The organism is Spirosoma soli (assembly GCF_042684525.1).
Lineage (GTDB): Bacteria > Bacteroidota > Bacteroidia > Cytophagales > Spirosomataceae > Spirosoma > Spirosoma soli.
The window spans coordinates 173015-230685 of the sequence record NZ_JBHULN010000003.1; the positions used below are offsets into that span (position 1 = coordinate 173015).

51 protein-coding genes and 1 tRNA gene (1 of these 52 cut by a window edge) are annotated in these 57671 nt (G+C 48.7%); 27 read left to right on the forward strand and 25 right to left on the reverse strand.

What is annotated here, in order from left to right; all coding sequences use genetic code 11:
- The 4 genes from ACFSUS_RS06830 to ACFSUS_RS06845 form a co-directional block, all read left to right on the forward strand.
- Positions 1–55 carry the 3' end of an alkene reductase gene (locus tag ACFSUS_RS06830; RefSeq protein ID WP_381520925.1) on the forward strand. 1073 nt of this gene lie to the left of the window's left edge, so only the last 55 of its 1128 coding nucleotides appear in the window; its start codon lies beyond the left edge, outside the window; its stop codon occupies positions 53–55.
- A 49-nt stretch (positions 56–104) separates the two neighbouring features.
- Positions 105–542: an organic hydroperoxide resistance protein gene (locus ACFSUS_RS06835; protein WP_381520927.1), complete on the forward strand. Its 438-nt coding sequence runs from the start codon at positions 105–107 to the stop codon at positions 540–542.
- A gap of 66 nt (positions 543–608) precedes the next feature.
- Entirely contained in the window at positions 609–1184 is a 576-nt protein-coding gene (locus ACFSUS_RS06840; RefSeq protein WP_381520929.1) for an ester cyclase, read from the forward strand.
- Between the two features lie 136 nt (positions 1185–1320).
- Positions 1321–2052 carry an endonuclease III domain-containing protein gene (locus tag ACFSUS_RS06845; protein ID WP_381520930.1) on the forward strand — a complete coding sequence of 244 codons (732 nt, stop codon included), beginning with the start codon at positions 1321–1323 and terminating at the stop codon, positions 2050–2052.
- 46 nt (positions 2053–2098) lie between these two features.
- Here the strand turns inward: ACFSUS_RS06845 and ACFSUS_RS06850 are convergent, their stop codons facing one another.
- From ACFSUS_RS06850 to ACFSUS_RS06860, 3 genes are all read right to left on the reverse strand, one after another.
- Positions 2099–2839 (reverse strand): hypothetical protein, encoded by a 741-nt coding sequence (locus ACFSUS_RS06850; protein WP_381520932.1) that lies wholly within the window; start codon positions 2837–2839, stop codon positions 2099–2101.
- Positions 2840–2938: 99 nt separating this feature from the next.
- Complete coding sequence (locus ACFSUS_RS06855; protein ID WP_381520934.1) at positions 2939–3433, reverse strand: hypothetical protein; 495 nt, start codon at positions 3431–3433, stop codon at positions 2939–2941.
- A 38-nt stretch (positions 3434–3471) separates the two neighbouring features.
- Positions 3472–4482: an OmpA family protein gene (locus ACFSUS_RS06860; RefSeq protein ID WP_381520936.1), complete on the reverse strand. Its 1011-nt coding sequence runs from the start codon at positions 4480–4482 to the stop codon at positions 3472–3474.
- 279 nt (positions 4483–4761) lie between these two features.
- Between ACFSUS_RS06860 and ACFSUS_RS06865 the strand changes: the two genes are divergently transcribed.
- The 5 genes from ACFSUS_RS06865 (at position 4762) to ACFSUS_RS06885 (ending at position 9529) form a co-directional block, all read left to right on the forward strand.
- Positions 4762–5787 carry a threonine aldolase family protein gene (locus ACFSUS_RS06865; protein ID WP_381520938.1) on the forward strand — a complete coding sequence of 342 codons (1026 nt, stop codon included), beginning with the start codon at positions 4762–4764 and terminating at the stop codon, positions 5785–5787.
- An 88-nt stretch (positions 5788–5875) separates the two neighbouring features.
- A complete protein-coding gene (locus ACFSUS_RS06870; RefSeq protein ID WP_381520940.1) occupies positions 5876–7471 on the forward strand; it encodes a carbon-nitrogen hydrolase family protein in 1596 nt (531 codons plus the stop codon).
- Between the two features lie 285 nt (positions 7472–7756).
- Complete coding sequence (locus ACFSUS_RS06875) at positions 7757–8164, forward strand: RrF2 family transcriptional regulator (RefSeq protein ID WP_381520942.1); 408 nt, start codon at positions 7757–7759, stop codon at positions 8162–8164.
- Between the two features lie 61 nt (positions 8165–8225).
- Positions 8226–8870 (forward strand): NAD(P)-dependent oxidoreductase, encoded by a 645-nt coding sequence (locus tag ACFSUS_RS06880; RefSeq protein ID WP_381520944.1) that lies wholly within the window; start codon positions 8226–8228, stop codon positions 8868–8870.
- Between the two features lie 98 nt (positions 8871–8968).
- Positions 8969–9529, forward strand: coding sequence for a type 1 glutamine amidotransferase domain-containing protein (locus ACFSUS_RS06885; protein ID WP_381520946.1), 561 nt, complete (start codon positions 8969–8971; stop codon positions 9527–9529).
- Positions 9530–9594: 65 nt separating this feature from the next.
- On the opposite strand, the gene ACFSUS_RS06890 is transcribed toward ACFSUS_RS06885, so the two are convergent.
- Positions 9595–10452, reverse strand: coding sequence for a glycerophosphodiester phosphodiesterase family protein (locus ACFSUS_RS06890; RefSeq protein ID WP_381520948.1), 858 nt, complete (start codon positions 10450–10452; stop codon positions 9595–9597).
- Positions 10453–10570: 118 nt separating this feature from the next.
- Between ACFSUS_RS06890 and ACFSUS_RS06895 the strand changes: the two genes are divergently transcribed.
- The gene (locus tag ACFSUS_RS06895; protein ID WP_381520950.1) at positions 10571–11587 is read left to right on the forward strand and encodes an LLM class flavin-dependent oxidoreductase; all 1017 of its coding nucleotides are present in this window, start codon (positions 10571–10573) and stop codon (positions 11585–11587) included.
- Positions 11588–11652: 65 nt separating this feature from the next.
- Here the strand turns inward: ACFSUS_RS06895 and leuS are convergent, their stop codons facing one another.
- Complete coding sequence (leuS, locus tag ACFSUS_RS06900) at positions 11653–14535, reverse strand: leucine--tRNA ligase (RefSeq protein WP_381520951.1); 2883 nt, start codon at positions 14533–14535, stop codon at positions 11653–11655.
- Between the two features lie 419 nt (positions 14536–14954).
- On the opposite strand from leuS, the gene ACFSUS_RS06905 reads away from it, so the two are divergent.
- The 10 genes from ACFSUS_RS06905 (at position 14955) to ACFSUS_RS06950 (ending at position 23788) form a co-directional block, all read left to right on the forward strand.
- Positions 14955–16148 (forward strand): S8 family peptidase, encoded by a 1194-nt coding sequence (locus tag ACFSUS_RS06905; protein ID WP_381520953.1) that lies wholly within the window; start codon positions 14955–14957, stop codon positions 16146–16148.
- A 341-nt stretch (positions 16149–16489) separates the two neighbouring features.
- Positions 16490–17551 carry a sulfite exporter TauE/SafE family protein gene (locus ACFSUS_RS06910; RefSeq protein WP_381520954.1) on the forward strand — a complete coding sequence of 354 codons (1062 nt, stop codon included), beginning with the start codon at positions 16490–16492 and terminating at the stop codon, positions 17549–17551.
- A 75-nt stretch (positions 17552–17626) separates the two neighbouring features.
- The gene (locus tag ACFSUS_RS06915) at positions 17627–18850 is read left to right on the forward strand and encodes a trans-sulfuration enzyme family protein (protein WP_381520956.1); all 1224 of its coding nucleotides are present in this window, start codon (positions 17627–17629) and stop codon (positions 18848–18850) included.
- A gap of 39 nt (positions 18851–18889) precedes the next feature.
- A complete protein-coding gene (locus ACFSUS_RS06920) occupies positions 18890–19117 on the forward strand; it encodes a UPF0175 family protein (protein ID WP_381520958.1) in 228 nt (75 codons plus the stop codon).
- Entirely contained in the window at positions 19110–19418 is a 309-nt protein-coding gene (locus ACFSUS_RS06925) for a hypothetical protein (RefSeq protein WP_381520960.1), read from the forward strand. Before ACFSUS_RS06920 ends, ACFSUS_RS06925 begins: the two co-directional genes overlap by 8 nt.
- 6 nt (positions 19419–19424) lie before the next feature.
- Positions 19425–19568 carry a DUF3368 domain-containing protein gene (locus ACFSUS_RS06930; RefSeq protein WP_381520962.1) on the forward strand — a complete coding sequence of 48 codons (144 nt, stop codon included), beginning with the start codon at positions 19425–19427 and terminating at the stop codon, positions 19566–19568.
- Positions 19569–19627: 59 nt separating this feature from the next.
- The gene (locus tag ACFSUS_RS06935; RefSeq protein ID WP_381520964.1) at positions 19628–20695 is read left to right on the forward strand and encodes a Gfo/Idh/MocA family protein; all 1068 of its coding nucleotides are present in this window, start codon (positions 19628–19630) and stop codon (positions 20693–20695) included.
- Positions 20692–21423 carry a phosphoadenylyl-sulfate reductase gene (locus ACFSUS_RS06940; protein WP_381520966.1) on the forward strand — a complete coding sequence of 244 codons (732 nt, stop codon included), beginning with the start codon at positions 20692–20694 and terminating at the stop codon, positions 21421–21423. The genes ACFSUS_RS06935 and ACFSUS_RS06940 overlap by 4 nt, the downstream gene beginning before the upstream one ends.
- Positions 21424–21531: 108 nt before the next feature.
- Positions 21532–22434, forward strand: a complete 903-nt coding sequence (gene cysD, locus ACFSUS_RS06945) for a sulfate adenylyltransferase subunit CysD (RefSeq protein WP_381520968.1) — start codon at positions 21532–21534, stop codon at positions 22432–22434.
- Between the two features lie 88 nt (positions 22435–22522).
- Complete coding sequence (locus ACFSUS_RS06950) at positions 22523–23788, forward strand: sulfate adenylyltransferase subunit 1 (protein ID WP_381520970.1); 1266 nt, start codon at positions 22523–22525, stop codon at positions 23786–23788.
- A gap of 113 nt (positions 23789–23901) precedes the next feature.
- Here the strand turns inward: ACFSUS_RS06950 and ACFSUS_RS06955 are convergent, their stop codons facing one another.
- Both ACFSUS_RS06955 and ACFSUS_RS06960 read right to left on the reverse strand, forming a co-directional pair.
- On the reverse strand, positions 23902–24303 hold the full coding sequence (locus tag ACFSUS_RS06955) for a response regulator (protein ID WP_381520972.1): 402 nt from the start codon (positions 24301–24303) through the stop codon (positions 23902–23904).
- 174 nt (positions 24304–24477) lie between these two features.
- A complete protein-coding gene (locus tag ACFSUS_RS06960) occupies positions 24478–26334 on the reverse strand; it encodes a M61 family metallopeptidase (RefSeq protein ID WP_381520974.1) in 1857 nt (618 codons plus the stop codon).
- Between the two features lie 108 nt (positions 26335–26442).
- Here ACFSUS_RS06960 and ACFSUS_RS06965 point away from each other — a divergent pair, with 108 nt between their 5' ends.
- The 3 genes from ACFSUS_RS06965 to ACFSUS_RS06975 all read left to right on the forward strand — a co-directional run bounded on the left by ACFSUS_RS06965 (position 26443) and on the right by ACFSUS_RS06975 (position 32380).
- Positions 26443–29511, forward strand: a complete 3069-nt coding sequence (locus ACFSUS_RS06965; protein WP_381520977.1) for a tetratricopeptide repeat protein — start codon at positions 26443–26445, stop codon at positions 29509–29511.
- Between the two features lie 67 nt (positions 29512–29578).
- On the forward strand, positions 29579–31264 hold the full coding sequence (locus ACFSUS_RS06970) for a TonB-dependent receptor (RefSeq protein WP_381520979.1): 1686 nt from the start codon (positions 29579–29581) through the stop codon (positions 31262–31264).
- Between the two features lie 18 nt (positions 31265–31282).
- Positions 31283–32380 carry an HU domain-containing protein gene (locus ACFSUS_RS06975; RefSeq protein WP_381520981.1) on the forward strand — a complete coding sequence of 366 codons (1098 nt, stop codon included), beginning with the start codon at positions 31283–31285 and terminating at the stop codon, positions 32378–32380.
- Between the two features lie 138 nt (positions 32381–32518).
- Here ACFSUS_RS06975 and ACFSUS_RS06980 read toward each other — a convergent pair whose 3' ends face one another.
- From ACFSUS_RS06980 to ACFSUS_RS07000, 5 genes are all read right to left on the reverse strand, one after another.
- Positions 32519–33382 carry a sigma-70 family RNA polymerase sigma factor gene (locus ACFSUS_RS06980; protein ID WP_009282104.1) on the reverse strand — a complete coding sequence of 288 codons (864 nt, stop codon included), beginning with the start codon at positions 33380–33382 and terminating at the stop codon, positions 32519–32521.
- A 75-nt stretch (positions 33383–33457) separates the two neighbouring features.
- Positions 33458–35596 (reverse strand): polyribonucleotide nucleotidyltransferase, encoded by a 2139-nt coding sequence (gene pnp / locus ACFSUS_RS06985; protein ID WP_381520984.1) that lies wholly within the window; start codon positions 35594–35596, stop codon positions 33458–33460.
- A 156-nt stretch (positions 35597–35752) separates the two neighbouring features.
- The gene (rpsO, locus tag ACFSUS_RS06990) at positions 35753–36028 is read right to left on the reverse strand and encodes a 30S ribosomal protein S15 (protein ID WP_381520986.1); all 276 of its coding nucleotides are present in this window, start codon (positions 36026–36028) and stop codon (positions 35753–35755) included.
- A 106-nt stretch (positions 36029–36134) separates the two neighbouring features.
- Complete coding sequence (locus ACFSUS_RS06995; protein ID WP_381520987.1) at positions 36135–37649, reverse strand: LptF/LptG family permease; 1515 nt, start codon at positions 37647–37649, stop codon at positions 36135–36137.
- Positions 37650–37756: 107 nt separating this feature from the next.
- Complete coding sequence (locus ACFSUS_RS07000; protein WP_381520988.1) at positions 37757–38149, reverse strand: START-like domain-containing protein; 393 nt, start codon at positions 38147–38149, stop codon at positions 37757–37759.
- A gap of 113 nt (positions 38150–38262) precedes the next feature.
- Between ACFSUS_RS07000 and ACFSUS_RS07005 the strand changes: the two genes are divergently transcribed.
- A tRNA-Met gene (locus tag ACFSUS_RS07005) sits at positions 38263–38339 on the forward strand.
- A 232-nt stretch (positions 38340–38571) separates the two neighbouring features.
- Here ACFSUS_RS07005 and ACFSUS_RS07010 read toward each other — a convergent pair.
- From ACFSUS_RS07010 to ACFSUS_RS07045, 8 genes are all read right to left on the reverse strand, one after another.
- Positions 38572–39129 carry an RNA polymerase sigma factor gene (locus ACFSUS_RS07010; protein WP_381520990.1) on the reverse strand — a complete coding sequence of 186 codons (558 nt, stop codon included), beginning with the start codon at positions 39127–39129 and terminating at the stop codon, positions 38572–38574.
- Positions 39130–39783: 654 nt separating this feature from the next.
- Positions 39784–40353: a hypothetical protein gene (locus ACFSUS_RS07015; RefSeq protein ID WP_381520992.1), complete on the reverse strand. Its 570-nt coding sequence runs from the start codon at positions 40351–40353 to the stop codon at positions 39784–39786.
- Between the two features lie 40 nt (positions 40354–40393).
- Entirely contained in the window at positions 40394–42829 is a 2436-nt protein-coding gene (locus ACFSUS_RS07020) for a TonB-dependent receptor (RefSeq protein ID WP_381520994.1), read from the reverse strand.
- Between the two features lie 83 nt (positions 42830–42912).
- Positions 42913–43947 (reverse strand): DNA polymerase III subunit delta, encoded by a 1035-nt coding sequence (gene holA, locus ACFSUS_RS07025; RefSeq protein WP_381520995.1) that lies wholly within the window; start codon positions 43945–43947, stop codon positions 42913–42915.
- Positions 43948–44012: 65 nt separating this feature from the next.
- Entirely contained in the window at positions 44013–44618 is a 606-nt protein-coding gene (locus tag ACFSUS_RS07030; RefSeq protein WP_381520997.1) for an acyl carrier protein phosphodiesterase, read from the reverse strand.
- On the reverse strand, positions 44615–45163 hold the full coding sequence (locus tag ACFSUS_RS07035; RefSeq protein WP_381520999.1) for a deoxycytidylate deaminase: 549 nt from the start codon (positions 45161–45163) through the stop codon (positions 44615–44617). The genes ACFSUS_RS07030 and ACFSUS_RS07035 overlap by 4 nt, the downstream gene beginning before the upstream one ends.
- An 88-nt stretch (positions 45164–45251) precedes the next feature.
- A complete protein-coding gene (locus tag ACFSUS_RS07040) occupies positions 45252–46580 on the reverse strand; it encodes an ABC1 kinase family protein (RefSeq protein WP_381521001.1) in 1329 nt (442 codons plus the stop codon).
- 71 nt (positions 46581–46651) lie between these two features.
- The gene (locus ACFSUS_RS07045; RefSeq protein WP_381521003.1) at positions 46652–47323 is read right to left on the reverse strand and encodes a TetR/AcrR family transcriptional regulator; all 672 of its coding nucleotides are present in this window, start codon (positions 47321–47323) and stop codon (positions 46652–46654) included.
- Between the two features lie 131 nt (positions 47324–47454).
- Between ACFSUS_RS07045 and ACFSUS_RS07050 the strand changes: the two genes are divergently transcribed.
- On the forward strand, positions 47455–48018 hold the full coding sequence (locus tag ACFSUS_RS07050; RefSeq protein ID WP_381521005.1) for a hypothetical protein: 564 nt from the start codon (positions 47455–47457) through the stop codon (positions 48016–48018).
- A gap of 94 nt (positions 48019–48112) precedes the next feature.
- Entirely contained in the window at positions 48113–48709 is a 597-nt protein-coding gene (locus ACFSUS_RS07055; protein WP_381521007.1) for a hypothetical protein, read from the forward strand.
- Here ACFSUS_RS07055 and ACFSUS_RS07060 read toward each other — a convergent pair whose 3' ends face one another.
- From ACFSUS_RS07060 to ACFSUS_RS07075, 4 genes are read right to left on the reverse strand one after another with little or no spacing between them, the layout of a single operon-like run.
- Positions 48710–50854: a ComEC/Rec2 family competence protein gene (locus ACFSUS_RS07060; RefSeq protein WP_381521008.1), complete on the reverse strand. Its 2145-nt coding sequence runs from the start codon at positions 50852–50854 to the stop codon at positions 48710–48712.
- Positions 50851–51303, reverse strand: a complete 453-nt coding sequence (locus tag ACFSUS_RS07065) for a GNAT family N-acetyltransferase (RefSeq protein WP_381521010.1) — start codon at positions 51301–51303, stop codon at positions 50851–50853. Before ACFSUS_RS07065 ends, ACFSUS_RS07060 begins: the two co-directional genes overlap by 4 nt.
- 55 nt (positions 51304–51358) lie before the next feature.
- Positions 51359–52639, reverse strand: a complete 1281-nt coding sequence (locus tag ACFSUS_RS07070; protein WP_381521011.1) for a M43 family zinc metalloprotease — start codon at positions 52637–52639, stop codon at positions 51359–51361.
- A 52-nt stretch (positions 52640–52691) separates the two neighbouring features.
- Entirely contained in the window at positions 52692–53657 is a 966-nt protein-coding gene (locus ACFSUS_RS07075; protein ID WP_381521013.1) for a PhoH family protein, read from the reverse strand.
- Between the two features lie 358 nt (positions 53658–54015).
- On the opposite strand from ACFSUS_RS07075, the gene dnaB reads away from it, so the two are divergent.
- On the forward strand, positions 54016–56643 hold the full coding sequence (gene dnaB / locus ACFSUS_RS07080) for a replicative DNA helicase (protein WP_381521015.1): 2628 nt from the start codon (positions 54016–54018) through the stop codon (positions 56641–56643).
- 29 nt (positions 56644–56672) lie between these two features.
- Here dnaB and ACFSUS_RS07085 read toward each other — a convergent pair whose 3' ends face one another.
- The gene (locus tag ACFSUS_RS07085; protein ID WP_381521017.1) at positions 56673–57473 is read right to left on the reverse strand and encodes an LOG family protein; all 801 of its coding nucleotides are present in this window, start codon (positions 57471–57473) and stop codon (positions 56673–56675) included.
- Between the last annotated feature and the right edge of the window lie 198 nt (positions 57474–57671).

Below are 57671 nucleotides of genomic sequence, written 5' to 3' on the forward strand. Positions count from 1 at the left end.
TGGGTATACCGATTACCCCACGCTGGCCAGTCAGACGCTGGCATCCACTTTCTAAGCAATCAGTTTTTTCTTCAATACAACCAACCGTTAAACAAACAAAAATCATGGAAACACAAGCTAACAAGGCGCTTTATATAGCCGAAGTAACTACCAATGGTGGCCGCAACGGTCACGCTCAGTCATCCGATAATCTGTTGAGTGTCAATCTGGCCTTCCCCAAAGAGATTGGGGGCAACGGCGGGGCCACTAATCCTGAGCAGCTTTTTGCGGCCGGTTTTTCGGCCTGCTTTGGGCAAAGCCTGTCCTTTGTGGCATCCCAGCGCAAGTTACCGGTGGATGTTAAGAACGTCAGCGTAACAGCTAAGGTGCATCTGTTGCAGCAGGAAGGCGGTTTTGGTCTGTCGGCCGACCTGTTTATCCAGGTACCCGGTGTTAGCCGGGAAGTAGCCGAAGAACTGATCGAAGCGACCAAGACGGTATGCGCCTACAGCAACGCCACGCGGGGTAACGTTCAGACGACCTATCAAATTATCGAAGGCTAAGTCAATCAGCGCAGCGCGCCGGGCGCGCTGCGCCACTTCGCCAACAAACTCATAATCAACATAATCATGCCATCTTTCCCATTCATGCTACGAACTGCCGTTCTGGCCATTACCCTGCTGGCGACAACTACCGCCTGCGACAAAGACGACGAGGACGTGAAACCTGCGGCTTCGGATACAGTAGAGGCCAACGCGGCTCTGGGCCGCGCTTTCTTCGAAGAGGGCCTCAATGCCGATACGCCCGCGGCCCGGGCAGCCGGTTTCACGCGGGTTGTCTCGCCGGATTATCAGCAGTACAACGCCATTGCTCCTCCGGGACGTGATGGACTGATTGGCTTCGTGGAGGAGTTTTACAAAGCGATTCCCAACCTGAACGCCGTCATTCGGGAAGTATTTGCCACCGAAGATCGGGTGGTGGTGCGCTGGACCATCACCGGTAACGTAACAGGGGCTCCTTTTCTGGGAGCGGCCCCGTCAGGCCAGCGGTTAGAATTTGATGTAATTGACATCTGGACAATTCGAAACGGTCAGCTTTATGAACACTGGGATCAGTTCGACTGGCCGCGGTGCCTCGTTCAGCTGGGTATTCAGGGTTTACCGGCCCCATTTATCGAAGCGGCTGGTCGTCCAGTAAGACGCTAGTTCTATTACAGGCAGGCCAGGCGTCTGGCCTGCCTGTTCAAATCATTCATCAACCTATCGGAGTTACAAGAGGTACGCACAAAACAATCTTCGGAATGGTCGGTTCAACAGGGACGCTCAACGTTCCTGTTTTTATATGCACCCTACTCTTGACCTCGCGGCCAAAACCCTTGAGGCCCATCAGCGGCTTAACGATCTGTACGGACTTCAGGCCATCTACGGTCGGGCGGATCCCATGCATGAGTTGATTGGCACGATTCTATCGCACCGTACGACCCACGCCAACGAAGTAACAGCGTACCGAACCATGCGTGAGCGTTTTCCGACCTGGGAACAGGTCCGTGATGCGCCCCTCTCCGACCTGATCGATGCGATCAAAACGGCCAACTATCCCGAAGTTAAAGCACCCTATATCCAGAATCTGTTGACGCACCTCATCCGGGAAACTGGCTCCGCGAACATTGATTTCCTGCGTGACCTCTCTACCGAAGAAGCTATGAAATGGCTTACCGATCTGCCGGGCATTGGCTTAAAAACAGCTACGCTCCTGTTGCTTTTCAACTTTCAGAAACCAGTGTTGCCCGTGGATACGCACGTGCACCGGGTTACGCAACGAATTGGCGTGATTGGCCCTAAAGTAAGCGCCGAAAAAGCACATGCGCTGCTGCTGTCCTACCTGCCGCATGATGCTGCGGTGCTGTTCAACTTTCACAAGCATTTCTACTGGCACGGGCAGCGCATCTGCACCTGGTATTCACCCAAGTGTGGCGAATGTGTTTTACGTGATACGTGTGATTATTATCAATCAGGTGGAACAACTACCCTGAGCAGTACCCCTAAAAAGAAAATCCCCAACAAAGCATCATAACCTTGCTGGGGATTCTGGCTTGTGCTGCCGACGTTTCAACAACACATTAATTCCTGGCGCCATATTTCCGCTCGTGAAAGGCTTTTGACTGCTCAACCCAGTTATCCCGTTCGATGCGGCCGGGAAAGAACTCAATAATTTCATTCACCTTGTTGACGTCTTCTTTCGTGAAGTTGGCGATCTGCCGATAAGTAAAGATACCCAGGCTGTGTAGCTTGCGTTCCAGGAACGGACCAATACCGATAATATCCTTTAAATCATCCGCTTCGGCCGCTGTGGCCCGACCAATACGGTCGAAATTAAGCTCACCGACGCGAGCGGCAATGCGACTCAACACCGCAGCTTCTGAGTTCCCAACGGAGGTCCCTCCGGCGATGGTTGAGGGCATAAATACAGTAGGCGCTTCAGGAATGGGTGCTGCCATGGGCGGAATCTCAACAGGTACAGATTGCTTCTCGGATAGCTCTTCTGTTATCAATTGAGGAGTATCATCATGAGCTAAGGCGGGTTGTAACGGGTCAGCCGTTACGTAGGCAGAAGTCAATTCTGTTACGGGCTCAGGCCGGGACGTATCTGCTCCTCCTGTCTCATTAACTATACCGATCGTCTTAGACCGACGACACTCGGTTAGTTCTGCTTCTTTATTAGCAATCGACGCACGTAGCGACCTAATGCGACCAGCCAGCACAAGGCGGCCCAATAACCAGCCAACGAAGGCGGCTAATGACAACAGTAATACGATCTCACCAATGGCCACCGGCCGACTAAAAGGATCTAATCCGAACATACTTGGTTTGAGGTTTATGGGTTTTAGGCTTAGGGCTCTCCGTTAACGGTCGATCAGGATCGCTCCGCTAAGCCGCCGTTTGGGCCGAATACGCTGCCTTTATTGCTGTTTTGCTAACCGGGCCGCCTGCCCTACCCAATCGTCGCGGTGAATCCGGCCCGGAAAGAACTCAATAACATCATTCACCTTGTCGACGTCATCCCGATTCAGGTTAGCTATTTGTTGAAACGTATAAATACCAGCGGCATGGAGCTTCTTTTCCAGAAACGGTCCGATGCCAACGATGACTTTCAGGTCATCGGCCTCGGTAGCCGATGCGTAGCCAATGCGACTAAAATCAATTTCTTTGGCGCGGCTCCGAATGCGGTTTAGCACAATAGCCTCTTCGTTGCTGGCACCAACAACAGAAGGCTTAGGCACTCGATGGCAATCGTCAAGCTCGCGCTCGGTGCTTGCCAGATCACCTTCCAGATGACGTATATCGCTCTGGCGGGACAGGTAACCGATAATGAAACCCAACGCTCCGGCCACAAACAGCATGATTAACTGCTGGAGCTGAGCGTCGGGCAGGTTAAGGGGATTCATGTCAAACATATGAATGCTCGCTTTAGGGTAAATGCTTTAAAAACGCCTTACTGAACAACAACCGTGACCCGCCGGTTGGCTTTGCGCCCTTCCCGCGTATCGTTAGAGGCTTTAGGATCAGCTTCGCCTTTAGCCTCAACGGTAATCTGGTCGGAATCAATGCCGGACTTGCGCAACCTTGCTTTAACCTGATTCGCCCGATCGCGCGAAAGCCTCAGGTTTACATCGTCGGGGCCGGAGTTATCCGTATAGCCCGTCAGCAACAGCTTCTTGTCTTTGTGATCGGCGAGGTACTTAATAGCCTCTTCGAAGAATTTCTGGGTGTCAGGCGTTTTGATGTAATTAGCTTCGGCCAGCGGGAAATATAAATCAATTGGCTCAAAGACCGACGTAAATTTTTCGGCCGCTGCCAGTCCCTCTTCCGTTATGCCGGGCGTTAACGTCAACTCCTCCGGTGCGGCATTTGCGGGGGCCACAGTTGTGGTAGTGCTAAGGTCCGTTAACACAGTATCCGCTGGTGCAGAATCTTCTACCGTTCCGGAAAACGCAAAATCAATGCCGCCATAGAGCGAATCGCTTTGGGATTTGACCGGCAGACTTCGTTGCTTTCCTTTAATTGTTATTGACGACGCCGGAATACCCTGTTGCACCAGGTATTGCTTAATTCCTTCGGCCCGGGCCTCTCCTAAATCCGGAAAAGAAGTTGCATTGGTTTCGGCGGGTGTGTAATAGCCAATGATGTCCAGCGTTCGGCCGGGATTCGCTTTGAGATACGTAATCATTGGCTGTAGCGAGCCTCCAAGCGTGTTCATGTTGGCATTGGCCCCCGATTTAGCAAAGCTGAAGTTACCCGGCAAGTCAAGCCGAAAATTGGTCCCGTCGGCAATTGTATAGCCATCCGCGCCCGGTGGTGTTTCGGGTACAGTAGCTTCCGTTGTAACGTCAGGCGATTGCTTTCCTTCGACACATAGCTGCTTGATTTTGCAGACATGCCACCACGTAGAACCGATCATCCATAACATCAACAGAACGATCCAGGGGGTTTTGCTCGCAAACATAAAATAGGGTTTAAGCCGTTCTTTTAAGCTGCTTTCCGGAGTAAATGGCAACTAAAAGGTGATTCAAAAATACAAGTAAGCGGTATAAATGCAACAGTGTCAACAATTTTGACAATTTCCTATCAAAACTGCCCTGAACGCTAGTTGGCCGGGTGGGGAAAACCTTTGCAGAAACTCATGACCGTCAGACCATAAGACGTCGGATGTCGCTAACTTGCGTCTGAATAGAACCTGAACGTAGATTTTGCAGGCCTGCTCAAACCTTGCCTGTCTTTTTGTATGGTAATTGACCTTCGTAGTGACACCGTCACTCAACCCACGCCCGCCATGCGCGAGGCTATGTTTAATGCGAAACTTGGCGATGATGTGCTGGGCGACGACCCAACGGTGAATGAACTGGAAGCCAAAGCAGCCGCCATGTTTAATATGGAAGCCGCGCTGTTTTGTGCCTCGGGGACGATGACCAACCAACTGGCCATCCGAACCCACTGCCGTCCCGGCGACGACGTTATCTGCGATTACCTATCACACGTGTATCAGTACGAAGGCGGGGGCATTTCCGTGAACGCATTAGCTTCCGTTAGCCTCGCTCATGGCGAACGCGGCAAGCTCACACCTGACCTCATCCGCGATTATATCTACAGTCCTGCCGACCCCCACAAACCGCTATCTCGTCTGGTCGTGCTCGAAAACACGATAAATAAAGGAGGAGGTTGTTTTTACACTGTACCCGAAATTGCGGCCATCCGACAGGTATGTGATGAACAAGGTCTGATACTGCACCTGGACGGTGCCCGACTGTTTAACGCGCTTGTCGAGACGGGGGAACCGACGGAATCGTATGGGCAACTCTTCGATTCCATTAGCATTTGCTTGTCGAAAGGATTAGGTTGTCCAGTCGGCTCTCTCTTGTTGGGAAAAGCCGATTTTATTAAGCAGGCCCGGCGCTACCGTAAGCTTATGGGGGGCGGCTGGCGCCAGGCGGGTTTTCTGGCAGCCGCGGGTATCTACGCCTTAGATCACCATGTTGATCGGCTCAAAATTGATCACAGCCGGGCCCGCCGAATAGGAACCATGCTTGAACAACTACCCGAAGTAGAAGAGATTCTGCCGATTGACACGAATATTGTGATTTTCAAGCTCCAAACAAACCTCTTAGCCATCGATTACGTTGCTCAATTAGAGGCTAAAGGTATTCGCGCCGTTCCATTTGGCAAGCACTTAGTGCGCTTTGTGACCCACCTGGATTTAACGGATGAGATGATAGCAGAACTAGAAAATCGACTATCCGAACCAGAATTTTAACCAGATTTAAAGGATTGCCAGGACTTGTCGAAAACAAATCTTTACATTCTTTAAATCTGGTTAAAATCCTGGTTCAAGATTATTTGACATGCATATACAAGTTAGAAACTTACAGAAAGAAGATTATCATGATCTGAAAGAGACCATGATTGAGGTTTATAGTGGCATTGGAGGAGATTACTGGCCTAAAAGCTCTATCTCCAAACTGCTCAATATATTTCCGGAGGGTCAGTTCTGCGTGGAGGTCGACGGTAAAGTCGTGGCCAGTGCACTCGCTATTCGCATTAAGTACAGCGACTTTGGCGATAACCACACCTACGAGGAGATTACGGGTAATTACAGCTTCCGAACGCACAACGACGAAGGCGATTACCTCTACGGTATTGAAGTGTTTGTCCACCCCGACTACCGCGATCTTCGGCTTGGTCGGCGGCTCTACGATGCCCGTAAGGAATTGTGCGAACAATTGAACCTAAAAGGCATTCTGGCCGGAGGACGCATTCCAAACTACAACAAATACGCCGACGAGCTGACGCCCCGCGAGTACATCACGAAGGTGAAACAAAAAGAGATTTATGACCCTACGCTAACCTTCCAGCTTTCCAACGATTTCCACGTTCGGAAAGTCCTGCGGGGCTATCTGCCGGGCGATACGGAATCCAAAGAGTACGCAACACTTCTGGAGTGGATCAACATCTATTACGTCGTTGAAAAAGATAAGAAACCGCATACCGACTCCATTATTCGGCTGGGCGTGATTCAGTGGCAGATGCGACTTTTTAAGAATTTGGCGTCGTTTCTGGATCAGGTTGAGTTCTTTGTGAACGCCGTAAGCGATTATCGGGCCGATTTCATGGTGTTACCGGAGTTTTTCAATACGCCCCTGATGGCCGATTTCAACGATTTACCCGAGCCGGTAGCGATTCGAAAATTAGCCGACTTCACAGTACCCGTACGTGACAAGCTGTGCGAACTGGCTATTTCGTATAACGTGAACATTGTGGGTGGTTCTATGCCTTTAGTCGACGAAGATGGCAAGCTATATAACGTAGCTTACCTGTGTCGGCGCGATGGTTCGTACGAAGAATTCCGCAAGATTCACATTACCCCCAACGAAGTACGGCATTACGGGATGGTTGGTGGCAACGAGATTCGGGCCTTCGACACCGATTGTGGTAAGATCGGCATGTTGATCTGTTATGACGTTGAGTTTCCTGAAGTAAGCCGGATTCTGGCGCAGCAGGGTATGCAGATTTTGTTTGTGCCTTTCCTGACCGATACGCAGAACGGCTACTCACGCGTGCGGCATTGTGCTCAGGCCCGCGCCATTGAAAACGAGTGTTACGTGGCCATTGCCGGTTGCGTTGGTAACCTGCCGAAGGTGCATAACATGGACATTAACTTTGCGCAATCGGCCGTGTTTACGCCTTCTGACTTCCAGTTCCCAACCAATGCCGTGAAAGCGGAATCGACGCCGAATACAGAAATGGTGTTGATTGCCGACGTAGACTTGAGTCTCCTGAAAGAACTGCACGAGCACGGTTCCGTACAGGTGATGAAAGACCGCCGGACCGATTTGTACGACGTTACCTTAAAGAAAGCGGCCAGAAAAGCATTTAAAAAGAAGAAAGATTCTGCCGACAATGATCCGGAAGAAGTAGCTCCGCTGATTGTTGTCTCATAATCTCAGGCTTTTTCACAGACATATTACAGAATGACAGCCCCGGCTGACACTAAACAGGTATTCATCCATTTAGTGTCAGCCGGGGCTGCTATGTCCATATAGGTCGACAGACTCCAGAAAGTACCGTCAATAGTCCCGATTGATTACCTAATCGTGGATTGAACAGCAATTAATTAGAAGTAGCTATAATAAACGGCAGAACAGGCAAACCCAAAGATTTTTCGGTTTTTTGTTTACCTGTTGAACTTATACTCTCATTATACTGTAATATTAAAAATTACAGTAATGAACGGCCGATTTACCATATCACTCCATATTCTGACCCTGCTGGACAAGCTCAGCAGTGAGTGGTTGACGTCTGATGTCATTGCTGGTAGTATCAACATCAACCCCGTTCTGGTTCGGAAAGAAATCAGTAACCTTCGTAAGCACGGTTTGGTCATCAGCCGGGAAGGCAAAAACGGCGGTAGTATGCTTGCCAAACCCGCTTCACAGATTAGTTTGTCGGCTGTTTTTGAAGCAACCCGGCAGGGCGCTTTTTTGGGTGCAGCCAAAAACAATCCGAATCCCAACTGCGCTGTTGGTAAGCAAATTAATCAGCACCTCAACACGCTATATAGTGAGGTAGAAGATGCTCTGATTCAAAAATTGGGCGCTACTACCCTGGAAGATTTTAGCCAGAAGTTTACCTAATTTTTTTACCTAAAACTGTAACAAATTTTATTACAATTTTTTACATAAACCAAACACAACTATGAACGTAGCCATTGTAGGAGCCTCTGGATTTGTAGGCACAAAATTACTCACGGAAGCCCTGAAGCGTGGTCATGAGGTAACGGCCATCGTCCGCAATCCGGACAAGATTACGATTAGTCACCCAAAGCTGACGGTTACAGCAATCGATGTATTCGATGAAGCAGCCTTGACAGCCGCCTTATCGGGTCACGATGCGGTGCTGAGTGCATACAACGCTGGCTGGGACAATCCAAATCTGTACGACGACTTCATAAAAGCTTCGCAACATATTGAAAAAGCCACTCAGCAAGCGGGCGTGCAGCGGTTACTGGTTGTGGGCGGAGCAGGTAGCCTGGAAGTAGCGCCTGGTGTGCAATTAGTCGATACGCCCCAATTTCCCGCAGAATGGAAAGCCGGGGCCACAGCCGCCCGCGATTATTTGAACCTGCTACGTCAGAATCAGGAGCTTGACTGGACTTTTTTAAGTCCGGCTATCCTGCTGCAACCTGGCGAACGGACTGGGGTTTTCCGGGTAGGTACCGACCAGCCCGTTTTTAATGAACGGGGCGAATGCGCGATTTCGGTCGACGATCTGGCCGTGGCCTTGTTGAATGAAGTCGAAAATCCTCAGTTTATCCGGCAACGGTTCACGGTTGGTTATTAAACGAGTTTGCTGGCTGCATCTGGCTAAAAACAGGCTTTCTGCTTAACTTTTCATGCTAGGCGTGGTTAATGTAATGCGACAGAACCACTCAACAAATTATGGAAAATCAAGTGCAGAAGACGATAGCGATCCTGCTTACAGAAGGCTTTGAGCAAGTCGAGATGACGGAACCACGCAAAGCCCTCGAAGCCGAAGGCTTTCAAACGGACTTAATCACCCCAGAAGGTGGAGACGTAAAAGCCTGGAACGAAACCGACTGGGGCGACATCTTTAAAGCGCACAAAGCCTTGAACGAAGCCTCCCCCAACGACTACGATGCTTTGTTGTTACCCGGTGGCGTGATGAACCCGGATCAACTGCGCATGGATAAGAATGCAGTTGCCTTTGTGGAAGCGTTCTTTGAGAGCGACAAACCAGTGGCGGCCATTTGTCACGCGCCAATGATGCTAATTGAAGCCGATGTTGTGGAAGGTCGGAAAGTTACGTCCTATCCATCGCTCCAAACCGACCTACGCAACGCTGGAGCCGAGTGGGTCGATGAAGAAGTTGTGGTAGACGGCAACCTCGTTACCAGCCGCACCCCCGACGACATTCCGGCCTTCAATCAGGAGCTGATTAAACTAATTAAGGAAGGTGTGCACGTTGGGCAGCAGGTATAATTATTTACACAACAGACCCAGCCATTTGGCTGGGTCTGTTGTATTATAACTAGTTGGAAGGGGTATCACTTCACTACCCTCCAGATTTCTAATGGCCGGTCGGTCGACATGATATCGGCACCGTTCTGAGCAAACTGCTTGTACACCTGATCACCTTTAGCCGCTGCTTGCTTATCGAGATTGCCGAGCGTACCTAAGATACAGGCAATCCCTTTTTCGTGCAGAAACTGGTACAATTCCTTGTCGGGTTCTTTAACGCCAACAAAAGCAACCATTCGATTATCTGGTACGCCTAACTCACGTAATCGGTCATATTCAGCGCGGTTACGAATGGTGACCGAAATCATCAGGTTCGGGTCGAGCTGGTGGAGCTTAGCCGCATCCTGCGCATTGTAGGTAATCACGGCTACATAATCGCCAGCCCCAGTTTTATGAATCATGTCCACGACTTTAGCGAACGATACGTTACGCTTAACGTCGAGGGTGAACGTAACCTTATCCTTGCCCCAACGCAACACATCTTCCAGCGTCGGAATCTTATAAGGCGTTACGTTCCCCATGTTGTCTTCCAGCCGGTAGGAAGCCAACTCGGTGTAGGTTTTGTCGATTAGTTTGCCAGTGCCAGTAGTGGTGCGGTCGAGGGTTGCGTCGTGCATCATCACCATGACACTATCCTTTGTCAAGTCGATATCGCATTCAATGATAACAGGCAACTGCTTGGCCAGGTATTGGAACGATTCAATGCAATTTTCGGGATAGCCTTTCAGGTCGCCCCCACCCCGGTGCGCCGAGATCTTAGCGATCTGGTTGGGCTTATACGAGAAGAATTCATAGGCGCCACCTGATTTTACCTTGGTATACGTTTTTGGCGAGCAAGCCGCCAAACCGACGGCCACACTGATCAATATAATTCGAATGTTCATGTGATTGATGAATATGCCGCAAAAGTAGAATGACTGTATCAGGAATCATAGCTGCGTTGCCATTGCAGCGGGAATGAATTGCGAAGTGGCATCGTTACATTTAAAAGATTGAATACGTATGATTTCCTTTTCAATTCTGGATCTCTCCCCCATCGTTGCGGGTAACACACCAGCGCAGGCCCTGCGAAACTCGCTCGACCTGGCCCAACATGCCGAGCAATGGGGATATAATCGATATTGGTTGGCCGAACACCACAATATGCCGGGCATCGCCAGTGCAGCCACATCGGTGGTGATCGGTCACGTGGCTGGCGGCACGAGAACCATTCGGGTGGGCTCTGGCGGCATCATGCTCCCAAATCATTCGCCGTTGGTAATCGCGGAGCAGTTCGGTACATTAGAATCGCTTTATCCAGGGCGGATCGATTTAGGCGTGGGCCGCGCTCCGGGTTCTGACCAGGCGACCTCGCGCGCCTTACGACGGGATGGCAATGTCCACGATACGTTTCCGCACGATGTTGTTGAGTTGCAACGGTATTTTCAACCCGACGACACGAACCAGTTTGTACACGCCATACCGGGTGAGGGCCTGAACGTTCCAATCTGGATTTTAGGGTCTAGCCTGTATGGGGCGCAGTTAGCGGCCATGCTTGGGCTACCCTACGCATTTGCTTCCCACTTTGCTCCAGCCGAGCTGATGCGTGCCTTGCACGTGTACCGCACGCATTTCAAGCCGTCAGCGCAATTAGCAGCCCCGTACGCGATGGTAGCGGTCAACGTTGTAGCCGCCGATACAGACCAGGAAGCTGAGCGATTATTTACCTCTGTTCAGCAGCAATTCCTGAATATTCGTCGGGGTAGGTCCGTACAAATGCAACCACCAGTCGATGATTTGGCCGCACTTTGGCCAGACTATGAATTAGCCGGTATTGAACAGGTGCTGGGCTGCTCGGCCGTGGGGTCTCCCAAAACGGTGCAACGAGGGCTGGCTAACCTGATTACCCAAACACAAGCCGATGAGCTAATCATGACGGCCCCTATTTACGATCATCAGGCACGAGTGCACTCCATTGAGATTGCCGCACAGGTTCGTGCGGCCTTGGTGGAGCAGGAGGCAGTAGCCGAATTACACTAAGCATACGAAAGCCCTTCAAGCACATTACAAACATGTGCTTGAAGGGCTTGCTGTTGAGTAGCTAATTAGACCACTACGTTCACGATACGCTTCGGCACTACAACCACCTTCTTGGGCGATTTGCCTTCCAACCATTTTTGCACAATTTCGTCGGCCAGCACTTCTTTTTCTATTTCGGTTGGTGCGCGATCGATGGCAAAGCTAATCGTGGTACGAACCTTTCCGTTGATCTGAATCGGGTACTCAAACGCGTCTTCAATCAGGTAAGCCGGATTAAAAGTTGGAAATTGAGCTTTCGATACGGTACCGGGCTCATTGCCCAAAGCTGCCCAAAGCTCTTCGGTAACGTGCGGAGCGTAAGGCGACAACAGCAACACCAGATCCTGCAATACCACCCGCTTGTGGCAGTTCAGCGCTGTCAGTTCGTTGACGCACACCATAAACGCACTCACCGACGTATTGAACGAGTAAGCTTCAATGTCGCTTTCGGCCTTCTGAATCGTTCGGTGTAATACCTTCAGTTCAGCGGGAGTTGGGGTTTCGTCGGTTACGATCCACTGGCTTTCGGCTGCATCCGATGCCCCGGCAGCATTGTCTTTATAGAACAACCGCCAGAACTTACGAATGAATCGGTACACTCCGTCGATGCCGTTGGTATTCCACGGTTTCGCCTGCTCCAGCGGTCCGAGGAACATTTCGTACAGCCGCAAGACGTCAGCGCCGTACTTTTCAACGATCATGTCAGGATTAACGACGTTGAACTTCGACTTAGACATTTTTTCAACCTCAGCCCCGACGATGTAACGACCGTCCGGCTCTAGAATGAACTCGGCGTTTTCAGTCAAATCAGGCCGCGCTTTTTTGAACGCTTCAATGTCGAGCACATCGTTTTCTACAATATTGACATCAACGTGCAGGGGTGTTACATCCCGATCGCTGACTTGATTCAGTGAAACAAAAACAGGAGTTGCTCCTTCGACACCAGTTCCTTTTAACCGATACACAAAATTAGACCGGCCCTGAATCATTCCCTGATTGATGAGCTTTTTGAACGGTTCCTCCTGCGGCACGTAGCCACGATCTTTCAGAAATTTGTTCCAGAAGCGGCTATACAACAGGTGGCCCGTCGCGTGTTCAGTGCCGCCAATGTATAGGTCTACGTTCTGCCAGTAGTCAATAGCTGCTTTTGACGCAAAAGCGTCGGGATTCTGCGGGTCCATGTAGCGGTACCAGTACCACGACGACCCCGCCCAGCCAGGCATGGTGCTCAGTTCATAATCGTACCCCTCCTGTCCTTCCCTCGTAGGGGAGGTGCCGAAGGCGGAGGGGTAATACTTCCAGCCTTCCGCACGGCCTAACGGTGGTTCACCGGTTTCGGTTGGCAGATACTTATCGACGGATGGCAACTCCAGGGGAAGATCGCTTTCGTCAATCAAGTAGGGAAGTCGACCCGTCGAACCGCCATTCTCAAAGTAAACAGGCACCGGTTCTCCCCAGTAGCGTTGGCGGCTAAACACCGCATCGCGCATCCGGAAGTTAACTTTTCCTTTACCCAAACCACGCTCTTCCAGCCAGGCAATGAGCGTCTGCGTAGCCTGTTGGTACGTCATGCCATTGATGATACCCGAATTAATGTAGTGGCCCTCCTTGGTGTTATCCGCCTGCGTGTCGATGTCCTTCTGGCTGTCAAGAATCGGCACAATAGGCAGGTTAAAATGCTTGGCGAAGGTCCAGTCGCGCTGGTCACCCGACGGCACGGCCATGACGGCACCGGTGCCATAACCAGCCAGCACGTAATCTGCCAGCCAGATCGGTACCTGCTCCCCGTTGAACGGATTAACGCAGTAGCTCCCCGTAAATACGCCCGAAACCACCTTTGTTTCGGCCATACGATCCCGCTCCGAACGCAGTTTAGCCGCGTTGATATACGCCTGAACGGCTTCCTGTTGTTCAGGGGTTGTTAGTTGTGATACCAGTTCGTGTTCGGGAGCCAGCACCATGAACGTAACGCCGTAAATCGTATCGACGCGCGTCGTGAAAACTTCGATGAACTGTTTGTCGTTAGCAGCCAGCGGAAATTTCACAGAGGCACCAACGCTTTTACCAATCCAGTTACGTTGCTGTTCTTTGATCGATTCAGTCCAATCTATCGTATCCAGACCGGTCAGCAAACGATCAGCGTAAGCCGTTATCCGCATCATCCACTGGCGCATCTTCTTCTGCTCAACGGGATAACCACCCCGCTCCGATACGCCATCCTTTACTTCGTCGTTAGCCAGCACCGTACCTAGCGCCGAACACCAGTTCACGACTGCATCGGCCAGGAACGTTAATCGATACTTTAGGGTGATCTCATAAGCTTCCCGCTTCGATAGGGCGTTCCACTCGGCAGCCGTAAACGTCGGCGAGTCCTCGTCGCAGACGGCATTAACGTCGGTCGTACCGTTTGTCGCGAATTTGTCTAATAGCGTCTCAATGGGTTCGGCCCGGTCAGTGTCCTTGTTATACCACGAGCGGAACAACTCCATGAAGATCCATTGCGTCCATTTGTAATACGCCGGATCGGACGTACGCACCTCACGACTCCAATCATAGCTAAAGCCGATATTTTTCAGTTGCTCAATATACCGCGTCAGGTTCTCTTCGGTCGTTATCGCAGGGTGCTGACCGGTTTGAATGGCGTACTGCTCAGCAGGCAACCCAAACGAATCGAATCCCATGGGATGCAGAACGTTGAAGCCTTTTAGCCGTTTGTAGCGCGCCACAATGTCGGATGCAATGTAGCCTAATGGATGTCCAACGTGCAGACCCGCTCCCGATGGATACGGAAACATATCGAGCACATAATACTTTGGTTTTTCAGACTTATTCTCGGTACGGTACGTTTGGTGTTCGTCCCAAAACCGTTGCCATTTCTGTTCGGTTTCGCGGTGGTTGTAGTCAGCCATGTTCAGTCGGGCCGTCGAAGCGGCAGAAGCGAATCTCCGGACTGGAGACCCATTTTGTGTTGCAAAAATAGCCCTTTACCAAGACTTTTTCTCATTTGAACAAAGCAGAATGCCAGGTTACCGAAAGCTACGACAGTACACCAGCTCATCCACAGTATTTTGGCACAATGAGTCAACCATTGCTGCCTCCAGCTATGCTATTATTCATTTTACTTCACTAACACTAGCGCCTTATATCTTTCCGACTTGCAACATTTTGTTGTTGCAACACGTATAGGATCAAAAAGGTAGCTGCTACCGACACCTTAGGCTGACCTTTTGCGTTATATAGTTACAACTATACCTGAAGTAGGTTTACCGCATGATCTGACTGTACGCTTGCACTTTATCCGTTTCTCCACCTGATTTCAGACTTATTCATGCGACGTTTTCTTACCCTCGCGACGCTCACTAACGTCGCACTTATTGGGTTGAGCTTACTCGGTTGCCAATCAGACCGCGACGTTGAACCCGACGCTTTCTCAGCCGATTGTTTGGTAAAAGCTTCAGCCAACAATGGTCAGGTTATAGCTGGCTCGTACATTGTCACGTACCAGCCCAGTCAATCTTTGCCTACTGCCCCAAACGCACGCGCTGCCGCTGCACAAACTGCGGTTGAGCAATTACTAACACGTTATCATGTTACCGACAAACAGGCAAGTTTATTGTCTGCTGGCGAAAAAGCCAGTTTCCTTGCCCATCTGACAACCAGCGAATCGGAGTTGCTTCGGCAAGATCCAACTGTGGAAATGGTGGAACCCGACCGAATCATGTCAATCTGTAACTGTGTCGATGTGCAGACGACTAGTACGCTTTCGTGGAATATTCAGCAAACGGGTTTCGGACGTGGTGATGTGCAAACCACTAAAACGGTCTGGATCGTAGATACCGGTATCGACCTCGACCACCCCGACTTAAATGTCGATACGAATCGTAGCCGCTCTTTTGTAAGTGGTATTACGTCGGCTGACGACCAAAACGGTCATGGAACGCACGTAGCGGGCGTGATTGGGGCGAAGAACAACAACATTGGTGTAACGGGCATAGCTTCTGGCGCTACGCTGGTCGCCCTAAAGGTTTTGAATCAGTTAGGAGAAGGCCGGTTGTCGGGCATTATTCAAGCCGTTAACTACGTAGCTCAAAACGGCACCGCCGGTGATGTTGTTAACCTTAGTTTAGGGGGTGAAGGGCAATCAGCTACGCTGGAGAGTGCGATTCGGAGGGCAGCGAATGCCGGTATCCTGTTTGCCATTGCCGCCGGTAACGATGGCGAAGATGCGGATAACTATTCGCCTTCGCGCGTTAATCACGCCAATGTATTCACGGTATCGGCGATGGATCAGAATAACCAGTTTGCATCGTTCTCCAATTTTGGTAGCAGCGTTGATGTATGCGCCTATGGTGTACGGATACGGTCTACCTACAAAGATGGCAGATACGCTACGTTAAGTGGTACATCCATGGCTGCCCCCCACGTAGCAGGTCTGCTACTCATTCGCGGCAACAAGCTGCCAATGCGTGGCTCAGTAACGGGCGACCCCGATGGTAAACCCGACCCCATGGCGGGTGAGTAGATTGTGTTTCTAGCAGCAAGGTAGTAGCTTTAGCCTAAGCTGAACGAGCGCTCGTATCTGGTCTGGGCAGTAATTCACAGGCAAACCTGGGCGGAGCTTTGTCCCCTTCGGCGTTGCTTGATGGTACGTAATCGGGTATCTTACTGGCTGAAACACTGCGTGTAATACGAGTTGTTTATGGGCTTCCCTTTATCTTTCTCGTTCCTTTTCATACCTTTGTCGTTCTTCCGCTATAACACACACTTGTCATGGCGAATCTGACTTCATCGCTACGAGCGGCACTTGATTGTGCCGTTTTTCATAAAAGAAATAATCTATTTAGTCGATAGAGTTTAAACATTATGAGTAATCAGGACGAACTGATTAGCCCTGCCACCCCGACCGTAGATCTCAATGGCCTGACGATCACGCTCCAAGGTAGCAAAGCGGTTGAACAAGCCGAGGTGTTGCGAGCTTCTTTCCCGGCCGCAAAAGTTCTGGTTCCGGGCGCAGCCACACTGACCTCCAATTCGCTACTACTCCGCCCTCGCACTCGCACCGAAATTGCCATTTACGTATTTTCGGCACTGGCTCTGATGATTGTTGGGCACTTGCTGTTCAGCTATTTCACCTTAGATCGGCTGACGCTCATTGCCAGTGCGATTGATTTAACTCCTGATATTTTTTACTTCATCGTTGCCGGTTTTGTCGCCCAGATGATCGACGGAGCGTTGGGCATGGCCTACGGAGTTACGGCCACCACTTTTCTGACCAGTGTGGGCATCAGTCCGGTTTTTGCCACGGCGAGTGTACACAGTTCCGAGATTTTCACCTCCGGCGTGTCGGGCTACATGCACTTGAAATTCGGCAATGTAAACAGTCGGCTGTTCAAGATTGTCTTGATTCCGGGCGTAATCGGGGCAGCACTCGGAGCTTTTCTAATTACGAAACTGTCGGACCTGGACATTGTGGCTACTTACTTGAGTCCCGCTATATCAGTGTATACGGCGATCCTGGGCATTCTGATCCTGAAAAAAGCTTTGGTGAAACGAATCAAGAAAAAACCTGTCCGTCGGATTGGTTTACTGGCTTGGTTTGGCGGCTTTGTCGACGCTATCGGCGGTGGCGGTTGGGGACCAATTGTCAACTCTACCCTGATTGCCGCCGGACGTCACCCCCGCTACACCATCGGATCGGTAAACTTGGCGGAGTTTTTCGTGTCGTTTGCCTCATCGGTTGTATTTGCCTTATATGCCGGATTAGGTAACTATGGTCTGGTAATTTTAGGGCTGATTCTAGGCGGTATGATTGCAGCCCCCATTGCGGCCCGCTTGTCTCAACGGTTACCCGTTAAAACCATGATGGTCCTCGTTGGAATCGTCGTTATCATCGTAAGTTTGCGGAAGATTATTTTATTTTTCTGACAGGAGTAACAGCATAGACAGGATTAACCAATTAGCGAATCCTGTCTATGCTGTTACTCCTGTCGAAGTAAGTCTATGAAAAAACAAACCAAAGCGATCCGAACGCAGGCCAAGAAATCGCAGAATCGGGAACATTCTGTTCCGCTTTATCTGACATCAAGTTTCGCCTTTGAAAGCGCTGAACAAGGCAAAGCTTTGTTTGACGAAACCGAAGAAGGTAATATTTATTCTCGTTTCTCAAATCCGAACGTATCGGAGTTCGTTGAGAAAGTCTGCATGTTGGAGAATGCCGAAGATGGCATTGCTACAGGTACAGGGATGGCTGCTGTGTTTGCCAGTATGGCCGGTTTGCTGAAATCGGGGGATCATTTAGTAGCGTGCCGTGCCCTTTTCGGATCGGCGCACCAAATTATTACGCAAATTCTGAGCAAGTGGGGCATCACGTACACCTACGTTGACGCTACTGCTACGGAAGCCGAGTGGGAAGCCGCCCTGCAACCAAACACCGGAACCGCACCGGCGGACCGGCCGGCCGCCCGCATGGTGTATCTGGAAACGCCGTCTAACCCCGGTTTAGAGCTGGTCGATTTAGAGATGCTGGGACGGCTGAAAGCCAAATACGGTTTTATTTTGAACGTAGATAATTGCTTTGCCACACCTATTCTGCAAACTCCCATTGACTTTGGTGCAGACCTGTCGGTGCATTCAGCGACGAAATTCATGGATGGGCAGGGCCGCGTTCTAGGCGGTGTTGTGGTTGGTCGCGCGGATCTGATTCAGCCAATTCGGTTCTTTGCCCGGCATACTGGCCCGTCGCTATCACCCTTCAATGCGTGGGTATTATCGAAAAGTCTGGAGACACTGGATTTGCGGATGGAACGGCATTGCCGCAATGCGCAGCAACTCGCCGAAGCCCTGGAAGCACTACCAGACGTTGAGCGGGTATTATACCCGTTCCTTCCCTCCCACCCGCAGTATGAACTCGCCAAACGGCAGATGACAGCCGGTGGAGCGATTGTTACGATTGAACTCGATGGTGGTTTTGACCGGGTAAAAGCGTTTTTCGATGCGCTTACTATACCGACGCTTTCGTCAAACCTCGGCGACTCCCGTACAATCGTCACCAACCCAAATACAACGACCCACGCGAAACTAAAACCCGACGAAAAAGCGGCCCTGGGCATTACACCCGGCCTGATTCGGATTTCAGTGGGGTTAGAAGCCGTCGAAGACCTCATCGAAGACTTCACGCAGGCCGTTGAAAAGTCGGCCGAGGTCCTACAACCAACTGAACGTTAGTCGCTTCGAGCGTTGTTACGGAGCTAACTCAGAATGACTATGAAAACGCTAACCATCACCCTACCCGATAATCTCGACATCGAGGAATTTGAAGCTAAAATGCTGTTTGCGGGTCAGCTCTACCAGAGAGGGAAAGTAACCCTGGGGCAGGCGGCCGATATTGTAGGCATCAGCAAACGAGCCTTCATGGAAATCATGGGGCGGTTCGGGTTCAGCATCTTTAATTATTCGGTAGAAGATCTAAAACACGAGCTTGGGAATGTCTGACAGCATTGTTATATCAGACACTTCATCCATTATTCTACTGGATAAAATCAATAAGATTGACTTGTTACGCCAATCATTCGATAAAGTGTATGCCACTCCGATTGTCGCTCGTGAATTTGGCATTTTACTACCCGACTGGATTGTCGTTAAAGCTGTTACGGATAACGTAAAGCAAGCCCAATTGAACGCTATCATGGATGCTGGTGAAGCTAGTGTACTAACGCTGGCATCTGAAATAGGTGATTGCTATGTACTGATTGACGATAATAAGGCACGTCAGTATGCGGAAACCGTTCGCTAGAAATATATGGGTACGCTTGGCTTAATCCTTCGGGCAAAACGGCTGGGAGTGATTATTTCGGTACGTCCTTTACTTGATAAAGTAAGGCTGACTGATTTTTGGGTTACTGAAAGTCTATTTGAGTTTATACTAACGGAAGCAGGTGAATAATACACATGAGATTATTTTCATTTTTCATTTTTACTCTGCTCAGTAATTGGCTGCCTTCTATGGCTGACGCCCAACCGAACCGTAAGCCGCTTCGGGTGGGCGTGATTGGGTTGGTTCATACGCACGTACACGGCATCCTGAACAAAGCCTTTAAGCAAGCGAATCAATCCGACATCGAGATTGTAGGTATTGCCGAGCCTAATCGGGAATTGGCCGAGCGCTATGCGAAACAATACAGATTTCCGATTAGTCTGGTCTATCCATCCGTTGAGCAGATGCTGGATAAGGCCAAACCCGAAGCGGTAACAGATTTTGGCCGAATTATTGATCACCTGCAAACCGTCAAGATTTGCGCTCCACGGGGTATTCACGTAATGGTCGAGAAGCCGTTAGCGGTCAGTTATGATCAGGCAAAGCAGATGGAAGCGTTGGCCTTAAAGCATAAAATTCAGCTTTTGACGAACTACGAAACAACCTGGTACGGTAGTAATCATAAAGCTTACGCGCTGGCAAACACCGACAAAGCCATTGGCGATTTACGCAAAATTGTGGTTCACGATGGCCATCAGGGCCCTAAGGAAATCGGCGTAACGAGCGAGTTCCTGGATTGGCTGACCGACCCCGTTGCCAACGGAGCGGGTGCTTTATTTGACTTTGGCTGCTACGGCGCTAACCTGTCCACCTGGCTTATGCACAACCAGCGTCCGCTGTCAGTGTTGGCCGTGACCCAACAGATCAAGCCGGATATCTATCCGAAAGTAGACGACGAAGCAACGATCATTCTGACGTATCCGAAAACGCAGACGATCATTCAGGCATCGTGGAACTGGCCGTTTGCCCGCAAGGATATGGAGGTTTACGGGCAGACAGGTTACGTCAACACGCTTGATGGTACCCGAATGCGCATCCGGCTGAAGGATGACAAAACCGAACGTAGTACAGAAGCCCGCCCAACGGATGCCCCTGCTAGCGACCCCTTTAGCTATCTCGCGAGGTTACTGCATGGTGAAACTAAACCCGACGAATTGACGTCATTGGAGAACAACATGATCGTTGTTGAAATATTAGACGCTGCCCGCCAATCGGCTAAGACGGGGAAGGTAGTGCCATTGAAACAGAAATTATGATTACTGAACCTACTCACACACTGGGAACGATCAATGAGCTAATAGACGGCAAGAGCAACGTAGATGCCTTACGTACGTTGGCAGAGCTGTTTCCCGACAAAGTTGTCTTCTCTACGAGCCTGGGCTACGAAGATCAGGTTATAACTGATTTGATTTTAGGGAATGACCTTCCTATCAAAATATTTACGCTTGATACAGGCCGAATGTTTTCGGAGACGTACTCGGTTTGGAAGAAAACCAACGATCGTTACGCCACTAAAATTGAAGCGTACTTCCCTAAACAGGAGATGGTTGAAAGCCTGATGACGGGTAAAGGCCCATATAGTATGTATGAATCGGTTGAAAACCGGAAGGAGTGCTGCTTTATGCGCAAGGTAGAGCCATTGAATCGAGCCTTAGCAGGTCAGAAGATTTGGGTTACGGGTATTCGCGCGGAGCAATCGGCTAATCGCCAGTCAATGCCCCGGCTTGAGTGGGACGAAGCCCACGACCTTTTCAAATTTCACCCATTGATGGACTGGACATTTGACGAAGTGAAGCAGTATATAAAAGATCACAATGTACCTTACAACCCGCTTCACGACCGCGGTTTTGTCAGCATTGGTTGCCAGCCCTGCACTCGCGCCATTCAACCGGGCGAAGATTTCCGCGCGGGCCGCTGGTGGTGGGAAGACAACTCGAAAAAGGAATGTGGTTTGCACACGCACGAGGAAGTATTTAAGCCCTAGAGGAATTGGGCTGCAACGGCAGGCCGTTACCGAAACGGACAGAAAGAGTGAAAAGCATTGGCAGTGTATCATTCTTTCGCTCATTCACTCTTTCACTCATTAAAGAATATGAAATTAGATTATTTAGATCAACTCGAATCGGAAGCCATCCATATCATGCGGGAAGTAGCTGGGCAATTCGAACGGCCCGCCCTTCTGTTTTCAGGTGGTAAAGATTCCATTACGCTGGTGCACTTAGCCCTGAAAGCTTTTCGGCCGGGTAAATTTCCCTTCCCGCTGGTGCATATTGACACGGGGCATAACTTTCAGGAAGCACTTGATTTTCGGGATGATCTGGCCAATCGCATCGGTGAAAAGCTAATTGTCCGTTACGTTGAAGATACCATCCGCGAAAAGAAGCTAAAAGAGCCGACAGGCCGTAATGCCACCCGTAATGGCCTGCAAACCTTTACGCTGCTTGATACTATTGAAGAATTTGAGTTTGACGCCTGCATTGGGGGAGCACGTCGGGACGAAGAAAAAGCACGGGCTAAAGAACGAGTGTTTTCTGTGCGGGACGAGTTCGGCTCGTGGGACCCTAAACGCCAGCGCCCTGAACTCTGGAATTTGTATAACGGGCGCATTCATAAAGGTGAGAACGTGCGGGTGTTTCCTATTTCGAACTGGACCGAGCTCGACGTCTGGAACTACATCCGGCGCGAGAAAATCGCCCTACCCAGCATTTACTTTGCCCACGAGCGTGAACTACTTATTCGCGACGGTAAGTTGATGGCCACCGCGGGCGGTGTGATAAAGCCCGAAGCTGATGACCAGATTGTGACACGTCGGGTACGCTTCCGGACCGTTGGCGACATCTCGTGCACGGCGGCATCAGAATCTCAAGCCGACACGCTCGACGCCGTCATTGAGGAAATTCAGGCCACGCGCATCTCCGAACGGGGCGAAACCCGTATGGACGATCAGTTATCCGAAGCCGCCATGGAAGACCGTAAAAAAGGCGGGTACTTTTAAATGAGCAAAAGAGTGAATGAGTGAAAGAGCGTCTGAAGCTAATCACTCATTCGCTCTTTCGCTCTTTCACTCATTCACCATTTAAGAAATGGACCTCCTCCGATTTATAACCGCCGGTTCGGTTGACGACGGCAAAAGCACGCTCATCGGGCGGCTGCTTTACGATTCAAAATCCATCTTGGCCGACCAATTAGAAGCCATCGAACGCGCGACCAAAGGCCGCGACGATGGCACAGTTGACCTTGCGTTATTAACTGATGGGCTTCGCTCAGAACGTGAGCAGGGTATTACGATTGACGTTGCGTATCGCTATTTTCAGACGCCGGCTCGCAAATTTATTATCGTTGATGCGCCAGGTCATATTCAATACACCCGCAATATGGTTACGGGGGCATCCAATTGCCAGTTGGCCATAGTACTGGTCGATGCGCGGCACGGCGTCGTGGAGCAAACCCGTCGGCACTCACTGATTGCCTCGCTTCTGGGTATTCCACACATCGTGGTGGCAATCAATAAGATGGATTTGGTTGACTATTCGCAGGATGTGTTTTCGGACATCTGCATCCAGTATGCAGAACTAGCCAAAAAGTTGAATGTCAACCAGGTTACGTATATTCCATTAAGTGCGTTAAACGGAGATAACGTAGTTGATAAGTCGGAGTCAATGCCGTGGTACGACGGTCCGGCTTTACTAGAGCATTTGGAAAGCGTCGAGATCGACGACAATGTCAATTTGGAACAAGCACGTTTCCCTGTTCAATACGTCATTCGTCCGCAAACAACCGAATTACACGATTATCGAGGTTATGCGGGTAAAATCACCAGCGGCCAGTTTCGCAAAGGCGATGCTATAACGGTATTACCTTCCGGGGAAACTTCCACCATTGATGCGATTGAAGTAGCTGGACGCAGCCCGGCCGAAACCCACTATGACGAAGCGTTTGCTCCAATGTCAGTTGTCCTGCATCTAGCCAACGATGTAGACATCAGCCGGGGTGATCTGATTGTTCGCACGGACAGCCAACCTGTCGTCAGTCAGAGCGTTGAGGCCATGTTGTGCTGGATGGATACAAAAGAATTTAAAGTTGGCAATAAGTATCTGTTGCAGGTAGGTACTGCCCGAACTCGTTGTTCAGTACGCGAAATTGCTTATCAGCTCAATGTCAACACGTATGAAGAAACCGAAGGTGTTGAGAGCCTGAAGTTGAATGATCTCGCGAAAGTTATTTTGCGCACGGCCCAACCCATTAGCTTTGACCCGTATCGGCAGAACCGCGCCACGGGTGGGGCCATTTTGATCGATGAAACCTCGAACGTAACAGTTGGTGCCCTTATGTTGATCGGCGAAGCGTAAAACCTTCCGGCTGTTTAAGCCAGCACAGTAGTACTACGCGAAAAGTTAAAGACCACGACCGAAACGTTCATTGAAGTGACTACCAATCTCAATACACGTTTCGGTCGTGGTCTTCACTGACGGAAGTAGCCCGCCAGACATAGCTCATCGGCAAAGTCACGCCACTCCTGAAAGCTTTCGGGTTTCGTAGATACCTGATAAACATCCAGTTCGTGCGCTTTTAGCACAACTTCTTTTTTCAAACTTTGACTAAACAGGACAGTTTTCAGTGTCTTAGTAGTTGGGTTTGTTTTGAGTCGTTGAATAAGCTGTAAGCCGTCTTCATCGGGTAAATAGTAATCTACGACTACCAAAGCGGGTAGAGCAGGCGCTTTCTCCAATTGGTCCAATAAAGCAGTTGCGCTCGGGAAACTCACAACCTGACAGCTTAAGTTTTCCAATTGGAAAGCCCGTTGGACAATGTCATGGAGCAGGCTGTCATCGTCGACAAGCCAGATAGTCGCTGTTTGGTGCATAGTTTAGGTTTCGTTACGTAACTAAGCTCAAAACTGGCTGAATTGTTGAGAATCTAAAACAGTCTGCTATGTAAACAGCTCATCCGGCATTTTGAACCGTTACTCTATACGTCGAAGTCGTCCTATACTACCAAACGAGAACAGGCTCGGTAAATTACCGAGCCTGTTGCGTTCTTATTTAATGTATAACCACCTGTTATAAAGTGCTTTTTGAGCAGGTGTTTGATCTTGCAAGGGTTCCAGTCTATAACTAACCAACGGATTCTGAGTGAGCGTAATGGGCAGTTCACGGATCAAGCCAGCCCGGTTAACGCGTACTTTCAACGTTTCGCCAACGCGCCGACCGCTGACCAGCCGTAGTAGATCATCGCCTACCCGTACATCATCAACCGAAATGATTTCATCGCCCACGTTTAAGCCATCTGTGTATGCTGCCGAGCCGCGACGAACACTCGACACCACCGATTTGCCATTCTGAACAGTCGTGCCAGCTCCCAGGAATCCATCCTGCGTTTTAGCCGCTACGTTGGTTAGACGCAGACCAACGGGCTCAAAATAAGCATTGTAATTGATAGGCTCGGCGCTGTTAACACCAATGGTAAAGAAGTCATCGAGCTTGCGACCAGCCATCTGCTCGGCTGCCTGCCGAAATTCGGCGTCCGTAAAGCCGCGCTTCTGCTTTTTGTAGTATTCGTTGTACAAATACCGCATCAGGTCGTCCATGTTACGTTCGCCGTTGCTACCCGCCAGAATAGACAAATTCAAAAGTGTGCCCAGAACGCTGCCTTTGCTGTAATAAGAAATGGTCGTATTTGACGAGTTCTCGTTTGGCCGATAGCCTTTAATCCAGGCATCCCAGCTCGACTCAGCCGCCGACTGCACACGAACGCCAGGTTGGTTTTCAATTTGTGTGATGTCATTGGCAACGACATTCAAATAGGCCTCGGGCGTGTGGAATCCGGCCCGACGAAGGATGTAATCTTCGTAAAATGACGTACAACCTTCCGATAGCCACAGCATGTGGGTATAATTCTCGTTCTCATAATCAAACGGTCCTAACGCAATAGGGCGAATGCGCTTTACATTCCAAAGGTGAAAATACTCGTGGGCAACCAGCGTCAGGAAGCCTTTATAACTACTTTCAGTAGCATAAGCGTTTCGGTACGTTTCGAGGGTAGTCGAGTTCAGGTGTTCCAGACCACCCCCACCCTGCGGAATGTGATGCACGATAAAGGTGTAATTCTCGCAAGGATGCTCACCAACGACCGTCGCGGCTGTCTCGCAGACGCGCTTGTAATCGGCGGCCAATCGTTGTTCGTTGTAGTCAACCTCACCAAACATAGCCACCGTATGCGGCACATTAGAAGCCGTGAAATTAAAGGTGCGGTGGTTGCCAATTTCAATGGGTGAGTCGACCAATATATCATAGTCAGAGGCCTCATACGTGTAGTTCTGACCAGCCACAGGCTTTAATCCCGTTGCTACGTTCTTCCAGGCTTTGTACGGCTGCACAACTACCCGTGCTGGTTGCTTTTTGAGCGCGTCGTGGTACATGAACATACTAGCCGGGGTGACGTAGCCGTGGTCAATATCCACAAAACTCGTCCGAACGGTTAGTTCGTTCGCATATACCCGGTAGCGAATTGTTAGATTTTCGTCGGTTGAATAAACACGCCAGGCATTTTTTCTGACCTTCTCGCTGGGCACCGTTTTTCCGTTTACCTGAGCCGTAAATGCTTCCACATTTTTGGCGTATTCGCGAATCAGATATGACCCTGGCGTCCAGACGGGCATTTTAATGTCGACATAGCCATTTTTCTTCGCGTTTGTCGCTGTAGCTATGTTTTTCAACTGCATCTCAACCTCGAAGTAATGGGTTTGCGGCTCATTCATTGAGAGCACGTACGTAATGCTAGGCGAGGCAGCAGCAGGATTTTCGTCTTCAAATAAAGTGAGATTAGCCGACGTTTTGTGGGAAGTAAAAAGTGTCCAGACAGTAAGTAAATAAAGAAGCCGGGCGTTTTTTTTCATACGGAAACGGGAATACCTTCGTTTTTTGTCCAGATTTGGGTTGAAATTTGCCAATTTGTTGGCGAAACTACGACGCATTCCAAGCATTCACAACCGTTGATTTCGTTTATGTCTAATTCCACTCCCCAACCAGGTCAACCTCAACCGATCTCTTCTATAAATAGTCGGCTACTGTTTTCTCTGGTCCTTGGGTTGTTTACCACACTGTCAGCTACGGCCCAGCGAACACACAGTTATGCTGAACCCGATTACCATTATCGGAATGGCCTCGAGTTATTTGAAAAGAACAATTACGCGGCTGCTCGTTACGAATTCCGGCAATATCTTGAGCCTCGCCGGGGTGACGGAGCTCATACGCTGCTCAACACAAATGATCAGAATGCGGTCGATGCTGAGTATTACATTGCCCTGACGAGTCTATACATCGACGAGCCAGGTGCCGAGCTACTGGTTGATCGCTTCGTTAAGGACCACAGTCAACACCCCAAAGCAGGGCAGTTGTACGGCGACCTAGGTACGTACTATTATACCCGCCAGGATTATCCCAAAGCCATTGACTTCTTAGAAAAAGCAGTAGCGCAGGGCGGCAGCAACGCCAGTCAGACAGCGTACAAATATCAACTGGCAATCGCTTATTTTAACACGCAGGATTTGCAGCGGGCCCTGCCTCTCCTAAACGAGGTTAAACAGAATCCAAACTCACCAGATGCCCCCGCAGCCTCTTATTACGCCGGGGTAATTAACTTCCGTAACCGCAATTTCAACGAAGCCGTTGCTGACTTCCGGCGCGTAGAAAACAATCCGACCTATCAGAACCAGGTGCCCAACTGGATCGCGCAGGCCCTCTACCGTCAACGTCGATTTGATGACCTGCTGACGTACACCGAGCCATTGTTACGCAGAAACAACGGGGCTGGCCTTAACGAGGTGGCTTTGTTTACAGCCGAAGTCTTTTATCAGCAAAACCAGTTTGCTAAGGCCATACCTTACTATAAGCAATACATAAATGCGGCCGGTGCCAAAGCGCCGGGTGCGGTGAAATTCCGCTATGGCCAGTCATTATTCCGCACGGGGGCTTATCCGGATGCTATTACGCAACTTAAACCATTGGCAGCTGGTAAAGACACAACGGCGCAATATGCAGCCTACACACTTGGCGTTAGCTACTTACAAACCCAAAACGCAGCCTATGCGCTGAACGCTTTCGATCAGGCCGGTCGACTGTCGTTCAACAAGGAGATTCAGGAGGAAGCTCGGTTTAATCACGCGAAGCTGCAATTGGATCAGAATAACGGGGCCGACGCCGTGAAAGAGTTAACGGCGTTTTTGAAGCAATACCCCGATAGCAAATTCGAGAATGAAGCCAACGAGTTGGTTGGGGAAGCGTATTTTGCCTCGAACAACTACCCGGCCGCTATTGCTTATATAGAAGGCTTGAAACGTCGAACACCGAAGATCAACGCAACGTATCAACGCCTGACCTACAACCAGGGCGTCAGCGACTTCAACGCTGAACGGTATCCGCAGGCAGTCGCGAATCTGGATAAATCCTTGCGCTACCCCGTCGACAATGACCTGCAACAGGCCGCTCAGTTCTGGAAAGCAGAGGCTTATTCGGCCGGTAAACAGTACGACACAGCGATTCCTCTTTACAGCAATATCGCGAAGAATAGTGGCGAGTATGGTACTAAGAGTCTCTATGCACTTGGCTACGCATACTACAATAAGAAAGATTACGCCCGCGCTTCAACGTATTTCCGCGATTTTGTCAATCGTGGAGCGAGTGCGGGTGACCAGGCTCAGGTACTAGACGCTACCATCCGCCTGGCCGATTCGTATTTCGCAACCAAGCAGTACGAAAATGCGATGCGCTACTACGACCAGGCCATTTCGCAGAATGCGCCGGACAAAGATTATGCGTCTTATCAAAAAGCAGTCATACTAAGTTACGTCGGTCGCGATGCTGAAGCCAAAGCGCAGTTTGATCAGGTGCAGCGGCAGTATCCTAACTCGCGTTTCGTAGACGAAGCTCTATTCCAGACGGCTAACGTAGACTTTGAGAAAGGTGCTTACCAAGTTGCCATTCGTGGGTTTTCTAAGTTGATCGAGAGCAAACCTAACAGCTCTCTGGTTCCGGCCGCTTTGTTGAAACGTGCCATCGCGTACGGCAACCTACAGCAGTATGACCCGGCCGTAGCCGATTATAAGCGCATTCTGGATGATTATGGTGATTCAGAGCAAGCCCAAAGCGCTCTGCTTGGTATTCAGAATACACTAAACGACGCGGGTCGGCCTGAGGAGTTTTCGCAGGTGCTTGGCCAATACAAAAAGTCGAATCCGGGTAGCACCGACGTTGAGCGAGTGCAATTTGACAATGCCAAAAATATCTACGCAAACGAGAAATACCAGCAGGCTATTCAATCATTACTGGCCTTCATGCAGGAATACCCAGCTAGCCCAAACCTGAATGAGGCCCGCTATTACCTGGCCGAATCGTACCGACAAACGAACGATCCGGCGAATGCGCTACGCTACTATGATTTGATTATTACTGATAATAAATCGGATTATCTGGTACGAGCGGCTACCCGAGCGGCTGAATTGGAGACTAAGCAAAAGAACTATCCCAGAGCTGTTCGCAACTATCAGTTGATTATTAACCGGGCGAATGGCAAAGCAGAACAGGTAGCCGCACAACTAGGGCTGATGGACGTTTACTTTGCCTACCCCAAGCCGGACTCGGCGGCTGCAATCGCTCGTGAGATAGTGGCGGGAGGCAGCGTTGTATCGGGCGCGCAGAATCGGGCTCAACTCATGCTGGGTAAAGTTGCATTCAGCAAAGGCGATTACAAAACAGCCCAGACTGAGTTTGAGAAAACCATTGCCCTGGCTAAAGATGTCAACGGAGCTGAAGCGCAGTATAATATCGGTGATATTCTGTACCGTCAGAAGAAATACAAAGAGTCAGTAGCTACGTTGCTGAAATTCAACGAACAGTTCAGCGAGTTTGAATACTGGAAAGGCAAAGCGTTTATTCTCGTTTCGGATAATAATGTCGCTTTAGATGAAATTGCCCAAGCAAAAGCCGTTCTGAACTCAATCATTGAGAACTCGGGAGACGAAACTATCATCGCCGAAGCTAAACAAAAGCTAGCGACACTAGAAAGTAAGAATTGATTTAAACCCTACAGCTTGTCGCAACAAGATGAACTCGTCGCGACAAGCTGTAAATCATACCTTGTAAATGTCCATCCGTTCCATATTCACCCTTAGTTTACTTTCATTGTCGGCAACGCTATTAGCGCAACAACAGCCACGGCCAACGCGCCCGGCTAAAGAAGGTGAAGTAGATAATCAGGAGATCACTGTCGAAAAGAGCCGGAAAATTGAGCTCCCTCCGGCCAATCGTCTCTTCAATAAAATACCTTCTCTTAAGCCTTCAGCGGAGCAACGTAAGCTGACATATGAGTTTGAAGACCGTAAGCTAACGGTCGGCGATCCTAGAATTACACCCGGCGTTCTGGCCCCGACGGCTACCCAGCCCGACGAAACCCCTTCGTACAATAACTACGTAAAAGTAGGTGCGGGTAACTACAGCTCATTTTTAGGCGAAGGGTTTGTGGGAATTACCAATCTATCTAACCTTGCTTTGGAAGGATCAGCTCGGCATCTTTCGTCAGGCATCGGCCCCGTCGATGGTAAAAACTCCGCCCAAAGCGACACGCGACTACGATTAACGGGCAAATACTTAACGGATGCTTTCAAGTTTCAGGCTGACTTGGGTTTCGACCGTAATGCTTATTACTTCTACGGGTACAGTCGTCAGTTTGCCGAGTCACCTGGGTTTGATCGCGAACAAATCAGACAGCGGCTTAATACAGTCAACTTCCGGGTCGGAATAGAAAATGCTAAATCGGAGAGCGCCATCGACTATTCGCTCCGTACAGGCATAACCTCCCTCCGCGACTTATATAATGCATCTGAAACTGATTGGGGAACCAACTTCAATGCCTCCTTAGGCATTTCGGATAACGTGTTTGCCCTTGTTGCCGCCGATGCCTACGTCACCCAACGGTCAGACGGGTCTATTGTCGATAATCGCAATCTGTTTCGAGTGAAACCAACTTTTAAGTACACCTCACCGCTTTTCACTATAACGGCGGGTATCAACGCGGTTAACCAAACTGATCAGCGGCAGGGTATTAATGACACACGGGCGTTCCCGGTTGTTGACGTTGACGTGGTTCCGGTAGGAAATATTCACTTTTTTGCGGGTGTCGACGGCGACATTAACCGAAACACCCTTCGTTCGCTACTATCAGAAAATAAATGGCTTGCGCCACAGGTATTACTAGCTAACACTGTTAAGTCGCTGGACATCTACGGAGGCTCGAAAGGAAATCTGGGCGGTGGCTTTTCGTATGAAGCCAAAGTCTCTTACGCGAGTTATCGTAATTTCTCGACGTTCAATAATTCGTTTCCTGACACGACGAAATTCTTTGTGCTATACGACGGTGGCGTATCAAAAGTGCTGACTATCTCAGGACAGCTGGGCTACAATCAGAAAGACAAATTTCGCTCAACACTCAAAGGCGATTTTTTTCGCTATGGTCTCGACCGATTAGAGGAAGCTTGGGGACGTCCGCGCTTTGCCGGTACTTGGACGAACTCGTACACGTTGAATAAAAAATTATTCATTACGGCCGACTTGTATTTTTACGAGGGGATGCAAAACAAAAATTTCGTCTCTAACGTAACGTATACCCTAAAACCCATCTATGACGCTAACATAAAAATTGACTATTTCTTAGGCAAGCAAGTGTCAGCGTTTGTTTCATTGAATAATATCTTTGGTCAGAACTATCAACGCTATTTGTATTATCAAGTTCAAGGCCTTAACTTTCTTGGAGGAATTAGTTATTCGTTCTAAACTCCACCAATTCTCGCTATGGCTTCTGTAAACGCCTATCTCAAGAAGTTGCTGTACCAGTATGACTGTGTAGTTGTTCCAGAGTTAGGGGCTTTCCTGACTCATTACCAGGCAGCAACCTTTACGGAAACCAGCGGTTTATACTTGCCTCCCCGCAAGCGGGTTGCGTTTAATGAAGCCTTACGCCTTGACGATGGCATTTTGGCTAATTACATTATGCTCCACGAGCCGGTCACTCGCGACGGTGCTCAGCGGTACATCAGCCAATTTGTTAGTGAATTACGTCAGCAGGTACAGGAAACCGGGCACTTTGAGATCGATGGCATTGGTACGTTCAGCCGTAATGATGAAGGGCGCTTGCAATTCGACCCTAGCTTACGTCATAACTTCTTTGGTGAGGCTTTCGGCTTGAATGCAATTCCTGCACAATCACTTACCCAACAATCACTGGAAGCTATTATTGTCGAACCGAGCACTACTGCATTAGGCCCAGTATTAGCTCAGGAAGACACAACAACGTTGATACCACTGCGACGGTCTCGTCCGTATTGGCGTGTAGCCGCTGCAGCCCTCTTAGTCGGTTCATTAGGCGTAGTAAGTTACTTCTCTGTTATCAAACCAGGCGAACCTTTTCAGAGTAGCTTAGCTCCCTCCAATTTACTTGATGTTCCGGCAGTCCTCAGACGTTCCACTACCGTAGATATAAAGGAGACGCCTAAGCCTGTAATTGTTCGCAAGGCTCTGCCCACTCCAGCGGCAACTCCTGAGGCTAAATTGGAAGCGGTTCCGACAGAACGGACAGTTGAGCCTAAACCTGTTTTATCAACGACAAGTAAGCCAGCAGCAGTCGCCAGTACGCCTGTTGTTAAGCCAATACGAACAAGCCCTTATTTCACAGTAATTGCGGGTAGCTTTACAAGCAAGCGTAACGCCATGCGGCTCAGACGCCAACTTCGCAAGGCAGGTTATAAAGATGCCTTTGTTATTATTCCCAGTCAGAAAGGTCAATTATATAAAGTAGCGGCAGCCGGATCGGCAGATCGCGTTGAAGCAGTCGCCAGCATGGGGGCAATCAGTGAATTAGCTGGTACATCAGCCTGGATATATAAAAACTAAACTTTAACAGAATTTTACGAAAGCCAGCTCTGACAGAGCTGGCTTTTTTGTCATTTAACACTCTACCGAAGGGCATAAAAAAGGTCCTACATCAAGATGTAGGACCTTAAAAACTATCTAATTATAATCGCAGCGCGATCAACCCAAGTAGGTCTTCAACGCTTTTGAGCGCGATGTATGACGTAAGCGACGAATAGCTTTTTCCTTAATCTGCCGAACGCGTTCACGAGTCAGATTAAACTTCTCCCCTATCTCTTCAAGTGTCATAGCGTGTTCGCCATTCAATCCAAAGTAAAGGGTGATCACATCAGCTTCCCGCTGGGTCAGCGTCGAAAGAGCTCGTTGTACTTCTTTCCGTAGTGAATCGTTAATCAATCCGGAATCTGGCTTGTCTTCACCATCATTTTCCAAAACGTCCAGCAGACTGTTTTCTTCACCCTGTACGAACGGTGCATCCATCGATACGTGGCGCCCCGAAATCTTAAGAGTGTCAACAACTTCCGCAGCCGAAATCTCTAACACGGCAGCTAACTCTTCTGGCGACGGCTCTCGCTCGAACTTTTGCTCAAGATCAGAAAACGTTTTCGATATTTTATTCAGCGAACCTACCCGGTTAAGCGGCAAACGTACAATCCGTGACTGCTCGGCCAAAGCTTGCAGGATAGATTGCCGAATCCACCATACGGCATAAGAAATGAATTTGAATCCACGGGTTTCGTCAAAACGCTGGGCAGCTTTGATAAGGCCCAAGTTTCCCTCATTGATCAAATCACCAAGCGAAAGGCCCTGATTCTGGTATTGTTTAGCTACCGATACAACGAAACGTAGGTTTGCTTTCGTTAATCGTTCCAGCGACAATTGGTCACCTTCGCGAATTTTTTGGGCCAGCGTTACTTCCTCATCGGGGGTAAGCAGATCCACTTTACCAATCTCCTGCAAGTACTTGTCTAACGACTGGCTCTCGCGGTTGGTTATCTGTTTTGATATTTTTAGCTGTCTCATGATACGTTGCCCCGGTCTGGGTGACTATATAACGCTAACTTTGGACGTTGCATTACACAAAAAAGTAACAATCACTTATGCATTTTTGTTCTCTGGCTTCGGCAGTAGAACTTTACGCGATAAACGATACTTTCCGGTCTTTTTATCCACGTCAATCAACTTTACCGTCACCTCTTCACCTACTTGTAGCACCCCTTCCATACTCTCTAAGCGCTCCCACTTGATCTCGGAAATGTGCAATAATCCATCTTTGCCTGGCATGAATTCGACGAAAGCGCCAAAAGGCTGAATGGTTTTAACCTTACCAACATATACTTCGCCCACTTCCGGAACGGCCACAATGCCTTTCACGCGTGAAACGGCTTTGTCCATGCTTTCTTTGTTGGTAGCGAAAATGCTTACCCAACCAGCGTTGTCATGTTCATCGATGTTCACAACAGCGCCCGAATCTTTCTGGATGTCCTGAACAACCTTACCACCGGGTCCGATAACGGCTCCAATCTGGTTCGTATCGATCTTAATGACAATGGCACGAGGTGCGTGTGGCTTTAGGTCAGACCGGACGTCAGCAATACCTTTCCGCATCTCGCCAAGTATGTGCAACCGACCAGCACGAGCTTGCTCCAAAGCTTGTGCAAGTACTTCGTACGATAGTCCATTGACTTTTAAATCCATCTGGCAAGCCACAATACCATTCTCAGTACCTGTTACTTTAAAGTCCATATCCCCCAGGTGATCTTCGTCACCAAGAATGTCGGATAATACTGCGTATTTATCAGACCCAGGTTCAGTATCTTGAATCAAGCCCATTGCAATACCCGCTACCGGCGCCTTGATTTTAATTCCTGCATCCATTAATGCCATTGTACCGGCACAAACTGTTGCCATGGACGATGAGCCGTTCGACTCCAGAATATCAGACACAACCCGGATTGTATATGGATTCTCGTTCTCCGGTGGCAAAACTTTTTTAAGCGACCGGTGAGCCAGGTTACCATGACCAATTTCCCGACGGCCAGCCCCCCGGTTCGGTTTTACTTCTCCCGTTGAAAAACCGGGAAAGTTATAATGTAATAGGAATTTGCTGTACCCCTGATACATGGCCTGATCGACAATTTGTTCGTCAATTTTAGTGCCAAGTGTCACAGTCGTCAGCGATTGCGTCTCGCCCCGTGTGAACAAAGCCGAACCGTGAGGACCGGGTAAATAGCCTGCTTCAGCCGAAATTGGGCGAATCTCATCCAATTTCCGCCCATCTAAACGGGCACGCTCATCTAGCACCAACCGACGCGATGCCTCCCACTCCAGATCGTGAAAGTAGGTCTTCACTAAGCTAACATTAACCTCTGAACCTTCGGGGAAGGTCGCTAAATATTCATCACGAATTTCGCGGAATCCCTGGGCACGCCCTTTCTTACTTGGGTTTTGCCGACGAGCTACTTCGTATATTTTATCGTAACAGTACGTCCGAACAGCCGCCCGAAGTTCCTCATCGTGCGTTTCGTGGTTGTATTCCCGTTTTTCGGTCTTTCCAACCTTAGCTTCCAGTTCTTTTTGGGCCTGGCATTGTACTTTGATGGCTTCGTGAGCAGCTTTCAAGGCTTCTACCACTTCGGCTTCTGAACATTCGTCCATTTCGCCTTCTACCATACAAATATCCTTTTCGGTAGCAGCAACAATCAGATCAATGGTTGCCCGCTCAAGATCAGCGGTTTTAGGGTTAATACGGTACTCTCCATCAATTTTGGCCACACGTACCTCCGAGATTGGCCCGTTAAATGGGATATCAGATACAGCTAAGGCTGATGAAGCAGCCAGTGCAGCTAATGCATCGGGCTGTACTTCGGGATCTGCCGAAATTAGCGTAATAATAACCTGAGTATCAGCGTGGTAATTGTCGGGGAAAATAGGTCGCAGAGCACGGTCTACTAACCGGCTGATCAGAATTTCGTGATCGCCCAGACGGCCCTCACGCCGTTGAAAACTACCAGGAATGCGCCCGGCAGATGCAAATTTTTCTTGATAATCAACCGATAGTGGCAAGAAATCGACGCCTTCTTTGGCCTCTTTACTGGATACGACAGTTGCTAATAGCATGGTGTCGCCCAGTCGTACGACCACCGCTCCGTCGGCCTGTCGGGCCAGTTTGCCGGTTTCGATGGTAATTTCCCGCCCGTCGGGCAGCGCAACGGATTGCGTGGTGATTTGAAACATACAACAGTTTTTGAATACGCCCTCTTACAGCTTTAAAACATCTTTTCTACCCTACCCTCAACCGCTTTCACCGCAGCAATCACCGCTTCAGTAAGGAAACTACAAAAATGAGGGAATCTACTGTTAGCAGATTCCCTTTTTTCTGTGGTGGCCCGACTATTTCCGGAGACCTAATGCCGCCAGAATAGCCCGATACCGGGTAATGTCTTTCTTTTGCAGATAGTTCAGCAAACGACGACGCTTACCTACCAATTTTAAAAGACCCAGTTGGGTGCCGTAGTCGTGCTTGTGAACTTTCAGGTGCTCGGTCAAATGACTGATCCGGTACGTAAACAGCGCGATCTGGGATTCGGCCGACCCGGTGTCCGTTGCACTCTTGGCATGACCCGAGGTGGAGAAAATCTCCTGTTTCTTTTCGGTCGTTAAATACATCTTCAGACAGCTAATAGAATGGAAAAAATGAATTTGGGTGCAAAGATAGTAAATTAATGGATAAAAAGTCAGGCAGTGCACTGAACAGCATCTATCGATCTACATCCTAGCTAACAGTAGTCGGTGCAACAGACGGGTTTGCCTGACGCTCTTTCCACTTTTTCTTCAGCCGCTCCCAAGCGATGATATACACATCTTTATCGAATAAACGTGAATCGTGACGAGCGCGTTGCATGAGAAACAAACCAATTGGGAATAACACCATGTTTGCCATCCAAGCTCCGAGTGGCACCCACAAAAGGCCTTCTTTAGCGTATTTATCCCCGGTCAGCGTTAAAATATAGAGGAAAATGAAGAACACGATCGAGACAAGCACTGGCAATCCAAAGCCGCCTTTTTTAATAATAGCCCCCATGGAGGCCCCAATCAGAAACATAACGAAGATGGAAATAGACTGCGTAAATTTATGATGGCTTTCCAGTTGGTATTTCCAGACGTTTTTTTCTTTCTCAGTCAGGTATGTTACGTTTGAGGTAGCATAAGACAAAATATTTTGTGCTTGACTGACTGCTGCCTGTGCAAGCTCCTGCGGAATAATATGCTGTTTACGTAATAAAGAATCTACCCACTTACCATCCGTAACCGTCTTTTGTTTGGCAGTTGCATCAGCTTTGAACTGGTAATTATAATACTGACGTGAGGTACTGGCTACGCTCAGACTTGTATTCTTATAATCTTTCCGGAGAGAATCAGTTAATGTAGATAGCTCATTAAGATTCTTCATGTATTCATGGTACTGAAACTGGTTCTCATCGGTCCGTTTAATACCAAATGACTCCAGGCTAACTGTTAACCGGTAATCCTTAAATCCATTACGAACAAACTGTGCCCCTTTGGCTGCCCCTCCGGTACTGGCATAGCTAACCGAAGAGTTGTCAGAATACTCCTGATAGTTATTACCATTGAAGAGTTGGAAAACCAGGTAAGAGCGGTCTTTGTCGGTATACATCCGCCCTGAATCGGCCAAGATAATCTCGCGATTACCATTTTCTAAGCCATTTGCAGAATGTTTGTAAATAACCAGCCCTTTGAGCAAATCGCCCGTAGTACTTCCTTTAGGTGCTTTGACTTTCTTGTCAACCTTAATACTATAACCTGGTAAATCGTTGTAAAATATGCCTTCTTTCAGGTTCAGACTCGCTTTAGCGGTTTTTATGTCGTAAAGCAAACTATAACCTTTCAGGTTGGCCCAGGGAGAAACTGAATTATTAAACCAGAACGAAAATATACTAATCCCAATAGCTACGATTAACAAAGGGCGCATGGCTCGGGTGAGCGAAATACCCGCACTTTTCATAGCCGTCAACTCAAAAAACTCACCTAGGTTACCAAAGGTCATCAACGACGATAACAAAACCGCCAAGGGTAACGCAGTAGGAATTGTAAGCAGGGCAAAGTAAAACAGTAAGCGACCGAACGTGGTCAGATCGAGATCTTTTGAAACAAAATCATCAATGTAGAACATGAGCAGCCGCATCAAAAAAATGAAGATGACGACGCCAAGGGTAAGAACAAACGGCCCCCAAAACGAGCCAAGCACTAATTTATCTATCTTTTTCATGCAGCCGTTACAATGGAATACGTTGAGCTCGAAGCAGACATATAGCCTTAATAGTGAACGTCAACGACCGTAGAAATATCGGCGCAGGGCGAAAAAATTAGCATTTTTTAACTACCGACTATTTCCTTCAGCTTATCCATTAAACCATCCCAAAGATCTTTGAGTTCGTCTTCGTCGGTAGTGGATGAGTAGTCGGTGATACGCAAAAAAGTGGATTGCGTCAGTTCACTTTGGTCTACCCGAAAATCAACGTAATTGTTGTCAGAACCGTTGTCATCTGTCCCTAAAAATTCGAAACGAACGCCTTTGTTTTGCCGCATTGACACTTGCCGGGCTACATGACTTTCGTTGTCCCATTGAAAATCGAATCGTTGTTCCGGCATCGTGTTTACCTTATTTGCAAACCACTGTGATAAACCCGACGCTGTACTGATGTACGGAAACAGCATTTTAGGGGACGCCCGGAGTTCGTACTCGGCAACAAATTTAAATTTCTCCATATCAGATACTGTAGAAAAGGGGGACCTTGGCAAAGGTAAACGAAAATTTTTGCGAAAGTCAACGCCCTTTTTTGCGTTGGGCCGTTTTTTGTTTACTTTTGTGGCATCAATTCGGCGGGGTAGCTCAGATGGTTAGAGCGTAGGATTCATAACCCTAAGGTCGGCAGTTCGATCCTGCTCCCCGCTACCAAAAGGCCCTTAGTTAATCAGCTAAGGGCCTTCTCTTTTTGGAGTCTCACCTGACAGTCTCTGAGTAGGCTTCTTTGCGGTAACTGGTTCTACATTGAATAGCCCTTTAGCTAAGGCCATTCAGTTCGCTCATACTGAGATGGACCTTACAAAACATAAAAGCAAACCTTTTACTGGTTTGCTTTTCACTAAGAACTCCTGGTCCTTGGTTCTATTTTCGGTTTAGCGTTTAATCAAAGATCACGATCTAAATACAGCTGCTGTAATTTGTCGCGTGTTCGTTTCAGCCGCATTTTAACTGCGCTTTCCGAGATGCAATACTTCTGACTAATTTCTTTAATTGATAAGCCCTGTTCGTGCTTAAGTCGCAACAACGCCACCTCTTCAGTGGGCAACTCATTCATAACCGTTTCCAGCGCTTGTAGTCTCGACTCAACTGACTCCTGAGGATCTACCAGTTCGCTACTAGCTTCGTTTACTACCTCATCTGACAGCGATTCAGTACCTAATCGTTTGCCTAGACGCAACTGATCTAGACAGTAATGATGAGATATTGAATACAACCAGGTGGAAAATGTGGACCGATTCTGGAACGTATCTAACTTGTTAAATACTTTGATAAAGATATCCTGAGTGTAGTCTTGAGCAGCCTCAGAATCTTTAGTTATCGACAGACATTTCTGGTAGACTTTACTGACGTAGCGATTATAAAGAGCTTCAAACGAATCGCTCGAGTTATCGGTCTGATAAAGGCTTACAAGTTGCTCGTCGGCCAGTCTAGCTTGTTTCATGGAGAAGTGGATAAATGTCTGGCGGTTAAGGTTAATAGTATTTATAACAACAAAGTTAAAACAGATTCTTCAAGTGAGCGAATGGTTACAAATCTTCAGTTGTTCATTTAAAATGTACTCTGCTTCTCACTTCGCTTAAACTTAATATTCATTTAGCTCGTATTTGCACTATATTGATATTTAAACAAGATAATTATTACGTTAAGCTAACATAGTACCAACTACCTACAACAGATTAAAATATTTTAAATTTATTATTCGGTATATAAATAGCCTGTTTTTTGCTTGTTTGTCTGTTTTTAAGATACAATTAATCTACCACCATACTTACCTGATGTGTTATGCTAGTAATTACAGCTAAAATCAGTACAGTATCTGTACATTATAACCAGACGCATTTCTTTATACCATGTAAACTACAACTTTGAGTAATGCTTACTAAAAGTATATGGTAATAAAGCTTATATTATTCTTTAAAATGGCGCTTTACAATTAGCATTAGTTAACCATCTGCAAATTCTTAACACTGCTAAACACCACTATATTTAGACGAATGCATCGTGTAACAAAACAGTAAGCGCAGCCCTAAGCTAAGCTACGCTTACTGTTTTGTTCGTTCTAGAGTAAAACCAGATGCTTAGTTAACCAGATTCTTTACTGGATTAAAACCTTAAAATCAGTATCCAGATCGCTTGATCCAGGCTGAGCAGTGCCATTTTTTACATCCGGTTGATGACGCAATACGACATTCAATTTACCCGATCCGACCGCTCCTGTTCGAATCTGAGTGGTCAGACCGATTGGGTAGGGCCCCGGTGCCGGATTCGTATCTTTATCGGTCGCCGTAATAGTCATGGATGCTGGCGAACCAGCAGCAGGGGTGAACGTATAGACAAACAAGTGCTCGTTACCTTCTTCTTTAACTTCAGCAGACACATTCAATGTAGGCGTCTTTGTTTTGTCAAGCAAAGTCACAGCACCCGAGTAGGTTGTATTTGCTCTCAGTCTTAATACGTATTTACTCGTATCGATCTGTGTCGTCAGGTTATCAATCGTAGCCGTAACGACTTCGGTAGGCGTTGCGGTGTTAGTTAAACTTAACGTTGCGGTTGTAATAGCTTCGTTTGAATCAGTTGGAGCTACATTTTCTTCGTCCGTATTACAAGCTCCAACCAGCAAGACAACAGGAACGAACAAAAGCAGCGTTTTTTTGAAAAGAGACATAGCGTTAAACGTTATAGTTGATTAAAAATGAAAAATGCAGTTAATGGTTTTTCGCAATCGTCAGTGGGACTTTAACTTTTAGCATGATGTTACGCCCTGGCTCATCGGCGAAGTACCGAAAACGATCTAAGTAATCGCGGTAAGCTCGGTTTAGAAGGTTTGTACCAGTTAGAATGACATCGAAAGGTCTCCCGATAAATTCCCAGACAAATCCAAATTCGGCGCCCAACAGAGTGTAAGCGGGCGGTGGAGGGGCAAAGTCACCAGTGAAAATGATACGGCCGTTTTCCTGCCGTTGGGTCACAGTGGGCACCCGATTTTGTTGAGCAACGTACATCCCATTTACGCTAACGTATAACCCAGATACCCGCTTACGGGGAGACGGAGCCGGGTCGTTGTTCAGCTCATAGCGTAAGCCGTTATCTGTCCGATTGGGGGGAATGTAAACCAGATAATCATGGTTCGTGTGGTCGTAAGCAAACAGAATGGAGGTCTTTGATAAAAGTGTGAGCCGGTCAGCGAGCTTATAGCGGAACGTAGCATCGATGCCCCGAAACGTGGCTCGCACCTGACTGTAGGAATACGCCGGAAACGCCCCACGCTGACGGACGATGGGGACCGAATCAGGCTTGAGATAGATGTAGTTATCTATCCAGTTGCTGTAGAAAGTAAGGTCGGCGTAAAACCGTTTACCAACGTATTCAACTGCTAGGTTTGTCGTGTATGCCTGCTCAGGTTTGAGGTTTGGATTACCACGCTCGTAGGCAACCGCGCTCTGGTGCAGCCCATCGGAATAAAGGTCACTGACGTTCGGTGCCCGCCAGGCAGTACTTAGGTTAGCCGACAGGGTCAGTTTGGGGCTGAATTGGTACGTAGCGCCAAGTGAACCCGTCACGTTGCTCCAATCACGAGTTTGATTAGTAGTAACGTTTGTCGATTCATCCAGGAAAAAGGCCCTCAGCCAACGATAGTCATACCGTAATCCTCCTTCCACCGTCCAGCGATCGTGCGCATACCGTTCGATGGCAAACAGCCCCGCGCCATAGTTTCGGTAGTTAGGAATAAGAAACAGAAATCGCCGAACGTTGCCCTGCGTTATCCCGTTAAACCCAACACTACCCGAGAACTCGCCACCGCTTGCGATCTTTATCGACGGGTGCTCCCAGATCAGATCAGCCGTTTGAGACACCAACTTCAGGTATAATTCCGGACTGGTTACACGGCTGAAAGATAAGAAGTCATATTCCTGTCGAACGTTTTGCTGACGGGCAATGGTAGCCGTTAGCGTACCCCATCGACTGGATCGAATAAAGCCACGGAATTTCAGCAAATCATGATCTACCTGCTGATAAGGTCGACCGAGGTCATACGAAAATCCAGGCTGGTTAAGTGGCTCGGGTCGGGCAATGGCTGCGTAAAAATCAGCAAGACTTCCTACCTGCGCTCCGGTGAATAAACCCACTTTGGTACCAAATCGGCTGTAAAAAATCTCGGCACCGGCAGTTCCTCCTGATGAAATCGGACGGGTATAGTTCAGGGTACCCGAAAAGTTGTTTTCGTGGTAACTACTGTTTTCTAGGTAGTAGTTAGGCGTTTTTGCGTAACCAACTCGCTTTATGGTCCCCTGCAGTCGCCAGCTTAAGCCCGACAGTTTTTTATCAAACGCTTGTTCAACCAGCCCCGAGACCGTCCCCTGGCCACCATTTGTACCACCTACGACATTTAACTCTCCTCCCAAACCAGGCTTTGTAGGCATCGCTCTGGGCTCGACCAGAATTACGCCACCGATGGCATCGGAGCCGTATCGAATGCTGGCAGCCCCCTTAATGACCGTCAACTGCGAGGCTAAAAACGGATCAATTTGTGGCGCATGTTCAGTTCCCCATTGCTGGTCTTCCTGACGCACACCATTGTTAAGTGTAATAATACGGTTACTGTAGAGACCATGAATAACGGGTTTTGATATGGATGGCCCAGTCTGAATAGAGTACAGGCCTGGCAGGGTTTTCAAGCTTTCACCCAACGACTGGCCACGAGTAGCGTCCAGTTCGTTACCAGTCAAAGCAGTCTGCACCTGGAGGAGTTGCTTTGCCTCTGAACGATGCTCAGTCACAACAACCTCCTGTAGAGTTTGATTATCAGGAATCAGTTGGACTGGAGCCAGCACTATTGACGAATCCACCCCGACCGTAACTGAAACTGTTGCTTCTCTATAACCAACAAACTGATAATCAAGTGTGTAATGGCCTGGACAAACGGAAGCGAGCCGGAAGTAACCCGTTGTATCGGCCACGGCTCCGGTTGCCAGTTCACGAACGTAAACAGTGGCTCCCGTGAGCGGCTCATGCGTATCCTGAGCTATAATCTGACCAGTCAGCCTGGCCACGCAAGGCGTTTGGGCATAGCTCTTAATTTGTCCGGTCAGGATACCTAACACCACGCCTACCAGACCTATTACCCTTTTCGCTTGGTTCATTCGCTATTTACAACGTATTGCTCAGTCGGAAACCCGAACTATTGCAACAAGGTTGCAAATATAACATATAAACCTAACGTTTGTTAGTGCAGTATGTCAAATACTAATTCGCGCAGAATGTCGGCCTCACTCATGGTAGGCGAATCGATACCTTTGCTGCGGGCGTCGGCCTGGCGAATGGCATGGATAATGTCTGCCACTTTAGCGAGCGGAAAGGTACGGGCAGCCGACAGGTAATCTTTGACAAAGAAGGGATTGATGCTTAATAAGGAGGCTAATCCTTTCTCGGATTGGTCTTTTGAGGCCTGTACTAAAAGTACTTTACTAAAATAGCCGAATAACTGTGCCAGAATAACAACGAGTGGGTTGTCTTTAGGGTTACGCCCGAAATAATCGACAATCCGATTCGCTTTCACGACGTCGCGTTGAACAAGCGCCTTTTGGAGCTCAAATACATTATACTCTTTGCTGATTCCTACTAATCGCTCAACCGTCGCAGCCGATATTTCTTCACCAACGTGTAGGTTGATTAGAATTTTATCAATCTCGCCCGCTAACCGTTTTAGGTCATTACCGATGTGATCGGCCAGTAATTGGCAGGCTTTAGGGCTGACTTTTGCCCCCTGTTCGCGGCAATACTCGCCTACCCAATCCGGAATTTTGGTATCGTACAGCTTTTTAACGCCCAGCAGTTTACCCTTCGACCCAAAGGCTTTAACCCATGCCTTGCGTTCGTCTAAGCCTGGTTTGCCCTCTTCTTTCACGTAACACAGCATCAGGATGGTGCTGGCTAATGGATTTAAGGCGTAGTCTTCCAGCAGAGTCTGGGCCGATTTATCGCCGATTCCGCTCATTTGCTGAGCCTCTTTAATGAGCACCAACTGCCGCTCGGCCATGAACGGATACCGGCGGGCATAGTTGAGCACGGCCCCGACATCGGTGTCTTTACCGAACAACACAAATTGATTAAACCCTCGTTCGGCGACGGGTACAGCCACTTTTTCGAGTTCATCAGCAATCCGATCCAAATAAAATGGCTCGTCACCGTGGATAAGATAAACAGGAGCGATCCGCTTATTACGGATGTCTTTCAGCAGGGCGTCAACGGCGGCAATCAACTGTACTTATGAGTTTCGACCGCACGAGCGGCCGGTTGTATAGGACAAAAATTAGGACTACAAAGTTAACGGGCATCGGGCAGGGTTTCCAACGTTTGGCGAATGTGGCTCACCAATTCTGGCCAGAAATGGCCGAAGCGTTCTCCGATTTGCTCGTAGTAACGTTCAAAATCTACAATTGCTGTATCTAGCCCGGATGGGTATACTGTACGGCGAGACACTCCTTTCAGCGATCGGTCTATGCCTTCGGCCGTTTGATATTGTATGAGCCAGTCGTAGCGCATCATCGCATCGAGCATCCGAATAGCCGGAACCGGGAAACGCGCCGAATTACGCTGTAAGGTCTGGTAGAAGTACTGTGTAAATTCATGCAATGGCTCACCCGTTAACTGCCTGAAATTGATCGCTAAGAAGTGGTCAAAAAACACATCTACCGCTACACCGGCATATTTATGACAACGCGGACGCAGTAGTTGCCGCACAGCCGCCACGTCGGGATGTTCATCGGTAAACGTATCAATTGCCCGATGTACCCGGATACCGGCAATTACGTCAGCACTTAACTTATGGCGCGGGTTGGCCGGATCGCCTTTGATAAAATCGCCGATAAAGTTACCGATAAGTAAGCCCTCGTTCCGGTTTGATAAATACGCGTGCGCCAGAATGTTCATGATAACGGGCTGGCCGTTTTTCGGGTAATTGGCGGTTCCGACATCAGTGTAACTCCTTCACCGGGCACGTAGCGGTCGACCGTGACACCAAACCGGCGCAGGAAATCGACGCCTTCGTCGGAAGTGATGCCTTTGTATTCAGCGTAAGAGTGCAGATAAATAACCCGCGCGATTTTCATACTGTAGATAATACGGGCACAGGCAATGCAGGGCGACAGCGTTACGTAGATCGTAGCGCCCTCTACCTCAGAACCGTTTTTGGCTGCGTACAAAATCGCATTTTCTTCGGCGTGAAGGGCCAGCGAGCACGACCCTTTTGAATCGCGGGGACAGCCAACGCCCGGATATTCTTCGTCGCAATTATGAGTTCCGGCCGGTGGACCGTTGTAGCCAATGGAGATGATGCGCGTGTCGCGGGTGAGTACCGCTCCTACCTGGGCCTTAATGCAGTGTGACCGTTTCGCCAGGTTTACGGCTAGCTCCATAAATATATCGTCGAAGCGGGGCCTGGTGTGCGTAACGGCAGTGTCAGTGGTGAGTAACATAAGGTAAAGATAAAACTATAAAACGGATTGCCTTCGGTCTGTTACCGCCTGGCAATCCGTTTTACGAACGAATTGTGCTTTACTAGTCTTAAGCAAGCGCCGTTTTCTTAGGCTTCAGCCACTCTGGCTTGGTCGTCCGAACCCGTGCTTTCAGTTCGTTTAGCATGGCGTAGAGACCATAATAGGTGCGGTTAACATACAGACCGTCCTGCGAACCACGTACTACTTTCGACGATCGTAGCTCTTCTAAACTCGACAGTTCTTCGGCGAAAGCATACACCTTGTTAAAGTATTCGTCATTGCCAAAATCAAACTCATCTACCGCAAACGGAGCGCCAAGCATCTCAATCATCTGCACAAACAGATCCGAGAAAAACTTGCGATCTTTTGCCGAATCCTGTGCTACTAAAAACTCAAGATTTGTGAAGATCTGCTGCGTCAGGGCCTCGTCCTGAATAGTATCGGGATTGATCAGGCGGAAATAATTGTCGTAATAGAAATCTGGGATGACCTTCACGCAACCAAAATCAATGACACCCATCGTGCCGTCGGCCCGCATCAGGAAATTGCCCGGATGAGGATCAGCATGAACCTGCCGAAGGTTATGAATCTGATGGTCGTAAAAGTCCCACAATAGCTGGCCGATGCGGTCACGAACCTCCTGCGATGGCTTCGTTGCTAAAAACTCTTTCAGGTGCAAGCCATCCAGCCAATCCATTGTGAGGATGCGCTTACTGGAATATTCGGGATAGTATTTCGGAAAAACTAACCCGTCAATATGGGCGCAAGCCTCTGAAATCTCAATGCTACGCCGGAGTTCAAGTTCGTAATCGGTTTCTTCGAGCAATTTGCTCTCAACTTCACCCATGTACCGGTCAATCTGCCGCTCGTCGAGGTTAAGCAGTCGAACAGCCAATGGCTTAGCAATTTTAAGATCAGAACTAACAGCATCGGCTACGCCCGGATACTGTACCTTAACGGCCAGTTTCTTACCGTTCTTCCAGGCCTGATGCACCTGCCCGATACTGGCGGCATTGACTGAATTGATGTCGAATTTGTCAAACAATTCATTGGGCGACTTGCCAAAATAGGTCCGAAAGGTTTTGACAACCAGTGGTCCTGACAAAGGCGGAGCAGAATACTGCGCCATAGTAAACTTATCAGAATAAGCCACGGGCAGCAGGCCACGGTCCATACTAAGCATCTGCGCCATTTTCAAGGCCGAGCCTTTCAATTCGCTCAGCGCGTCGTAAATGTCGGCTGCATTGTCTTTATGAAGCTCTTCTTTTGAAAGGCCCGGATCAATCAGCTTTTTGCTATAGTGCTTGATGTAGTTACCGCCAACCTTCACACCGGCCTTCACAAACTGACTGGCACGGGCAACTTTAGTCGTCGGAACGGAATTTTGTGTTTTCATGCGCTCAAAGAGTAAACGAGCGAAAGAGCGGTAACAATCATAAACGCTCTTTCATTATTTCGCTCATTCACTCATTTATTTTGGTAGATGAACTTGGCGAAGTCGAACAGCGTGTCCAACGGTGAACGGCCGATTAAGTCAAAAGCAGTATTCACAGCTTTCTCGATGGCAGTATCTGTTTTTTCGAAATTCTTACTGGCATCGCGTACCCAGAAATCGAGCAAAAAAAGCGTTTGTGACCAAAGTGCATTGGGATAACGATCCGTTACGAACGGGCGGGGTTCAACCTCCTTACTCTCCCGACCTTCGGCGAGCAAATCGCGGGCGTAATCAAAGAATGCTTCTTTAAATGGCTGCAACACACGGTTGTTGGCATTCTGCCGTCTGGCCCGTATACCTTCTGCCCTTTGCCCCATGCCCTCAGGCCGTAACCGGCCGTAGCTAAAAACAACAAAGCTTCGTTGGGCTTTCAGCAATTCAATCCAGGTATAGTAAAAGGCTAGCAGCTTTTCCCGAACTGAGTACCCCTGATAGGTTTCGTCCGCTTCGACGGTTGTCTTAGCCTCCTGAAAGAAGGCCAGCCAGATGTCAGCTTCAATGCCATCGAAGGATGCGTAATAATTATAAAACTCAGCTTCGGCAAGCTTCAGTTTTTTTGCAAACTGGAAGACGGAGGTGGGTTGCTTTCCGTTTTCTAAGACGTAATCAGTGTACGCCTTACGGATTTTTTCGAGCGTTTCCATACACTTGGAGAACGGCTGGTTCATGGAAAAAGTTTAGCTCTTTTTTCTCCTTATCAACGCCTTAACGTCCTTTTTTTACCGTACTTCGGTATTTAATTGACGTAGTTCTAACCGTAGTGAACGTAATTATTATGAGCAGTAAATCGGTTTGGTCGTGCATTCTCAGCTTGAGTGCATTCTTATGGCTAAGCAGTCAAACGTTCGGTCAATACCCAGGCGGGGGCATGAGTCCCGGCATGGGCGGAATGGGCCGTGGCATGGGTGGTCAGAATATGGGCGGTTCTCCGCGGGCTTCCATCCCTAATATTGCCGGTGACATCGCTAATCGGGAAACCAAATGGCTCAAGGAAAACCTGGCACTGGACAAAGAGCAGGCCAAAGCTGTGAAAAAGCTAAACAATGAGTATGCCGATCAGCAACAGGACGCTATTAAAGATATTGTAGGAAAAGATGGCAAACCCGGTCCAGAAACCCGTAAGCAGATTCAGGACATGATGATCATGCTGAACGAAGAAAAGGAAGACAAGCTCAAAACGATTCTGACGGCTGAGCAATGGACCCAATATCAGACTAAGAAACCTGAGATGCAGAAAGAAGTGGGTGGTTTCCGGCCTCCGGCGAAAGGAGTGCCGTCTGGGGCCCCTCCTTCCACAACAGCTCCCTCTACCACAGCGCCCTCGGCAACAACCTTGTAAAATAACTTTATCCTTACAAATGGCTCATCAGTTGGTGAGCCATTTTTGTTTCCTTGTATATTGCCAACGTATTCATATACTTTCAACCGAAACTATGAAGCTTAATTACTTACTGTTTTGTGCATTTATTGTATTCAGTTTTTCGACTCAGGCTCAAGAGGTTCCTAAGCGGGAAATCGGTCTGCGCACCAGCCCCGCTAATTTGACGAATGTCGGCTTTATCTACAAAAAACAACTTTCAGAAAACACGTACCGGCGGTATCGCCTGGCTGTTGGTACGCTTGGCGTTAACGTGATTAATGACAATACACAGGTAAGTTTTAACGTCAACGGTGCTATTGGTAAGGAGAAACGGAAACCAATGGACGAAAAGCTAAGCTTTATCTACGGCACCGAACTTATTGCGGGTATCGGCCTGACATCCATATCTGGGGGCACAACCACTATCGATATTGGTAATGGATCAACAACGACCATCAATGGCTCTTCTGTAACGTTGTTCACTCCTTCTGTTGGTATCGGCTTTGTGCTGGGCGTCATGTATGACATTAAGCCCAAATGGTACCTTAGTGCCGAGATTATACCCAGCGTTACGGCTAACGGTACGTTTGGTTCGGGCGTTTCAATCTATGGTTTACAGGCCAACTTTAATTCGTCGAGTGTTGGCATCACAGGCGCTTATCGGTTTTGATCAATTCAACTCGGTCACGTAAGCGCCCATCTGCCGGACCGAATAACAGGTAATTCTGCGCTGTTTTGCCTCAGCCAATAGCTTATCAGTCAGTGGTGTCTTGTTCGAATCATCGAATATGATGTGCCGGGCGACGACGCGTCCGCTGAGTTGGTCCCACTCTCGCAGCGCATTCCGTCGGATGATGAGAAAATCAACGACGGCTGGCAATCGCCAAGGTGACTTATTACCGAGTTTATTAACCACCAGCAACGTTTGCCCCTGCCATACCCACAACGCATAATCCGAAGTTTTGTGGTAGTTCCGGATGTGAGCAGGAGCTGTGGACCTTGCGTCGGCAACTGTCAACTTAGTTACGCCCCACTGCCCAAAAGTATTTTTGAGATAAAAGTCGAACGAGCGACTATCCGTAGTATCGAGATCCGTTAACAACGTACTGCTCTGGCCATCAGTTACGCTGATTGCCGTGCGATGCGGCAGAAAATGTACGGCCAACCGCCGTTGGTTTTGCTGACTAAAGTTGTCCCAGCTAATGACACTCGCCAGTAACAAAGCAACCAGACATGTTGCCCACAAGTAGCTTCGATCACGAGTTAACAGCAAGGCGACCACACCCAGAATGACAGCGTACGTTAGACACATTGCCATTGGAGAAAGCCAAAGCCCATCCCAGGCGGCTCCGGGCAGTTGCCCAACCCACATGACGGCCTGATTGAGTAACCACGCGGTTTTTGCCAGAACCCATCCCAATACCTCATTAACGTAGGGCACCCAACTAAAGGCGAGTGTGGCCATGGCTACTGGCAATAACAGAAACGATAGAATCATTACGACCGGGTTGGCGAGCAGAAAGTACGTCGGAAACTGGTGAAAATAGAAGACACCTAACGGAAACGTGATAAGTTGAGCCACCAGGGCAACAGCTGTTGCTTCCCACAGCTTATTTACCCATCGGTTGCGAAGGTTAATTGTCTGATACAATGGGGACTGCCACGCACCAATACCCGCTACGGCTAAGTTCGACAACTGAAATCCGGCAGAGAACAAGGCATACGGATCGAAGCAGAGAATGAAGAATGCCGATGCTCCAAGGGTATTGGCAAGCTGCTGCTGACGACCCAGCGCCTTAGCTAGTATCAGAATCGAAAACATGCCAGCCGACCGTAGCACCGGTGGCGACATGCCCGTTACAAGCGCGTAGAACCACAGAATAGCCAGCTTCACAACCGCCACCCAAACCTTGTTCTCCTGATTAGGAGCCAATATGTGCAGTATCCAGGTTAATACAAGAAAGAGAATACCTACGTGCAGACCTGATACAGATAGAATGTGTACCGCTCCTGCCGTTGAATAGGAACGATATAGTTCGGTGTCGAGATCATCACGAACACCTAAAATCATAGCATTCACGATTCCATATTCAGCCCGCGTACCAACTTGGTGGGTAAAAACACTATCGGCCCATCGATTTACAACCGTTGCTAATCGGGTTAACTGATTGGGCGGTTCATACCCCATGACCTTCCGCTGAAATGGCCTTAGATACTGCTGATGATAAATGTTGCGGTAGCTGAGGTATCGCTTGTAATTGAACTCGCCCGGATTCAAGGGCGGATCAATCGGACGAGGAGAGCCTGACACAAGCCAAACTTCACCATAGCGAGGCTGGGCCACGCTTGGCATTGTCTGCGGGGAGGTCTGGCTAGCTTTGTCGAGATACACAATTACCCGCCCGCTCAAAGGCTGCCATGATTTAGACACAGAAGAAAGCCCCCATTTCCCCCTGCGTAATTCAAGTTCTACCCGGTAAGTTTTAGCTCGTTCTTCGGGCTGCGTGGCAACGACGCCCTCGTAAGCCTGTAGCGTATCAGCAAGAGTAAGAATGTTGTCAGGACGATTGCTTGCCGTACGCTGATAGGTTATGGCCCACCCTAAACCCAGCAAGATAAGAAGAGCGCCCATGCCCTGCCCAATGCGAATCGGTTTTATAGAATTACCAGCATCCTGCGCAAACCCCCAAACGAATAAACAAACGCCTACAGCGAACGCCAGTAAGGGTACAGCATATCCATTAGGTAAGAGGGTATATAGGATAATGCCCGCACCTAGTCCAGCTACATACCGAACGAAAGGGTAGCCTTTCATTGCTTTGAATAGGCAGATCCTGGCAACACCATCTTATAATGCTGGATGCCAGCCTCTTCAAACATCGGCCCAACGGCAACAAAGCCAAAGCTGGTGTATAGGGGCATAGCTGTTACCTGAGCATGCAGGTAAATACTTTCGATAGGCTCGGGCTGTTGACTAAAAATGCTGTCGAGTACGGCTTGAACCAGGGCCTTTCCAACACCTCTGCCTCGATATGCATGCAAAACGGCAAACCGCTCCATCTTGATACCATTAGACGTACGTCGCCAGCGCGCAGTGCCACAGGGAGTACCATCAAGACGAGCCAGGAAATGAGTACTACCACTTTCATACTCATCATACTCTTCTTCAGCGGCCACCTTTTGCTCTTCGACAAACACTTCTCTACGTATGGCAAAGGCAATATCGAGCTCTTCAGGCGAAGAAATGGGTAAAACGTTAATCATGTTATGTTACGGCAATACGGATGGGGTTACTGAGTTCATACCCAGCACTATTTACTCATTGGATCAACAAACGCTTACTTGCCGTTTCACCACTGGTTTTAACCCGAACGATGTATATTCCGGTTGGTAATCCGTTGGTTGAAAAAGATACCAGGGTACTGGGTTGATCTGCATAACTCATGGTTCGTACCTGACGGCCCGTGGCGTCAAATACATCAACCGTGAACGACTGAAATCCTTTCAATCGTACTTCTACAGTTGGCTCTGCCCCGGCCGGGTTCGGATACACATTGATCGCCAGCGTTTCTGATTCAGCTAAAGGTTCGGAGGACGACTTGATGAGCCGCACGCGTCGGGGGCTAAGGGCCAGCACGGTCCGCATCCGATTCACTTGCCCCTGCGTAAACAAGTTCATGCACTCGTCCGGCGAATAATCCATGTAATTTTCGATCAGGTCGCGGGTTTGTGGGCCGTTGTTACATGTTGAATACGTTTGGCGGCATTGGCGGGTATTGTTCGGCGCTTTTGTTGGGGGCGTATCCGCTACGTAATCTTCGGCGCAGCCGTCGCCATCACCCCAGGTATGAATAAGGCCAAGCCAATGGCCGATTTCATGCGTAGCCGTCCGCCCAAACGAATAAGTTGGGTCACGCACGGCACCGGTCTGCCGGCCGAAATAGCGATAATCAATGATCGAGCCGTCAATGAACTCGTTTGCGTCAGTTGGTAAACCTCGTAACGTATCGGCCATCGTGGGGAACTGAGTGAACCCTAAATACTCGTCAACTTTTGTTACCCAAATATTCAGATACCGGTCGCTGGGCCAGTACGCAATCTGCGACAGTAGTTCCGCATCGTTGAAAACGTTAAACGACGATTTCTGCGCGTAATAGTGCCGGGTTATTCCATTCGTCGGCTGCCCGTTCGGGTCTTTAGTCGCCAGGTAAAACTGGATACCCGCATCGGCACCAATGGGACTTGTATTGAAGCCTCTGGTACCCGCCTGGCGTCGGTAATCTTCATTTAAAACCTGAATTTGGGAAGCGATCTGCTCATCGGATATATTACCGTTGGTTGATCCACCAATCTCCCCCGAAGCCGTGTTATGCACAACATGAACAACAATTGGTATTCGATAGATCACATTATCGGCCTGCTGACGTAACAACTTTCCGTTAGACTCGGCCTGTTCAACCAAACGATTTAATTCGCGAAGTTGCCCAAGCCGATTTGGGTTTCGTTGCTGTAGGTATTTCTCAAATTCGACGGTACCACACCGGTTAAGAGCGGGCGCTTCGGGCGATTGTGCCCATGCACCCGACACAAGTAAACACATAAAAGAACCGGCTAGCCAATGCCACCCGGTTCTTTTACTACGTATTGGATTGTTATTGACCTGCTTTATCATATGCAGTAATAATTTCACGAACAAGACGATGCCGAACGACATCACGCCCATCGAGCTCGACAAAGGAAATACCTTTGATGTTCTTCAGAATATCGACTGACTCTACCAAACCTGATTTTTGTTTGTTAGGTAAGTCGATCTGCGAACGGTCGCCGGTAATGATCGCCTTCGACGTCGGTCCCATACGGGTCAGAAACATCTTCATCTGCATTGACGTCGTGTTTTGCGCTTCGTCGAGCAAGATGAATGCGTTATTCAGTGTTCGTCCCCGCATATAAGCCAACGGTGCAATTTCGATGATTCGATTCTCAGTATAAAACTTCAGTTTTTCAGCCGGAATCATGTCATCGAGCGCGTCGTAGATCGGGCGCAGGTACGGATCAATCTTCTCTTTGAGATCACCCGGCAAAAAGCCCAGATTTTCGCCCGCTTCAACGGCGGGACGAGTGATGATGATCTTTTTCACTTCTTTATTCTTCAAGGCCCGCACTGCAATGGCTACCGCCGTATAGGTTTTACCCGTTCCGGCAGGCCCGATTGCGAATACCAGGTCGTGTTTTTCAGCCGCTTCAACCAACCGTTTCTGGTTGTCGGTTTTGGCCCGGACAACAACGCCCCGATTTCCATACACTAGTACCTCATCGTCGTCGGGGACAACGGGAGCAACGACGCTGTTACCATTGACAGGCTGCCCACTATGACTGATGTAGTTCTGCACGTTTTCGTGGGTTATTTTACCGTATCTCTGGTAGTGTTCCATCAGTGAGTCCAGAATATCACTGATCCGGGTAATCTCGGGCGTGGTGCCTTTAATGCGAATTTCGTTACCGCGCGAGATGATTTTGCTCATCGGAAAGGCAGCTGCCACTTCCTTAATATTATGATTCTCTACGCCCAGAAAGTCGATGAGCGAGACATTGTCGAGGGTGATGACTTTTTCGACCAAACGATGAATAGAGTTAAAGTGTGATTCCGAAAAGTAAGCGATTTCTTTGCTTCTACAACACGTTTCATCAAAAATTTATTCGTTTTCGGCGCTTTCTTATTTACAGCTAAATATTGGTAAAAAAAAGACATTTTATAGTAATAAAGATTTATCTTGCTGACATACAGGCTGGTATCACCTTCCCTATCATGTACGCATATTTCGTGGTAAACCGTTGCTTAAAAAAACTGATTTTTTTTCAATGTCGTAGCGTCAACATTACCAGAATGTTACGACGTTTGATTAGTTCGCCGAGCTTATACGTTGCCTGAGAGGACTTGCCTAATGCGAGGTTCATTGCGTAAACTTGCAGTAAGACATGGAGAACAACATACGCCCTAACCAACATCTTCGTAAGCCATCGGCCTTTGCTGGGGGCCGTCAGCAAGCTGGTAATGCCTGGCTCGACACAGGCCTTGGTAAGCTTCCCCCGCAGGCGCTTGATCTCGAAGAAGCTGTACTAGGTGCGTTGATGATCGAAAAAGACGCTCTTTCATCAGTTGTGGACATTCTTAAGCCCGAGACGTTCTACAAAGAAGCCCACCAGCGGATTTACAACGCGATTCTGACGTTGTTTGGCAACTCTGATCCTATTGATCTACTTACCGTTACGCAGCAGCTCCGCAAAACGGGTGAGATCGAATTGGTCGGCGGGGGTGGTTTCGTGTCTGAGCTTACCTTCCGGGTCAACTCAGCGGCCAACATCGAGTACCATGCGCGTGTCATCTCCGAACAGGCCCTCAAACGAGCCCTGATTTCCATGTCGTCGGTCATTTTACGGGATGCGTACGAAGACACGACCGACGTATTTGAACTGCTTGATCGGACAGAACAGTCGCTCTTCAAGATTTCGGAATCGAACATTAAGAAGAACTACGCTGACATGAGCACCATTGTGCGCATGGCGTTAAACGAACTGGAGACAAAGAAAAACCAGGAAGGCTTAACGGGCGTTCCCTCCGGCTTCACCAACCTCGACCGCGTAACCTCCGGCTGGCAGCCCACGGAATTAATCATCTTAGCCGCTAGGCCAGCCATGGGTAAGTGCCTGGGCAAAGGCACAAAGGTTGTCATGTTTGATGGCTCACTGCGTAAAGTAGAAGACGTGCGCGAAGGCGATCTGCTGATGGGTGATGATTCAACCCCAAGACGTGTGTTGTCTATTGCTCGGGGCCAGGAGCGGATGTACTGGGTGCATCAGAACAAGGGCATCAGCTACCGCGTCAACGAAAGCCATATTCTATCACTTAAACGCTCACGTAATGAGGGCTCCCATACAAAAGGGGATGTTCTTAATATATCCGTTCGTGATTACCTGACCAAATCAGACAAATTTAAAACCAACTATAAAGGTTATAAGGTTGCAGTTGAATTTCCAGAGAAGGCTGTTCCGCTGGACCCTTATTTTGTTGGGTTATGGCTCGGCGATGGCCATAGCTATAGTTCACGTATTACAAACACAGATACTGAAGTCATTGACTACCTCCAATCTTATGCGGATCAACTTGGTTTGAAAATGGTTACTTATCAACAGGATAATCGTACCAATAACTACGCCATTACATCCGGTCAGCGCGGAGGAGCTCAATGGGGTCAACGACCTACCGTATTTAATCTACAGGAACAGCTACGTGGGCTGTCAGTGATCGAGAATAAGCACATTCCGCGTGCATACCTCATTAACTCGACCGAAAACCGACTGAAACTGCTGGCGGGATTGATTGACAGCGACGGACATTATCAGGAAGCGTTTAACTGCTACGAAATTACTCAGAAAAATAAGCAGCTGGCTGAACAACTGAAATACCTCTGTGATACGCTAGGCTTCCGCTGTTCACTCAAGGAAAAGCAAGCCAGTATTGCGTCGCGGGGCTTTACCTCAACGGTATATCGACTACGCATCTTTGGTAATCTAGATTCGATTCCTGTACAAATAGAGCGTAAAAAAGCGCGTCCACTCAAAGCAAGGGCCGATTGGCGGGTAACAGGCATTCAAGTTAAATACGATAAAGTCGACGATTACTACGGCTTCACCATCGACGGAAACCACTTGTTTCTGCTTGAAGACATGACTGTGACGCATAATACAGCATTTGTGGTTTCTGCCCTCCGTAACGCGGCTGTGGACCATGGAAAACCAGTCGCTATTTTCTCGCTGGAGATGTCGTCGGTGCAGTTGGTAAACCGTCTTATTTCGGCCGAAGCGGAGATCGATTCCGAGAAAATCAGAAAAGGAACGCTGGCTCCCCACGAGTGGACGCAGTTACATCACAAGATTCAGCGGCTTACCGAAGCTCCTATTTTCATTGACGATACCCCTGCCCTGTCCATTCTGGAACTGCGGGCCAAATGCCGACGCCTGAAAGCCCAGCACGACATTCAGATGGTTGTTATCGACTATCTTCAGTTAATGTCGGGAGACACGTCGGGTGGTAAAGGCGGCAACCGCGAACAGGAGATTGCATCGATCTCACGGGCGCTGAAGAACCTGGCCAAAGAATTGAACGTACCGGTTATTGCGCTTTCGCAGTTAAGCCGGGCCGTTGAAACGCGGGGTGGCGACAAGAAACCCCAGCTATCCGATCTTCGTGAATCGGGATCTATCGAGCAGGACGCCGACATGGTTTGCTTCCTGTATCGGCCCGAGTATTATAACATTACGCAGGACGAGAACGGTAATTCGACAGCGGGAATTGGCGAGGTTATTATTGCAAAAAACCGAAGCGGTTCGCTCGACACGATCCAACTCCGGTTTATCAATAAGTTCACAAAATTCTGCGATCTCGACTCGTACTTCGAGCCAGTGCAAGCTCAAGGGTTTGCGCCTGACGTGAACGGACTCAATTCTTTTGAAACTCCACCATCGGCAGGTAGCGTCTTTAAAAGTAAAGCAAACAACCTTTCTAACTTCGGCAACGCCGACCCTAGTCAGGAAACCCCGTTTTAAACGTAACGCGGCTGGAAAGCCGCGTTACATCAGAAATTCGGTTTCAGCAAGTATTTGCTGTAGAACTCGTCAATAACTTTGACGGCCTCGGTGGGCGTATCAACGATGCTGATGAGCTTCATGTCTTCTGGGTTGATGTTGTGCTCCTGATTCAACATTACGTTGGTGATCCAGTCAATTAAGCCCTGCCAATAAGTGCGGCCGACCAGAACGATAGGGAATCGGGCAATTTTACGGGTCTGAATTAGCGTAATCGCTTCAAACAGTTCATCGAGCGTTCCCATGCCGCCGGGCATAACAACGAATCCCTGCGCGTATTTTACGAACATTACTTTCCGAACAAAGAAGAAATCGAAGTTGATGCTCTTGTCGGGATCGATATAAATGTTGCTATGCTGCTCGAAAGGGAGTTTGATATTCAGGCCGACAGATTTGCCGCCTTGTTCAAACGCACCTTTGTTACCGGCCTCCATAATGCCTGGTCCTCCGCCCGTAATGACACCGTAGCCATGCCGCACTAATTTGGCCGCAATTTCTTCGGTCATCTTGTAATACGGATTGTCAGGCTTGGTACGGGCCGAGCCGAAAATAGACACACAGGGACCAATCTTGGCCAATTTGTCGAAGCCTTCGACGAACTCGGCCATCACTTTGAAGATAACCCACGAATCAGCAGTCTTGATCTCATTCCAGTTATGGTCCTGAAAGGCTTCTTTGATTCGTTGTTCGTCGGGCGTTAAGAGTAACTCATCGCGCTTTGGTAAATCTTGTGCAATGCGTTCGGTGCTCTGCGTTTCAGAGCGTTGAACATTTTCTTTGGTTGCTTCCATTTGACTGATGAAAAAGGCAGTGGGCGCGAAACGTACTCACTATATATAAAAAGACTACCCGCCCAAACTGTTCAAAAAAGCTAGGTTGTCAGCCATGCCAACAAAGCTTTTTCCTGAGCGGAATAGAATAACGTAGATTGTGGTAAAAACGTTTATAATCATTTACGAATCTTATGACAGTGATACTTCATCAAAAAT

Coding starts and splice junctions, on each gene's coding strand:
- ACFSUS_RS06835 (WP_381520927.1), top strand. CDS start 105: ATGGAAACACAAGCTAACAAGGCGCTTTATATAGCCGAAGTAACTACC.
- ACFSUS_RS06840 (WP_381520929.1), top strand. CDS start 609: ATGCCATCTTTCCCATTCATGCTACGAACTGCCGTTCTGGCCATTACC.
- ACFSUS_RS06845 (WP_381520930.1), top strand. CDS start 1,321: ATGCACCCTACTCTTGACCTCGCGGCCAAAACCCTTGAGGCCCATCAG.
- ACFSUS_RS06850 (WP_381520932.1), bottom strand. CDS start 2,839: ATGTTCGGATTAGATCCTTTTAGTCGGCCGGTGGCCATTGGTGAGATC.
- ACFSUS_RS06855 (WP_381520934.1), bottom strand. CDS start 3,433: ATGTTTGACATGAATCCCCTTAACCTGCCCGACGCTCAGCTCCAGCAG.
- ACFSUS_RS06860 (WP_381520936.1), bottom strand. CDS start 4,482: ATGTTTGCGAGCAAAACCCCCTGGATCGTTCTGTTGATGTTATGGATG.
- ACFSUS_RS06865 (WP_381520938.1), top strand. CDS start 4,762: ATGGTAATTGACCTTCGTAGTGACACCGTCACTCAACCCACGCCCGCC.
- ACFSUS_RS06870 (WP_381520940.1), top strand. CDS start 5,876: ATGCATATACAAGTTAGAAACTTACAGAAAGAAGATTATCATGATCTG.
- ACFSUS_RS06875 (WP_381520942.1), top strand. CDS start 7,757: ATGAACGGCCGATTTACCATATCACTCCATATTCTGACCCTGCTGGAC.
- ACFSUS_RS06880 (WP_381520944.1), top strand. CDS start 8,226: ATGAACGTAGCCATTGTAGGAGCCTCTGGATTTGTAGGCACAAAATTA.
- ACFSUS_RS06885 (WP_381520946.1), top strand. CDS start 8,969: ATGGAAAATCAAGTGCAGAAGACGATAGCGATCCTGCTTACAGAAGGC.
- ACFSUS_RS06890 (WP_381520948.1), bottom strand. CDS start 10,452: ATGAACATTCGAATTATATTGATCAGTGTGGCCGTCGGTTTGGCGGCT.
- ACFSUS_RS06895 (WP_381520950.1), top strand. CDS start 10,571: ATGATTTCCTTTTCAATTCTGGATCTCTCCCCCATCGTTGCGGGTAAC.
- leuS (WP_381520951.1), bottom strand. CDS start 14,535: ATGGCTGACTACAACCACCGCGAAACCGAACAGAAATGGCAACGGTTT.
- ACFSUS_RS06905 (WP_381520953.1), top strand. CDS start 14,955: ATGCGACGTTTTCTTACCCTCGCGACGCTCACTAACGTCGCACTTATT.
- ACFSUS_RS06910 (WP_381520954.1), top strand. CDS start 16,490: ATGAGTAATCAGGACGAACTGATTAGCCCTGCCACCCCGACCGTAGAT.
- ACFSUS_RS06915 (WP_381520956.1), top strand. CDS start 17,627: ATGAAAAAACAAACCAAAGCGATCCGAACGCAGGCCAAGAAATCGCAG.
- ACFSUS_RS06920 (WP_381520958.1), top strand. CDS start 18,890: ATGAAAACGCTAACCATCACCCTACCCGATAATCTCGACATCGAGGAA.
- ACFSUS_RS06925 (WP_381520960.1), top strand. CDS start 19,110: ATGTCTGACAGCATTGTTATATCAGACACTTCATCCATTATTCTACTG.
- ACFSUS_RS06930 (WP_381520962.1), top strand. CDS start 19,425: ATGGGTACGCTTGGCTTAATCCTTCGGGCAAAACGGCTGGGAGTGATT.
- ACFSUS_RS06935 (WP_381520964.1), top strand. CDS start 19,628: ATGGCTGACGCCCAACCGAACCGTAAGCCGCTTCGGGTGGGCGTGATT.
- ACFSUS_RS06940 (WP_381520966.1), top strand. CDS start 20,692: ATGATTACTGAACCTACTCACACACTGGGAACGATCAATGAGCTAATA.
- cysD (WP_381520968.1), top strand. CDS start 21,532: ATGAAATTAGATTATTTAGATCAACTCGAATCGGAAGCCATCCATATC.
- ACFSUS_RS06950 (WP_381520970.1), top strand. CDS start 22,523: ATGGACCTCCTCCGATTTATAACCGCCGGTTCGGTTGACGACGGCAAA.
- ACFSUS_RS06955 (WP_381520972.1), bottom strand. CDS start 24,303: ATGCACCAAACAGCGACTATCTGGCTTGTCGACGATGACAGCCTGCTC.
- ACFSUS_RS06960 (WP_381520974.1), bottom strand. CDS start 26,334: ATGAAAAAAAACGCCCGGCTTCTTTATTTACTTACTGTCTGGACACTT.
- ACFSUS_RS06965 (WP_381520977.1), top strand. CDS start 26,443: ATGTCTAATTCCACTCCCCAACCAGGTCAACCTCAACCGATCTCTTCT.
- ACFSUS_RS06970 (WP_381520979.1), top strand. CDS start 29,579: ATGTCCATCCGTTCCATATTCACCCTTAGTTTACTTTCATTGTCGGCA.
- ACFSUS_RS06975 (WP_381520981.1), top strand. CDS start 31,283: ATGGCTTCTGTAAACGCCTATCTCAAGAAGTTGCTGTACCAGTATGAC.
- ACFSUS_RS06980 (WP_009282104.1), bottom strand. CDS start 33,382: ATGAGACAGCTAAAAATATCAAAACAGATAACCAACCGCGAGAGCCAG.
- pnp (WP_381520984.1), bottom strand. CDS start 35,596: ATGTTTCAAATCACCACGCAATCCGTTGCGCTGCCCGACGGGCGGGAA.
- rpsO (WP_381520986.1), bottom strand. CDS start 36,028: ATGTATTTAACGACCGAAAAGAAACAGGAGATTTTCTCCACCTCGGGT.
- ACFSUS_RS06995 (WP_381520987.1), bottom strand. CDS start 37,649: ATGAAAAAGATAGATAAATTAGTGCTTGGCTCGTTTTGGGGGCCGTTT.
- ACFSUS_RS07000 (WP_381520988.1), bottom strand. CDS start 38,149: ATGGAGAAATTTAAATTTGTTGCCGAGTACGAACTCCGGGCGTCCCCT.
- ACFSUS_RS07010 (WP_381520990.1), bottom strand. CDS start 39,129: ATGAAACAAGCTAGACTGGCCGACGAGCAACTTGTAAGCCTTTATCAG.
- ACFSUS_RS07015 (WP_381520992.1), bottom strand. CDS start 40,353: ATGTCTCTTTTCAAAAAAACGCTGCTTTTGTTCGTTCCTGTTGTCTTG.
- ACFSUS_RS07020 (WP_381520994.1), bottom strand. CDS start 42,829: ATGAACCAAGCGAAAAGGGTAATAGGTCTGGTAGGCGTGGTGTTAGGT.
- ACFSUS_RS07030 (WP_381520997.1), bottom strand. CDS start 44,618: ATGAACATTCTGGCGCACGCGTATTTATCAAACCGGAACGAGGGCTTA.
- ACFSUS_RS07035 (WP_381520999.1), bottom strand. CDS start 45,163: ATGTTACTCACCACTGACACTGCCGTTACGCACACCAGGCCCCGCTTC.
- ACFSUS_RS07040 (WP_381521001.1), bottom strand. CDS start 46,580: ATGAAAACACAAAATTCCGTTCCGACGACTAAAGTTGCCCGTGCCAGT.
- ACFSUS_RS07045 (WP_381521003.1), bottom strand. CDS start 47,323: ATGGAAACGCTCGAAAAAATCCGTAAGGCGTACACTGATTACGTCTTA.
- ACFSUS_RS07050 (WP_381521005.1), top strand. CDS start 47,455: ATGAGCAGTAAATCGGTTTGGTCGTGCATTCTCAGCTTGAGTGCATTC.
- ACFSUS_RS07055 (WP_381521007.1), top strand. CDS start 48,113: ATGAAGCTTAATTACTTACTGTTTTGTGCATTTATTGTATTCAGTTTT.
- ACFSUS_RS07060 (WP_381521008.1), bottom strand. CDS start 50,854: ATGAAAGGCTACCCTTTCGTTCGGTATGTAGCTGGACTAGGTGCGGGC.
- ACFSUS_RS07065 (WP_381521010.1), bottom strand. CDS start 51,303: ATGATTAACGTTTTACCCATTTCTTCGCCTGAAGAGCTCGATATTGCC.
- ACFSUS_RS07070 (WP_381521011.1), bottom strand. CDS start 52,639: ATGTGTTTACTTGTGTCGGGTGCATGGGCACAATCGCCCGAAGCGCCC.
- dnaB (WP_381521015.1), top strand. CDS start 54,016: ATGGAGAACAACATACGCCCTAACCAACATCTTCGTAAGCCATCGGCC.
- ACFSUS_RS07085 (WP_381521017.1), bottom strand. CDS start 57,473: ATGGAAGCAACCAAAGAAAATGTTCAACGCTCTGAAACGCAGAGCACC.